Origin of the sequence: Pseudoalteromonas arctica (genome assembly GCF_012927645.1) — a bacterium.
GTDB classification, from domain to species: domain Bacteria; phylum Pseudomonadota; class Gammaproteobacteria; order Enterobacterales; family Alteromonadaceae; genus Pseudoalteromonas; species Pseudoalteromonas arctica_A.
The window spans coordinates 57,672-115,342 of record NZ_JABBMT010000008.1 but is presented as its reverse complement, the minus strand read 5'-3'; the positions used below and the strand labels follow the sequence as shown (position 1 = coordinate 115,342).

Genomic DNA, 57,671 nt, shown 5'->3' with positions numbered 1-57,671 from the left:
CTACAAGGGGATGTATTAAAGCCACACGCAATTGATGGCCTAACACCTGATACCTTAGGGCGTCGCTTTGTTATTAACGAGCATCCGCGCCTACAGGCCATTTGTAATTCTACACACCCTTTACAATTTGCCCATGATTGTCCAATGCCAGATCCTTATGATGGTTTACTCAAAGCCAAAGCGGGTGATATCCCCGTACACGCTTGTTTAGGTATGCCATTATTCGATGACTGTGAAAATTTACTCGGGGTACTGACCCTTGATAGCCTTAACGCGAGTGCGTTTGATAATTTAAGCCTTGAGCACTTAGCGCTGTTAGGTGCGCTTTGCGCTGCACATTTGCACACCGCACTGCAATTACAGCAATACCAAAGCCATGCACAACATAGTAGTGCGTTAGTACAAGAACTAAACCGTGAAGCACTGACCCGCGATGGGGTGGAAATCATTGGTCAAAGCCCTGCAATGCAAAGCCTTAAAAATGATATAAAACTGGTTGCAGCTTCTGAATTTAGCGTGCTGATCCAAGGTGATACCGGAGTCGGTAAAGAGCTAGTAGCGCGTAATATTCATCTTCATTCAAAACGTAGTGAAAAGCCACTAATTCACCTCAATTGTGCATCATTACCAGAGAATCTCGCCGAAAGTGAATTTTTTGGTCATGCTAAAGGCGCGTTTACTGGCGCTGAAAGTGCCCGCCAAGGAAAGTTTCAACTTGCTGATGGTGGCACATTATTTTTAGATGAAATTGGCGAACTCCCCCTTGCGATGCAAAGCAAGTTATTACGCGTATTACAAAGTGGTGAAATTCAAACCGTCGGGGAGGATGAAGTAAAGTACGTTGATGTGCGGGTTATTGCAGCCACTAACCGTAACTTAAAAAATGAAGTGGCCGAAGGACGTTTTCGGGCTGATTTATATCACCGCCTCAGCGTATACCCTCTCATTGTTGCACCGCTGAGCGAGCGTGAAAATGATGTCATTTTATTAGCTGGCTATTTTGTAGAGCAAACTGCTCGCAAACTAGCAATAAAACAACTCAAGCTCAGTGTCGAAACACAACTATTGCTCACCCAGTACAATTGGCCAGGCAACGTCCGCGAACTTGAGCACGTTATCAGCCGTGCAGCTCTTAAAGCAAAACAACAACAATGGCAGCAAGCGATTATCACGATCACCCCTGCGCATTGTGATTTAAATCTAACCGCTTTATCTCATCATGATTCAGCAAAACACCACACAACCTCTGCTCCAGCGCTGACTTACCCTATCGATAGTCATAACTTATCGCTAAAGCAAGCCACCGATACCTTTACTCATCATTTAATTAGCCAGCAACTAGAGCAGCATGATTTTAATTGGGCCGCCACTGCCCGTACCTTGCATGTAGATAGAGCTAATTTAGTCAGGCTCGCCAAGCGCTTGGGGATCGCGGTCAAAAAATCATTTTAATGCCTGGTTTAGCTGCAATTGCACTAAACTGGCGTATACTTGTGCATAGCTAATTATAGATAACGACTAACTGGAGATATTTGGTGATTGTAATAAACACCCTTGCTGGGCATGTTAACTCTTAATTATTAAGACATGCGTAATTTAAAGGGTCGTTAAATCCCTTTCATCCGGCATTAAACATGGCGTGGCTAAACATTGTTTAGCCACGCTTTTCGCTTCAGGCGGAAAATACACGATAACCTCACAATGCAAACCATATTGCGCAACATAACGGACAAATAGCGGTGTTTTTACTACATTATTTTGCTTTATTTTATTAAGTTCGGCATCTGCAAACATTGCATCCCCGAGATTCTTACTATACCAACTCATTACTTACGCTCTTGAAAATACGCTTTTAATAATTGACTAAATGCTTGCACTTTAGCAGTGCGATGCACTAAATGATGCGTCACTAACCATAAGTCTATTGCCCAACTCAGCTCATTATTCAGTACGGGAATAAGATCAGGATACTGCACTGCAACATCATGCTGTAAACCACCAATACCTAAACCCTTCACAATCGCACGGGTTGCCTCTGAGGTTTCAGACACGCGTAATTTCACTTGTGAAGTTGGTATATTTTCATCAACCCATGCAAAATAAGGCACTTTGCCATTATAACCCGCCACCCCCGAAACAAAATTATGCAACGGCAATTGCTTAATACTTTTTGGCTCGCCATGTTTATCAATATAGCGCTTTGACGCATAAAACCCTGACGACAAATGCGCTAAATGTTGAGCAATATAATCACCTTCATCAGGACGAGGGCCTGCGCGTACTGCAATATGTGCTTGGCCGTGTTCAAGGCGAAGACGTTTTTGATCAAGTATGACTTCTAATTGCACTTGCGGATGCAGGCTTTGAAACTGCTCGCATACATCACTTAACACATCGATAAAGCCACTGACTGTAGTAAGCAATAAACTGCCGCGCAAGGTGCTGTCTGCTGCAATAATATCGTTGTGTAAACGCTCAAGTTCACCATTAATAGACTGCGCTGCTGTAAAGAGTTTAGCGCCAATCTCAGTTACTTTATAACCCCGGGCATGACGATGAAATAAACGCGCATTTAAACTTTGCTCTAGGTTATTAATGCGCCTAAGTACCGTACTGTGATGGACGTTGAGCTTTTCAGCAGCTGCAGTCAATGTCCCTAACCGCGCAACCTCATAGGCTACTTTTACATCTTGCCAGTCATCAAATTGGATTGCCATATTCACCCTTTCATTTCACTTGTGCATATATGCACATAAGTTTTGCGTTTATTTGGCTTTTCTGCAAGTAAATATTTGCTAAAGTAGTTAACAGACAAATCCAACTACATTATTGAAGGCGACCACCATGATAGCACCAAAAATTATTGCCTTAGCAGGCAGCTTACGTAAAGACAGCTTTAACCAAAAATTGATCAATGAAGCAGCCCGCTTTGCATTAGAAAGCGGTGCAGAAGTTGAAGTAATTAAACTGGCAGATCTAAACTTACCCATGTTTGACGAAGACGTTGAAGCGCAAGGCACACCCGTAGGCGCTCAGTTATTAAAAGACAAACTACGCGCTGCAGATGGCATCTTACTTGCCAGCCCTGAATATAACGGCTCAATTACTGCGGTATTAAAAAATGCCATTGATTGGGCATCGCGCACAGAACAAGGTAGCGTTCCGGCATTTCGTAACAAAGTCACCGCGCTATATGCCTCATCACCTGGAGGCTTGGGCGGTTTACGCGGTTTAAATCACGTTCGCGATATTTTATCAGGCATTGGTAGCCTAGTATTGGCAGATCAACTTGCCGTACCAGCAATTCACACTATGCTTGATGAGAATGGCCGCATTAGTGATCCAGTGACAGCAGAACGAATTGCGGGCCTTGCTCAGCAGCTTGTCAGCGTAGCCAGCAAATTAAATAAATAAATCGATTAAGAAAACTTTGTCGCTGCTAACTTGGCAGCGATAAAATCCTCATGTGCAACATACAACAAGTTAGCAACACGTCGAATGACATACTCTTCTTGAGGATCTAACTCACCATCAGCATACGCTAAGCGCCATAGTAGCTCTATAATTTCAATGCGTTGCTCTGCGCTGCATTGATCATTAATTTGTTTAGAAAACTGAAAGTAATCAATCGCGTCATCCAAACTTTTTCCTGCGCTTTGCATTAGCTCACTAACGTCTTCATCGCTCAAATTAAAATACTTTTTTAAAGTCAGAGATAACGTTTTCAATTCATCGTCTTGCTGTTCGCGATCGGCACGCATCACTTCAATCAATAATGCCGCTACCGCCGTTTTCAAATCATGCTCTTGCAGCTGAGCTGGTTGCTCATCAAAAGCTGAAAATAGTTGTTTTATTTGTTTGAACATCACATTATCCCTTTTTGGGTGTTAGACTTACAGCATAACTCATTGCATCACTGTAATTAAATAGTGTGCTCAATACAATAATGGAGTTAAAGGCTTATGAAAGGAAAAACGGCAAATAGGCTAGTAATTATCAATACACTGGCACTATTAATAGGCAGTAATGTAGTATTAGCAGAAAAAGGTGAAACCGAAAAACTCTATGACTTTGACGAAAAAGTACATTATTACCAAACAAAATTAGACGCAAATAACTACCATTTAAAAATTCAATCTGACGACTATAAGCACTTTAAAAATCAAAGTGTGTTTTTACTTCGTCACGCAAACCGCTTATGCCGTGGTAACACTTTTATGTTAAAAGTGACTAATGGCATACAAGAGTATGATCGTTTCCCAACCAAACCCCGCAAATATCAGCCACCTTTAACAGTATTACTACAATGTGAGACTGAGCCGACAAAAGACTAGCCTTTGCTTTTTTAGTCTTTATAGCCCCAAGGTGCAGCCGGTGGTGTAATTGGTTTTGTTAAATCAAAATCAACACGAAACTCGCGGCCTTGGCGAATTAAACGATAAGTAAACTTTTCAGGGTAAATATACATCTGCCATGTATTACCGATAGATTGTGGAATACCTTGGCTAACAAACAATTCTTTTGAATACTGATCCGCAGGGAATGATTGCACATTAGCAAACCCAGCATCAATCGTATGGCCGCCATACATAGTTGATACATCATCAGTACCATCTTGATGGCGGTGATCATGCTTTAAACTCAAACCACTGCCTGTTTTGGTGATGATCCAGGTACGTGACGCGTCATCCCCCACATGAAATGGTACTTGCAGCTCACTATCAGTGCATTTGCGAACATGCATGACTAATTTTTTATCCGCAAACGAGCTCGACCCTGCGGCATTATCAACCGTTACTTTACCCTCAAAAGCTTTGCCACAATGAGCGGCAATATTATCAAAAAAATCATCATGAGTTGGGATAGATACCAAAGGCGCAGGGCGTGTAAAAGCCGCCGTAGATGCCAACAATAAAGTCGCCGCAGTTAATAATTTCATCACATGCTCCTAAAAATATAAAGTTGCAGCTTAGCGTGTTAATAAAAACAAAGGAAGTAATCGCGTTGAGTAGTTATATCCCAAACCTGACGAATCCCCACGAAAAGAATTAAAAAGTCAGGTAAAATAAGTAGCCAGAAAGAAGCTGTTTAGCCTACGATAAATTAGATACGATTCAACCATATCTAATGTAATTACAAAGTACCTAATCGCTTCACAACCCTTACAGTTTACAGGGCGACCATAGTTTATTTATTATAGGGTGATAAAAACGCATTCTACAGTTAATATAAAGCCAACAGATTAGGCTTTGTATTTAAAATATTATTTCCATGGTTTTTGAAGGGTTGTAAACAAAGGCATAGTATTTGCCATATCTAAAAGGGAACTAATGAACTCTGATGTTATAAATATTTTAACAATGGCAAAAGTAATTCAAACAGCCGTTGCACCAGTGTTTTTAATTACTGGTATTGCTGCTACGCTGGGGGTTTTATCAAATCGCTTAGCCCGAATTACCGACCGTGCTCGCCAACTTGAACGTAAATTAAAAGTAAGTACCGATGAGGAGTTTAATTCATCGCTAACAACCGAGCTACGAGCACTGCTAAAACGCTCTCGCTGCATCCATATTGCCTTTAGTTTAAGTGTATTAAGCGCTGTGCTTGTATGTGCAGTGGTAATGCTGCTATTTTTATCGCATATTCAATCTATTAATTTAGGTGTTTCTATCGGCAGCTGCTTCGTTGGCGCTATGGCACTACTTATTTGTGCCTTTATGTCGCTACTTGGTGAAGTATTCTTAGCAACTAGAAGCATGCGCAGAGGAATGATCTTTGCTGATATTGATATAAATGACTAAACCGTAAACTGAATTATTAAAATTCAATGGTAGTTCAGTTTAACCGCAATAAACTTGAATAATCGAACGTGCTGATATAAAACAGCTACTATTTAAGCAATGAATGACTAATAAGGGGCAAAAGGAATGAAATTAAAGCAATTACTTTTAGGTGCAACACTGAGCGCACTGACATTTGGTGCAACTGCCAATACAGCATTTGAAAAGCCAAGTGACGCCATTGAGTACCGCCAAGCTGCGTTTTCAATGATCCGCGTACAAATTGGCGATATGGGTGATATGCTAAAAGGCAAAGTACCTTTTGATGCTGAGCGTTTTAAGCACCGCGCAAATAATGCCGCTGCATTAGCAAAAATGCCATGGGAAGCATTCGTTGCAGGCAGTGACAAAGGCGAAACATCTGCATTACCTGCTATTTGGAGCGACAATGAAACCTTTATGAAAAAAGCGGTCGCTTTCCAGCAATACGCTGACGAGCTTGCTGTTGCTGCACAAACCGGCGATAAAAAAGTAATCGCCAAAGCATTTGGCCCATGGGCTAAAGGTTGTAAAGATTGCCATTCATCATTTAAAGATTAATCTCTAGCAGATTTTTACACTAAAACGGCGCTTAACTAGCGCCGTTTTTGATTTACTTTTTATATTAACTAAACAGATAACTTAGCGGCTCTGCGCCCCATGTCATCATTAAACCAGCCAATAATAGCACAAAAATAATAACCGCCAGCCAAGGTGATTTAGTTACCTTAACGTCACTGCCACAGTCCTCTTTATCGGCGTAACCGGTCACCATAGCTTTGACGAGCTTTTTACCTTTTAGACGGTAAATAACAATCGCCACGACGTGTAAAATAATCGCATAAAACAGCAAATCAAAGTTATTATGGTGAACCCATCCTGCCCATTCAACTACTTGGTTTGATGCGTATTCCACCAACGGACCATCCGTTAAAATATCATCAGTGGTCATCAATCCACTAACTAGTTGCGTTAGCAGTAAAGCAAAAAATACTAACACCATATAACTGCCCGCAGCACTGTGCCCTGGTTTATTATCTGTTTGCGTAAATGACTTTAGTGCAGCAATAGGTGAATGAAGGAGAGCGCTCAATTTAGCAGTTTGGCTACCCACTACTCCCCAAGCAAGCCGAGTTAACAACAGTGCTAATGTGAAATACCCAGCGACAAAGTGCAATTCCATCATGCCTTCTTCAGCACTAAAATAGAGCGTTGCAATAGCAATCACTAATAACCAATGGAAACTGCGGATAAACCCGTCCCATACTTTAATTTTCTGCAAAACTTGCTGATCCATCGAAATTATTCCTCTTAAATACGTCTCTTACGTAATAATGCCACAGACAACTTTATCCGCCTATTGAACTCGTCGAGCAGCGGTTTATTATGCCGCCAACAACGAGCAATTTTTTACAAGCTTTGTATATCGGTTTAGATATACTCACTCTTAATTAACTTAAAATAACAAAAGTGCGCCTGCAAACATCAACTAACGTTATTATTGCAATCTATAACCAGTTCAACATAAACAAGCAGCAAAACTAAATCAACTTAAAGTAATAAAGGGGAAAACAGTGAGAAAGGCGTTATTAAAAGGGTTCTTAGATATGCTACCGCTGTGTTTAGCGGTGATCCCATGGGGGATATTATGTGGCTCTTTGGCAATCCAAAATGGCTTTACTGCTGTTGAAACCCAAGCGATGTCATTGCTGGTATTCGCAGGCTCGGCGCAGCTCGTTGCCATTGAACTAATAGCAGGCAACACACCATTACTGACCATTTTATTTACCACTTTTATTATTAGCTCACGGCACTTTTTATATGGCTTAGCTGTGCGTCATAAAGTAATTGATCAGCCTATGCGCTGGCGCTTACCGGTCAGCTTTGTACTGACCGACGAGTTATTTGCGTTTTCACATCACCGCAAAGCGTATCGCACTAAAATACGCTTAATTTATGCATTAAGTGCCGGATTTAGCTTTTACACTGCATGGAACCTATGGACTTTTATTGGCATAGTGGCAGGCAGTTTACTGCCCGATTTAACTCACCTAGGTTTAGACTTTGCGATTGCCGCAACTTTTATTGCTTTAGTGATCCCTGGCATTAAAAACCTTGCCACATTAGCAACGGTCATCACCGCGGGAGTGATGGCAACGCTACTTAAAAGCCAAGGCTTTGAATTATGGCTGGTAGCCGCAGCATTAACTGCGATGACCGTGGGCTATATTATTAGCCGCATAAAAAATAAGACGGAGCACAACCTATGATGACCACTATTTTACTTATGGCCTGTATCACCTTTTTTACCCGCTATTTATTTTTGCACCGCGCTCTACCGTTTAAAGTTGGTCCAAAAATGCAGCAGTTTTTAAGCTTTAGTGCTCCCGCAGTTTTAACCGCGATTTGGGTGCCGATTGTATTTGTGACAGACGAGGGGGTAAATTTAGATTGGCAAAGCCCATACCTCAGCGCTGCAGTGGCTGCAATTATTGTGGCCTACAAGACACACAACATTTACTACACAACCTTAGTTGGTATGGGTTTATTTTTAATACTGAACTAGCTAAACGCTAGCTAATAAAATAGCGTGACTTGTATCTAGCGTAACCTGGCCGCGCTCGCCAATAGCGGTCATACCATGGCGTTCAAGCTGCTGAACAATTTTATCAGCAACTTCTTCGCCTAACTGATAATCACTTAAACGAGTTGGCATATTCACACTGTGGAAAAACCCTTCAGTGGCAGTAATTGCTTGCTCAATTGCTGCATCTTTATCACTGATATCTAATCCTAAAACGCGTTCTGCGTACTGTAAGATTTTACCGCGCTTAGTTTCTTTTTGCGCAGCCATCATACGTGGTAAAACAATCGCTAACGTTTGCGCGTGGTCAAGACCATACATCGCGGTCATTTCATGGCCTATCATATGAGTGGCCCAATCTTGCGGTACTCCTGCACCAATTAAACCATTGAGTGCCATTGTTGCTGACCACATGATGTTTGCACGTACTTGATAGTTATCAGGCTCACTGAACGCTTTAGGGCCTTCTTCAATCAAGGTCATCAAAATACCTTCCGCGAAGCGATCTTGCAGTTTAGCGCCTACATCGTAAGTTAAATACTGCTCCATAGTATGCACAAATGCATCAACAATGCCGTTCGCTACTTGGCGGTTCGGTAATGAAAAAGTCACTGCAGGATCAAGTACCGCAAACCTTGGCAATACCAGTGGGCTGGCAAAGGCAAGTTTTTCATGAGTATCAAGGTTTGAAACAACACTATTGCCGTTTGACTCAGAACCCGTTGCTGGTAAAGTTAATACTACACCAAGTGCAATCGCAGATTTAATCTCACCACCTTTTGATAAAATATCCCATGGTTCACCATCATAATTTGCCGCAGCAGCGATAAACTTACTGCCATCAGCAACTGAACCACCACCCACAGCAAGAATGTAATCAATGTGTTGTTCTTTCACTAAAGCAACGGCTTTCATACATGTTTGATAACTTGGGTTAGGCTCAATGCCAGCAAACTCAAACCACGTATGCTCACTTAACGCATCGACGACCTGGTCATAAACGCCATTACTTTTAATACTGCCGCCGCCATAAGTAACCAGTACTTTTGCGTCTGCTGGGATCTCATTTTTAATTAAAGCGATTTGTTGTTCGCCGAAATGAATTTTGGTTGGGTTTGCAAAACTAAAATTTAACATGCTTGCTCCATTGCTTAACAGTTTGCTCTCATGAGCCAAATTAGGTGACTTAATAATTGTAGGGGTTTAATGATTTATTAAAAGAGTAAGATCGGAGAATCACTTTTGCACAGCTGCAACAATAGATGCTATAAACTAGTATTACTTAACTTTTTGAGAACTAAAAATGTGGCAAGGCCTTGATGAATTTTTACATGTGGTTGAACATGGCAGTTTTACCCAAGCGGCAAAAGCCATGGAAGTATCCACATCCCATATTAGTCGCCAAGTGCAACAGCTTGAAAACCGCTTAGGTTCAGTATTATTTCAACGTACCACGCGAAGAATAAGCCTCACCGATACTGGCCGCGAATACGCCGTAAAACTCAAAGCAATCAAGCAAGAGTTAATCGACGCCAATAACCAACTACAAGGCGAACAGCGCAAACCCAAAGGCTTAATTCGAATCTCTGGCGCTGGCGAGTTTGTTGCCTGTCATGTTGCCCCTAAGATTGTAGAGTTTGTAAAACGCTACCCTGAGGTTGAAGTAGATATGGACTTTAACAATCGCAATGTCGATTTAGTCGAAGAAGGCTTTGATTTAGCAATCCGCTTTGGTCGTATGCAAGACTCCAACTTAATTGCACGACCACTTAGCCCTCGCATTATGACGCTCGTTGCCAGCCCAGAGTATTTAGCACATCACTCAACCCCAACTACGCCACATCAATTAGCAGAGCATAATTGTTTAATCGCGATGGGCAAACGTTGGCGTTTTAATTTTAATAATGAAATAAAAGAAGTAAAAGTTGCGGGCAATTGGCGCAGCAATCATCCGCGCGCACTGCTTAGCGCAACATTAGCAGGTTTGGGGATTGCCCATCTAGCCACCGATATTGTTGATGAGTATGTTCAACAAGGGCAATTAGTTACCTTACTTGATGAATTCCAAGTAACCGACAACGCTTCATGGCTGGTCTATCCACGTAAAGACTTAATGCCTTATAGAGTACGATTACTGATCGAGCATTTGCTTGCGCAATTTAATGACTAAAGTTTAAGCTTTAAGCCTACGCCAACTCAAGATAGAATTTAACAAACAACAATAATAAGTGATTAACATGAACGACTTTCACCAACTTTCTGCCAAAAACCTTCAGGGGCACCCCATTGATTTTTCAGACTTCACAGGCAAAGTCGTATTAATTGTCAATACAGCAAGTAAATGTGGTTTCACGCCACAATATGAAGGCTTGCAGCAATTACATGAAAAATAAAGTGGAATTTCACCAAGTTTTTAGTTGGCCGTGACGGTGAAGCCATTAAACGCTTTGCACCATTTACCAAGCCGCAGCAAATCGAAGGTGCTATTATCAAAGCCCTTAAAAGCAGTAATATCTAAACTCTAAAAGCAATAAAGAGGCAAATTGCCTCTTTATTTAAATTATCTCTTAGTCGTTTAAATACTCATCTAAGTCATCATCGCCCAAGTTTTTACGCAAGCGTTTTTGCTCAAGGTAGTCTTCCAACTTTTTTTTAACCTTTTGCTTATTTTTGTCGTGTTGATTACGCCCGACCATTTCGTACTCGTCTTCAACAAAATCGTCATCTAGCGCATCGTAACTAAATGTCTTACCCACAACCCACTCCATAAAGTGTTTGAGACCAATTAAGGATTTTTATCACTGTCATTGGTGAAATTAAAAGTGTTCAGCACAATTTCATAGCTCGAAAATGCACCAAAATAAAGCCACAACGCGATTCTAAAATAGTGTTATGTCGATATTGTGAATAAATAGCGCTAAATTTGAGTTCTGGAAAGTGAGAGTTTTTTATCGAAACGATAAGTATCTTTTATGCACTAGAATGAATTAGTCAAAATGACTAAAAGATAGCTTTTTTATTATTTTTCAACTCTGCTAAAAATCACCAAAAATATATTAATGCATTGTTTTTAAAAACTAAAAACTTTTGGCATCAAACTTGATAAGTATTAAATACAAAAAATACGTACTCGTTAAAATCAACAAATTAGCAGGATATAAAAATGAAAAAATTACTATTAATCGGTTCTTTATTTATTGCCACAGGGACAATGGCACACACTGATAATGAGACTAATATTTCTTTCAGTGGCGATTCTTGCGACGTTGAATTTAAAAATGACGTACGCATCAAGCCAAATGAGCTAGAAATCTTCACCGCAGACAACAATACGATGAGCTTTGTCGAGCAAGGAGAGCTAAAAATAAATGGCCAAACTGTGGCACTTAACAGCCAACAGCGCCAAGCCATCACGGCTTATTCGAATAGTTTACGCAGCCAATTGCCAGAAGTTGCGGATATTGCTCTTGAAGGTGTACAGATTGCTGGCGTTGCCATTGAAGAAGTGGCTAATGCATTCAACATTGAAGGACTAGATAGCATTAATGAACTCATGGCTGATATAAAAGTGGAAGTTGAAAATACCTTTTATCAGCAAGGTACATTCGTAATGGGCCAGCAAAGTTTTAACCAGTTTGGCGAAAACTTTGAAAACCAATTTGATGAGCAAGTAGAGAGCGCCGTACAAGCTGCGATGATGCAATCGATGGGCAGTATTTTAATGGCTGTAGGTTCAGAGTTAATGGGCTCAGGTGGTGACATGCAAGCCTTTGAACAGCGCATGGAAAACATGGGGGCTGAAATTAAAGCCAAAGTTGAGCAACAAGCTAACCAACTTGAAAAACGCGCCGATGCACTGTGCGGTAATTTTTCAACCATTGCAGAGCAAGAGCAACAACTGGTTAAGCTAGTGCCAGAGTTAAAAGATTACCAATTGTTTAGTTATAAAAAAAATAACTAAGCAGAATCTAAACGAACTATTAACTAGCCAATAAAAGTTTGATATCCCTTTAGCAGCACTCTTTTTTAAAAGGTGCTGCTTTTTTATTTTTTAGCTAAATGCACAAGCCCACCCAGCGTTTTTATAGCTTGCTCAATTTTTTCATCCCATGGCAAACCATAACTTAGTCGAATACAACTGCGGTATTTATTAGTGGCTGAAAAAATATAGCCCGGAGTAATACTAATGCCACTGAGTAATGCCAGTTGAAAAAGTTTGACACTATCGTAAGCCGCACCTAAATCAATCCAGATCACACATCCACCTTGCGGATCGCTGATCCTAGCAGTACTCGGAAAAGCCTGTTGTAAACACCAGATCATACGCTCTTTATTACTGCGAAGTTTTTGTCGCAGCAACTTTAAATTACGCTCATATTCGCCACTGGCAACAAACTCATAGAGCGTCCATTGATTGATTAACGATGTTGAACAACTAAATGCACGTTTAAAACGAGGAGCAAGTTAACACCAACAACGTATTGCCGTCATGCAGGGCAATGCATGGGGCATGTTATACAGCGCGCTTGGTTTATTTGTATATGTAATCATCAGCGGTGCCGATTTTAGCCTGTCGGCTCCAGCAAGCTACTGGTATTCATTAGTTTATTTATCGGTGTTTGGGACGGTTATTGCATTTGCATGTTACTTTGTACTACTTGGTAATACTATTGTACTGACTCCAACAAAAAGAATTAAAGCGTTTATTGAGTCTAATAAAGCATCATTTGCTAATAAACGCTCTATCCCCAGTTAGAATGCGTATATACGCAACTAACGCCAAAAGCGCCTACTTGTTAGGCGCTTTTTTATTACTAACATATTACTCGTCATTTAACATTGCGGCATACAAAAACGCAACGCGAGCGGATGAATAGTCACCACCGCTGGGGTAACGCCTACCAGCTCACCATCTGCTTCGATTGGTAAATCAGGCGTATTTATATAAGCAATGGCTAAGCGCTGGTAGTTTAGCCCTTTCATACCATGGTGCTTACGTAGCAATAAGCGCACAAAACTGTAGAGGTTACCTAACAAACCACGCGCAGGCATGCGATAGCACTCTAAATAGCCACTATTCAATTGTGCTTTTGGCGCTATCATCAACCCCCCACCAAAATAATGATGATTTGCAAATACAGTAATCAAATTACCATATTCGCATTGCTGCCCTGCAAAACTCCCAGCCAAGCGAGAAGGCTGATAAACGAATAAACACTTAAAGCCAGCTAAACTATAACTTAAAGCGGATAATACAGGCTTAGTTTGCAATGCCTGTACTACATGCGCATCAAAGCCAACCCCCGCAATATTAATAAAGTAACGGCTATTTATTTGCCCAATATCGATTTTTACTTGATGATCACTAAAAATAGCATTACGCCAAGCTGAGTTTTTACAGCCAAAGCCGCGTGCAAAATCATTACCCGTCCCCTGAGGCAATAACGCCAACGAGCAACTCAATCCCATCAATGCGTTTACAACCAAATGCAGGGTGCCATCACCACCGAGCACAACAACGCGCTTTTGCGACTGAGCCAAAACCGTTATTTTTTGGCAATCATTGGTAAAATGTCCTGTGGTGTAAAAAACAGTGTAACTAATTTGACGTTTTTGACACTGCTCTAATAACCAAGTGCAATTTTTTTTATGTTTTTTTTGCGTACTTGGTTTAATAATTATTAGCATCTGGATACCAGCCTATTCAAAAGTAGGAAAATAGACATTTTCAAAAAATAAATTAATCTGAATAATTAGTCACTTTATTTATTATCTAATGCATTAAAATATCATGGGTAATGTAATATCGCTTTTAAACAAGTGATTTAGGCGACTTTAAATTTCATAACCATGCATAACATTCAGTACATATTATCTGAATCATACCTTAATAAAATAATTAGGATTAGTTATTTCTATCCGAACACCCTAATTTTTATCGTTTTATTTTTGTGCAAAAAAAGCTCAGAATAGCCGTGTTGTCAAAACAGACATAACCCGGAGCAAAGTAATGAACCCAGTAAATACATTAAACGAAAATGCAGCTACCCATGTTGCAGTAAAACCGACCAACCGCAAAGCAAAAATGCTTGCCAGACTTAACCGTTTCGGCAAAAAGCTAGCTCTTGGCGGCGCAGTTCAATACAAGTAATCACCCAACCATGATTACTTTAGCGGTGCAGCAAACACCCAACCACTAAATGAAACTACTTATTTAGCTCCCTCGTTTGCTGCAACCCCTTCTTTAAACTCCCTAAAAATTCCTTTTTTATAAAAAAAGCTCTTTTTTAGAACAAAAAAACAGCAAACGATCTTTTTCCTATTTACACACCCCAATCACCTGCGTATTATTCCCTCCCAACGGAGAGATGGCAGAGTGGTCGAATGCACCGGTCTTGAAAACCGGCAGGGGTTTATAGCCCCTCTAGGGTTCAAATCCCTATCTCTCCACCATTATTACGTTTTGGTGGTTCACTCGATTATCAAAATGACAATTTATGCGCCGGAGAGGTGGCCGAGTGGCCGAAGGCGCTCCCCTGCTAAGGGAGTATAGGGTTTGTAGCTCTATCGAGGGTTCGAATCCCTCCTTCTCCGCCATTTAATAACGAAAAAAGCCCCGCAATTTATTGTGGGGCTTTTTTTGTTGTTAAAAATGGTAGAAGGCGGGTGAGAACCCTCGATCTGGGTTCGATAAAATGTCAGGAACATTTTGGGCCGCTGCAAGCGCACCCCAAAATTGATTGGCACATTGACTCACAACACATCAATTTCTTAATGAACTTACTATATGATTTACAAACAACCTATGCCGTTCACTTAAAGAGACAGAATATGGCCGTAACAAATACAGGTCTAATGGCTCAGCTTCATATTCTGTTAAAATGGGTATCACCAGACCTTTATCTAAGTCCTCATCAATTAAAAAGCTAGGGATCAAAGCAATACCGCTGCCGCTTAATAATAGTTGACGCAATAAAGCACTATTATTCAACTGATGGAATGGCTTAATATTTATATCTCTGACTTTGCCATCAAAATAGAATCTCCAATTTTTGCCACTTCCGTTTTGATCAAACATCAAACAACGATGCTCTCGTAGAGCATTAAGATCTTCTGGTATACCAAACTTATTTAAATAATCCGGCGAAGCGCATAAAACCCGTTTGTAAGATTTTAACTTTGTACATATATTACTACTATCATCCAACTTACCAGCCAAGCGTAAAACAAAGTCATAGTTCTCTTCTAAAAGGCACGAATATTTATCATCAAGAGTAATATTTAGCTTTATCTCTGGATACCGCTCAGAGAAAGAGGAAACAACATTAGATAGTGTGTGAATTCCCCAAGAAACAGGTGCCCCTACTTTAAGTTCCCCTTTTGGCACTTTATTTAGTTCCTTAATGCCACACTCTAATTCTTCCCATTGCTCACCCAGAGCTTTACTCGCGATAGCGCAGAAATAACCTTCAGACGTTACTTGTAACTTTCGCGTACTCCTCTTAATTAAAGATACCCCGAGATAGTCCTCAAGCTTTTTGACACATATAGATACCTTAGCAGGAGACATATTTAGCTTATCGGCTGCTTTTTTGAAGTTTCCAAGCTCCACAACGGTTGCAAAAACTTTAAGACTTTCTAGCTGGTTAATTGTCATTGCTACAAATTTGTAAATTGTTAATTTATAAATGGATTATATATGGAAGCTATCACTCAATGTAAGATCTATTCATCAATAACGCTAAAGGAGAATAAGGTGAGTGCTTTCAAAACATATACAACCCTAAATACAAGTTTGAAGAATCGATTTGCTGTCGCGCCAATGACTCGAGTGAGTGCAGATAAAAACGGTACAATTGGCGAAAAAGTTTGCCAGTATTATTCCGCTTATGCAAATGGTGGGTTCGGGTTAATTATTACTGAGGGGCTATACACAGATAAAGAATATAGCCAAGGATACCTACATCAACCCGGTATTGCTACACCGGAGCAAGTTGAAAGCTGGAAGCCAGCAGTACGATGTATGCACGACAATGATGCTGTGGCAATAGCGCAATTAATGCATGCAGGTGCACTTAGTCAGTTCAATCAGTATAAGAGTGAAGCAGCGGGTCCTTCAAGTGTAAAACCAAAGGGCAGAAAAATGCCATTTTACTACGGCCAAGGCGAATTTTCAGTGCCAAAAGCCCTTTCAATTACGCAAATTGATACCGTGATAAATGGCTTTGTGCAATCAGCTATTAACGCGAAAGAAGCTGGCTTTGACGGTGTTGAAGTTCATGGAGCTAACGGATATTTGCTTGATCAGTTCCTTACTGACTACACCAATACAAGGACAGACCAATATGGTGGCAGCCTCGAAAATAGAACAAGACTGATAAAAGAGATTATTGCAGCTATTCGGTTAGCGACCGGTAATGATTTTATTGTTGGCATTAGGTTTTCACAAAAAAAAGTGAATGACACTGAACACTTTTGGGCTGAAGCCGAAGAATTAGCAGAGATCGCATTTACAGCTGCTGAAGATGCCGGAGCTGATTACATCCATACAACCGAACCTGTAGCAAATCAAAGCGCATTTAATAATGACAGCTTACCTATGGCTCAACTCGCTAAAAAATATACTGACTTAACTGTCATCGCTAATGGCTCAATCAATAGTCAAGAACTAGCGAATGAGATTCTCAATGCTGGCATCGCAGATCTGGTTGCTATAGGAAAAACCGCTCTTGCAAACCAAGATATGCCCAAAAAGCTACAAGAGAGAAAACCTCTAAATGAATTCGATTTTGCAATGTTGGCACCGATTGCAAATCTAGAATGTGCTGAGCAATTCTTAAAGCAGAGCAATTAATAACCCCACTATAAAGCGGACAGTTTATAAAAAATGATTAATCCCTAGATCACCTCGCCCTTGAGGCTGGCTTGGTGGTAACGTTTCGGTATTATCTGGGGTGAATATTGGTAATAGCTATGTGGTTGGTGCGCCAGCGTTGTGACAAAAGATATTCCTGCCAGCTCGGTAGCCGTGTAAAGTGATAAGGCTAAATAGCCTCTCTGAGTTGTAAGTGTGGGTTAATCCTGCAAACTAAACTCATCGGCATCTAAATGCGCGGGAAAGCTTTGCTTAAAGAGCTCAAGCGACTGTTTGTCTAAAGTGATAATAACAACATCAGCTTCGTTATCAGTAGCGGCTGCTAACGTATCACCTTTAAAGTCATACACTGCAGTGCCGCCATTATGCGCGACGCCATTGCCATCATCACCAATACGATTAACGCCAATCACATAACACTGGTTTTCCATCGCCCGCGCCATTAATAGGGTATCCCATACTTTGCGCCTTGCAGCAGGCCAATTGGCGACATTAACCATCACATCGTAGTCATTGCGATTGCGCTGAAAGACCGGAAAACGTAAGTCGTAACACACTTGTGGTAGAATTCTAAAGCCATTAAGGGTGAACACTTCACGTTGCTGCCCTGCGGTTACAAACTCACCTTCTTTACCTAAACAAAATAAGTGCCGCTTGTCGTAAAACTTCACCTCGCCATTAGGCCAAACCCAATAAAAGCGATTGGCTTTTCTATCACCTTGTTGCACGAGCACCGAGCCTGCTATCACGGCACTGGTTAGTTTTGCCGTCGCGATTAACCAAGCAAGTACTTGCCCGTTTTCGGGCTCTGCGCAATCAAGGTTAATAGCAAAGCCGGTAGCAAAGGTTTCTGGCAATAAAATAAGCTCTACTGATTTATCTATATCAGCTATTTTATTGCCAAAGTGTACCAAGTTAGCGTCTTTATCTAACCAATTAAGCGATGTTTGTATCAGTGCTATGGTTAAAGTTGACATAAAATCTCCGCGGCTTGTAATAGCGTGGCGTCATTTTTGGCAAAGCATAAGCGAATAACTTTATCGTTGCTTGGTTGCTGATAAAACACGCTTAGTGGAATGGCTGCAACGCCTGCTTGTTCTACTAACCACTGGCAAAATTCTACGTCATTTAAATCCGATACATCGCTGTAATCAAGCAGTAAAAAGTAGGTGCCTTCACTTGGTAAAATGGTAAAGCGGCTATCTTTTAGTGCTTTACTAAGTACATCACGCTTTTGTTGATAAAACTCACTGAGCTCATCCACATGCTCACCTTGCTGTTCTAACATATCGGCTAATGCATGTTGTGCCGGCGTAAAGCTTGAAAAAGTCACATATTGGTGAATTTTACGAAACTCGACCGCAAGTGCAGCGGGTGCGATGCAATATCCCATTTTCCAACCCGTACTGTGAAATGTTTTACCGAAACTTGAAATAACAAAGCTTTTTGCAAATAACGCATCATCACGCAGCACACTTAAATGTGGTTGCTGATCAAAAGTAATATGCTCGTATACTTCATCACTTATCAGGTATAAGTCATGCTTAATTACTAAGGCTTTTAGAGCATTAATATCGTGCTGTTTTAACGCTTTACCACTTGGGTTATGTGGGGTGTTGATTATAATAGCCCGCGTTTTGCTATTGATAGCCGCAGCCACCGTTTGCCAGTCAATTGCATAACTCGGAGCATGCAGAGCAATATTGACTGACTTACCACCGGCCAATTCAATCGCTGGCTGGTATGAATCATAAGCGGGGTCAAACACAATGACTTCATCACCTTCGCGCACCAGCGCCTGAATGGCAACAAACAAGGCCTCGGTCGCGCCAGAGGTTACCGTTACTTGCTGCGCGGCATCTATTTCAGCTGCATATTTTCGTTTTGCTAACTGGCCAATTTGTTGCTGCAGGCGCGGTACACCAGATGAAGGTGAATATTGATTAACTCCTTCAAGCACATAATGATTAAGCTGTTTTTTAAGTAGCTCAGGCGCATCAAACTCAGGAAAACCCTGCGATAAATTAATCGCTTCGAATTGATTTGCTAAAGCAGTCATTTGACTAAAAATACTGGTGCCTAAATTTGGCAATTTACTTTCAAACACTGGTTACCCTTAATGATGGTTTTGCGCCCAAAGCGATGCTATCATTGCTGTTAACAGATGTATAGCCGTCTAAAAAAGTATGAGGAATGTATGCATAACAATACCGCTATTTCAGAACTTATAGAAGCAGGGAAGTGGATCAGTCAACGTGGTTGGGTGCCAGCTACGGGTGGTAATTTTTCAGCGCGAACTAACAGCGGTTTTGTGGTTACTGCCAGCGGTTTTGACAAAGGTCAATTAGGGTCGCATACCTTTATTGAACTGGATCATGTCGGTAATCGTAGCGCTAGCGCCGCCAAACCCTCAGCTGAAACCGAATTGCATTTGTGCATGTATAAACTTATTCCTGCTGCTAATTATGTATTGCACACTCATTCAGTTGCTGCGACGGTATTATCTCGGGTTATTAAAGGTCACAGCCTAGACTTAGACGGCTACGAAATGCAAAAGTCACTAACCGGCATTACTTCACATTTAGACACCTTGAGTATTCCAATCTTTGATAACGACCAAGATATTGATCGCTTGAGTTTATTAGTGAGCGATCACCACTTACACATGCCTATTGAGCACGGCGTGCTTATTCGCGGCCACGGTTTGTATGTAGTGGGTCGCACTATTAGTGAAGTACGCCGTCAATTAGAAGGCCTTGAGTTTTTATTTGCATGTGAGATAGAACGCTTAAAATTAGTAGGATTAGAATCATGATCAAAGCACTGCTGACCGATATTGAAGGTACTATTACCCGTATTTCGTTTGTTAAAGACGTGCTGTTTCCATATGCCGCAAAGCAGCTCCCCGAATTTGTAAAAACTCACCAAGAGCAAAACGCTGTAGCTGAACAAATTTATGCCGTAAAAGCGATTATTGAACAGCCAGATGCCAGTATTGATGTCGTAATTAACACTTTACTTGAATGGATCCGTGACGATAAAAAAATCACTCCATTAAAACAGTTACAAGGTTTGATTTGGCAAACTGGCTATGAAAATGGCGATTTTACCGGCCATTTATACCCAGATGCCTACCACTTTTTAGTTGCGCAGCAACAAGCTGGCCAGCAACTGTATGTGTATTCATCAGGGTCAGTAAAAGCACAGCATTTAATTTTCAACTACTCTGACTTTGGTGATATTCGCTCCTTATTTACTGATTATTTTGATACTCAAGTCGGCGCTAAACAAGAGCAACGTTCATATCACAATATTATTGAGCAACTACCTTTTGCCGCTAATGAAGTGTTATTTTTAAGTGATGTGGCAGCCGAGCTTGATGCCGCTAAAGCCGCAGGTTTAAAAACCTTGCACTTAATTCGCGATGGTCAAGCAAGCTCGCCTGCACATAACTATATTAGCGATTTCAGCCAATTTACTGCGGAGCATTTAGTATGAGCCAACTAACTATTTTTGCCGATTGTAACGGCAATAATGCTTTATTAAATACTCAAGATACAGCACAAATTGCTGCTGAGCTGAATAAAGTAAATGTACGATTTGAGCAGTGGCAAGCAACAAAAACGATTACTGCTGATACTAGTCATGAAGCTATTATTTCCGCCTATAACGCTGATATTGAGCGCTTAAAACAACAAGGTGGTTATCAAACTGTAGATGTTATTTCGTTGGCAAAAGGCAACCCGAACGCTGCAGAATTACGTGCTAAGTTTTTATTTGAGCACACCCATAGCGAAGACGAGGTACGTTTTTTTGTAAAAGGCCAAGGATTATTTTACCTGCATATTAACGACAAGATATACCAAGTACTTTGCCAGCAGGGTGATTTAATTTCAGTACCAGAGCTTACTCCCCATTGGTTTGATATGGGCAGCGACCCTGAGTTTACTGCGATCCGTTTGTTCAATAATACCGAAGGCTGGGTGGCACAAAGCACCGAGTCTGAGATTGCTAAGCAATTTCCGTTATTGGACTAGATATCTGTTAATAATGGAATTTAAATGGAAAAGCTATTTTCATACGGCACACTGCAATTAGAGCAGGTACAGCTCGACACCTTGGGTCGTTGCTTGACGGTCAAGCCGATACACTAAAAGGCTACGTGGTGGGCGAAGTTGATGGCTACATCCGTATAGCAGAGTCATTTAGCAGCGGCATTAATGCATGGGTGTATGTGGCTAAGAGCTAACCTCATATCAAAGATGACTTAAACAACTTAACTCTGTAGTATATTTTCAGTGTTAGTTTTACTCAATTAAGTGAACGTGGAATGGTCAACGAACAATATCAAAAGTCCAAACAACAACTTGCGTATTCTCGTAAGCAAGTTGAAAAAGCTGGCCGTATTTTTCGTAAACAAGAAGGCGATTTTGAATTTGCTACCGAAGTCATTCAGAACTATCGCGCGGCTCATTTATACCCGCTGACCATCATCAAAAACTTAGTATGGAAACACGTAAAAAAACTCAACCTGCTTGATTCTGCTACTATTGTACGTCGCTTAAAACGCTTGCCGACAATTATTGATAAACTACAACGTGAGTCATTAGACGGCAAAAGTGAAAATGCAATCAACCTTAAACGCATGCACGACATAGGTGGTTGCAGAGTTATTTTAGACAATTTAGACAGCCTGTATAAGCTCAATACGAGTTTAGATTCAAGTCGAACAGTCCATAGCGTAAAGTCATATGATTATATTGAACACCCTAAAGTCACTGGCTATAGGGGCATTCATCGTGTCTATAAAAGCTATAACAATTTAGAGTCTCACGATTACAGAGGCTTTCAAATAGAAGTTCAATTACGTACTCGACTCCAGCATTTATGGGCAACTACAGTCGAAATTGTCGATATTATTGAAAAAGAAACACTGAAAACCAACCCACAAGCCGCCGATACAGATTGGCAGCGATTATTTTTTATCATGGGTGAATTTCTTGCCGTTAAAGATGGCTCAAATCAATTAAGTCCTGAACAATCACAAAGCTTTATTGATGAATTAGCTGCTTTAAATAAAAAGCTCGCAGCATTTCATAAACTCGATGCGTTTAACCGTGCGTTTCAAGTTGACGAGATTAAAAATAAATCAAAAGATACAGGTTTTGCTTTACTTGTTCACAATACCGAAACTCAAATGGGTCGGGTCTTTTTGTACGCAGCCAGTAAGAAACAAGAAGCATTAACGCACTATGCAGAGCAAGAGCGACAAACTCACAACAACGTATTATTAGTAGCGGGAAATGACTTAAAATCTATCGAAAAAGCCTATCCCAACTACCTTAATGACACTTCTGAGTTTCTTTCAGAATTTAGTCGTATATTACTGGGTTAACTGTTAATTTAAGTCTTTCAGTTTACCAGCTAACACTTGTTGTTGGTCATAAACGCCTGTATCGAGTACCCAGCCGGTAATAAGCTTAGCGGGGGTTACATCAAATGCGGGATTATATACATTAGCATTTGTAGGTGCCCAAAGCGCTTCACCAAAGCTTCCGCTTACACCGCGCACCTCTGCGCTGTTACGTTGCTCTATTTCCATGTCTGCACCGCATGCTGTGTTTACATCGAGGGTTGTTAGCGGCGCGACTACATAAAATGGGATGTGATGGAAATGCGCCAGTACCGCTAGATTATAAGTGCCTACTTTATTAGCAAAGTCACCATTTGCAGCGATACGATCAGCGCCAACAAAAATTTTATCAATCTTGCCAGCAGCCATTAAACTCGCTGCCATATTATCGCAAATTAAGGTGTAAGGTACTTGCCAGCGCTCAAGTTCAAACGCGGTTAAACGCCCGCCTTGCAATAATGGCCGCGTTTCATCAACCCATACATGAATATCGCCATGACGTTGCTGCGCTTTATAAATAACCCCCAAAGCTGTACCAATACCCGCAGTCGCTAACGCACCAGTATTACAATGCGTAAGAATATTATCACCACTGTTAACCAGTACTGCGCCATGATTTGCCATGCTTTCACACAAGGCGATATCTTCATTAAACAAGGTTATGGCAGCAGTTACAATTGCCGTTACATAATCATCTTGCTGTAACGCAATACGCAACTTTGCCATGCAGTGCATTAAGTTAACTGCGGTTGGTCGAGTAGCTTCAAGATCATCAATTGCCTGTGCTAATGCTACTTTAGCCGTGCCTTGCTCTGCCAAATGGGCAACCAACAAACTTGCTCCTAAACCAATCAGCGGTGCGCCGCGTATTTTTAAGCTTAGAATTAAACCCCTCATACTGGCTACATCATCACATTCGTGCCATACCTGCTGATGCGGCAGTAAGTATTGGTCTAACACGCTGAGTGTATTGTTTTGATATTTTAAACTACTCGCGATGAGGTCTTGCATGATTGATCCTGAATAATCGTTAGGCTGAGGTTATTTTACAGTAGTTTTTAAAACGCACAACCCGGAAGTGTAGACTTCTAAACGGTTATAGTTATAGAATGCTATCGTTTATCATTTTCTGAGAGTACGCCAATGGCCAAATACGTTGCTTTTAATGCACAGCATGCGATTGATTATATTAAAAATCTTGTAACTAAAGATGGGTATGATTTGTTTGATCCTGAGCAAACGTTATCGGCGTATGAGTTTGGAGATGGCAATTTAAATCTCGTTTTTAGAATAAGCGACGAGCAAAGTAATAGCGTTATTTTAAAGCAAGCCTTACCTTATGCGCGCTGTGTGGGGGAATCATGGCCATTAACGCTTGACCGAGCACGCATTGAAGCTGAGGTTTTACTCAATCACGGCGCATTAAGTCCTGACTACACAGCAAAAGTATTGCATCATAATCCTGAGCAAGCACTGACTATTTTAGAAGATCTCGGCCACTTACAAATTTTGCGTAGCGCACAAATAAATGCAGAGCAATTCCCGCTCTTAGCCCAACATGTTGCCCACTACTTGAGTTACACAGGTTTTTATAATTCAGACTTTTACCTAACCGCGCAAGATAAAAAAGCCAAAGTAAGTCAGTTTACTAATCCAGAGTTGTGCCAAATTACTGAAGACTTATTTTTCAACGATATCTTGCGTGAACATGAGCGTAATAACTACCCAAGCGAACTACAAAGCACAGTTAGTAAATTGCAAAATAATGCTGCACTGCATTTAGCGATTGCAAAACTTAAAGCGAAATTTTTATCCTGCCCACAAACATTGCTGCATGGCGATATGCACAGTGGCAGTATTTTTGTGGATCAAAACACTACCAAGATGATCGACCCTGAATTTGGTTTTTTTGGCCCAGTTGGTTTTGATATAGGCTCATTTATCGGCAATTTATTATTAAACTACTGTGCGCAAAATGCTCGTATTAGTGAGTTTGTTAGCCGCCGCAATTACCACAGCCACTTATTAACTTGCTTACAAGAGAGCTACACTTTATTTGAGCAGCAGTGGCTAACATTAATTGCAGAGCAAACCACAGATAACAATTTAAAAGCCGCCGGTTATGGTGAGTATTTTATGCAACAAGTACTGCAAGATGCGATTGGTTATTGTGGCACAGAACTGATACGCCGCACCATTGGCTTGGCGCATGTTGCGGACATTGATGGCATTGAAGATGCACAGGCGCGTTTAAACGTACAACACCACACTTTAGCGCTGGGTGAGCAATTAGTACTCAACGCCCATACTTGCAATAACAAGGAAGCGTTTTTTGCTTTATTGATAAGCCAACTGAATTGAGCTTAAACATTCAATAGAAAAGGCGTTTAAAGCGCCTTCCTTACTATCTAATTACTGATAATTTTCATACATTTTATCAAGTGGCTCTGACAGACCGTTTTCTTGTACAACGCGCACATGCTGACAGCCAAGTTCTCGAGCACTAAATACCCCGCATGAGTGAGCAATTAAACCTGCACCGTAATGAATATACTTATTGTAGTTTGCTACGCGCTGCGCTTTATCGGCGACATCTAAGCCACGTTGCAGCCGCTCGTTGTGAGTGGTAATACCCGTTGGGCAAGTGTCTTTGTTACATTGCAGTGCTTGAATACAACCCAAAGCAAACATATGACCACGTGCCGATACTACAAAGTCAGCACCCAACGCCAATGCCCAAGCAACCTTTGACGGCACAATCAATTTGCCTGAAGCAATAACTTTAATACGCTCTCTCAAGCCATGTTTTTCAAGCATATTGACGACTAATGGTAAGCTTTCTTTTAACGGCAACCCTACGGAATCCATTAGCGGTTGCGGTGCAGCTCCTGTGCCACCATCTGCACTATCAATAGTAATAAAATCAGGTGCAGACTCAATACCCCGATGATTGATCTCAGCAAATAAGGTTTCCAGCCATGCATAAGCGCCAATCACCGCTTTAAAGCCAGTAGGCTTGCCGGTGGTTTCACGTACCGAGGCAATCATATCAAGTAAATCGGCAGGTTTTTTAACCTCAGGGTGACCATTTGGGCTTATTGAATCATGACCTTCTGGGATACCACGAATAGCCGCAATTTCAGCAGTCACTTTTTTGCCTGGCAACATACCGCCTTTACCTGGCTTCGCCCCTTGGCTCATTTTAATTTCAAACATTTTCACTTGCTCATGAGCTGCTATTTGCTTGAGCTTGTCATGACTTAATTTGCCCTGTTCATCACGCACACCATATTTAGCCGTGCCAATTTGAAATACGATATCAGCACCACCTTCTAAGTGATATGGGCTTAACCCCCCTTCACCAGTGTTCATCCAGCAACCAGCCAACTTGGCACCTTTTGATAGCGCACGCACTGCAGGTTTTGATAAAGCACCAAAACTCATACCTGAAATATTGAATAGCGATTTAGTAATATAAGGGTTGGGACAATGCGGCCCTAGAGTAACAGCACTAGGTTCAAGGGCTTCTTCGTCTAAGGTAGGAAACGCACAGTTCATAAACATCACAGTACCGGTAACTTCTAGGCTCTGAGTGGAGCCAAACGCGGTGGTACGATCAACATTTTTAGCTGCTTTATAAACCCAACTACGATCGGCGCGATTAAATGGCATTTCTTCGCGATCCATAGCAAAAAAGTATTGACGGAAAAACTCACCTTGGCGCTCAAAAAAGTATCGAAACCGGCCTATTACCGGATAATTACGTCTAATCGCTTGTTTTGATTGAGTTACATCACTGATATAAAAATAAATAACAACTAAAACTAAACACCCAAATACCACTATAAATAAGCTGGCAAACACATCGATGCTAAAAACTATAAAATTACTCATACAGCGCCCCTTGCTGGTTATTTTGTCATTTCACTAATACTTATACTTATACTTAAACTAAAAGTTTAAGCTAAGTAGCGAAATATATTAGTAAAAATCTGATTGCAGTAGAAAGCATATAGCAGATTAAATTTCAAGCAAAGGATTTTAATGGATCACTACATTGAATGTAGCGATCCATGTCAATAGAAGCTAGCTTTTTTGTTTTGCCAACTCAGTTTCAATGTACTGATGGATTTGATCTTCTAATACTGACATTGGTACAGAGCCATGACGAAGTATTTGGTGATGGAACTCACGCACATCAAAATCTTGGCCTAGCGCTTGTTCAGTTTCTTTACGTAAGCGCTTAATAGTCAGTTCACCAATTTTGTATGATAGTGCTTGTGCTGGCCATGAAATATAACGATCAGTTTCGGTTTTCACATTGTGTAAAGACAATGCTGTATTTTCGCTCATAAATTTCATCGCACGATCGCGACTCCAGCCGTACATGTGCATGCCAGTATCAACCACTAAACGGGCTGCACGCCACATTTCATAAGTTAAACGACCAAAGTTACTATATGGATCTTGATAAAAGCCCGCTTCAATACCTAAGTATTCAGAATATAATCCCCAGCCTTCACCAAATGCAGATAAATAAGCATTTTGGCGGTAACTTGGCAGATTTTCTAACTCAGCATTAAGAGAGATCTGTAAGTGATGCCCCGGCACCGCTTCATGAAAAGTAAGTGCTTCTAAAACATATAAAGGGCGTTTATCCAATGCGTAAGTGTTTACCCAGTAATAACCCGCTTGATCATCACGACTCGAACCTGAGTAACGACCCGTAGTGTATTTAGGCGCTATGCTTGCTGGCACCGGTGCAACACCATAAGGCATGCGTGGCAAAGTGTGAAATAACTTAGGTAATTGCGCATCCATTTTTTTAGCTATGTACGATGCTTCTTTTAATAACTCTTCCGGTGTTTTAGCGTAAAATTGCGGATCAGTACGTAAAAAGTGCACAAATTCAGCAAATGTGCCTTTAAAACCAACTTGCTCAATAATCTTATCCATTTCAGCACGAATACGTGCCACTTCTTTTAATCCCAGTTCATGGATTTCTTTTGGTGTCATATTTGTGGTGGTGTAATACTTGGCACGATTAGCATAAAACGCAGCACCATTTGGTGTAGCAGAGATACCAATTTCAGTACGCGCACCTGGCTGATACTCTTCATTAAAAAACGTTAAATAATTTTGATAAGCAGTAATCACCTGTTCTTTAATGATTTTTTTAGCTTGTTGTTGTAATGCAAAAAACTCACTGTCACTCAAACCTGCAGTATTATTTAAAAATGGCTTATAAAATTCAGATTTAGTGACATCATCAACAATATAGGCACTGATAGAATCTTGATAACCAACGAGCACCGCCTTAGGTTGCGTTAAGCCAACCTCTAAACCTTTGCGCATCCAGCCAATATTTTGCTGAAAAAATCGTGGAACTTGCTGCAAACGTTGAAGATAAAGCTGGTAGTCAGCTGGTTTCTTATAATCTGAACGCGACACCATAAACGATAAACTAGAGTGGAAACCATATTCTGAAGTCAATGGCATGTAATGGCTATTAAATACATACTCATCAACACTATTTTGTACTTGGCCGCGAATTATAGTGAAATTAATACGGTTTTCATCACTGAGCTTATCTTGATCAATTGCATCTAACTGCGCTAATAATTCAGTGTTATGTTGATATTTCTGTTCCAGAAATTTAGCTGATAAATTCGTGAGTAAATAGCCATCAACACCTTGGGGATGACTGTACGGGCTGATACTTTCTCGATAATCAACAATAGATTGCGCCAATTGTGTAAATTGTTGATCGCTATTTGCCGTGGTCATTTGGCAAGCTGTTAATGTACATGCCAAGGCGATACTTAGCAGTGAATGTCGCACAACTAATGATGCTGATTTTTTCATAATATAAAGAGTCTGCTACATAAAACGTGATATTTAATTTAACCTAACCTAGCTAACTAAAATAACCAAAAAAATGCGACCAAGGGCAATAAATGCAAGGTTAAATTAACGACGGTTATTGTTTAGTAGTTAATCAGCCTCTAAATGACTGAGCGAGATTGTCGAGAAAACCAGCGGTTGAACGAGAAAAATAGAATTTTCGATCCCAAATTACATATTTTTCCTTTTAAATCTTCCCGATACAGATTAATGTAAGGCATTGTCAAACGCTAGGATTGCGTACACATCTCATGGAGAGAGTTCTTTAATTTCGCTGTTACGTATATTTAATTGGTGTATACAATGATGTTCCATGATCCCATGGCTGTTGCTCAAGAAAAAATGACCAAGGTATGTATCTTTTTAGAGCATCATGCATTACCACCGAGCCCTCTTAATTATCACGTTATCTATACCTATATCAGCCAAATAAATTCTGATTTAAACACCACCATTGAGCGCGCAATTGCTCAAGGCCAAGAAATTGACTGTGTTTATATAGAGCAACTGTATTTCGATTATATGGATCAAGCTCACAAAACCGAAACCAGTATGGTTCGCAATATGGACGGTATTATTAATTCATTATCACGAAGTGCGCACTCAACCGAAAAAGATATTATCCGTTTTGCCAGCCAAGTTAATGATTGTGTCCATTCTTTAGATGAAAATAATGTTTCTCAAAGTCGCCAAGCACTTACAACATTAAATAAACAAACAGCCCATCTACTCACTCAACATAAACAATTTAAACAAGAGCTGCTCAAAGCAAAGCGATTACATGAAAAGACTCAACAGCAACTTGTACAATTACGCAAACAACATATTACTGACCAACAAACAGGTTTATTTAAACGTCACTATTTGAATCAGCAAACCCAATTATGGTTAGACCAAAATAAATCGGTGTGCGCCATTGCAATCCAAATCAATAATTTAGATCATTTTATTGATAACTATGGTGATGTGATTGGTGAAGTTATCTTAAGTAAAGTCGCTAAGCAAATTCAAAAGTATGTATTTGAAAGCGGCCTTCCAGGGCGAACCAGCAAAGATGCTTTCACTGTGTTACTCGCTGATATCGATCCTGAAACTGCGAATGTAATTGCTGAAAAAGTCCGTAACGGAGTCGAGAAACTGCGTTTCGTCAGTTCTAAAAATGGTATTAAGCTACCTGCAATTAACTTGTCATTAGGGATTGCCAAACACCTAGATGAAAAAGATTTTAATAACCTTGCCCGCAAAGCATCCAATGCCGCATATAAAGCAAGAGCACTCGGCCAGAGCAGCTTTATTGCTGGACAGTGAACCACCACGAATAAATAATAAAGCTTGATCCACAAGCAATTTTCCCCATATTCAAATTGCACCATGGCGTAACAATCAAGTACACTAGTCTTTATTACCACGATAGAGATTAATCATGAACGAGAATCCTGAAAAGACCACGCATTTTGGTTATAAAACCGTTGCCAAAACCGAAAAAGCTTCAATGGTTGCCGATGTTTTTCATTCCGTTGCTACTAAATATGACGTAATGAATGATCTCATGTCGTTTGGTATTCATCGTTTATGGAAACGTCAAACCATTGCCAGTTCCGGTGTGCGTAAAGGCCATCATGTGCTGGATTTAGCCGGGGGTACTGGCGACTTAACGGCCAAGTTTAGCCAACTGGTTGGTGATACTGGGCAAGTTGTATTAGGTGATATTAATTCATCAATGCTTAAAGTGGGGCGCGAAAAGCTACATAACCTAGGTCTTGTTGGTAATATTGACTACGTACAAATGAACGCTGAAGCACTGCCTTTCCCTGATAATAGTTTTGATTTAATTACCATTGCCTTTGGTTTACGTAATGTTACCGATCAAAATAAAGCACTGCGTTCGATGTACCGCATCTTAAAGCCTGGTGGTCGTCTACTGGTATTGGAGTTCTCCAAACCAGAGCATCAAGTGTTAAGTAAAGCCTATGACTTTTACTCATTTAACCTATTACCGAAAATGGGTGAGCTCGTTGCAAATGATGGTGAATCATACAAATATTTAGCTGAATCAATTCGTATGCACCCAGATCAAGAAACACTAAAAGCAATGATGAACGAAGCTGGATTTGAGCAAACCACCTATCAAAATCTCACCGGTGGTATTGTAGCATTACATCGAGGCTTTAAATATTAAGCCTCACACCAGCTAGTAAAGTTTATTGCTAAGGTATTGGTATGTTAAATAATTTCATAGTCGCTATAATTGAGTGTATTTTAAATACGGCACTTGAGCTCGACCCCACCCTTAGCGACAGACTGTCGTCAATTGCCCAAAAACGCTTATTAATTGATATACGCGATTGGCAACAGCAATTTTTAGTGGTATTTACTGGCCAACAACTACACCTTTATAACACCACTGAGCAGCAATTTGATTGCATGATCAGTGCTGATATTCAAACATTAATGGCGCTTAAAAACCCAGCAATGCTGACTCAATTAATCCGTCAAGATAAACTCGATTTGCAAGGTGATCTAAATATTGCACAAGGGTTTAGCAATGCTTTCGCTGCACTTAATATCGATTGGCCTGAGCACTTATCTGATTACCTTGGTGACGCAGCGGCACAGCAACTATGGCAGTTAGTTAAACAAACTCAACAGCAAAGTCAAAAAGTCAACAAGAAGCTCTCTACAACACTAACTACTTTATGCCAAGACGAGCTCAAAGTGACTATTCACCCTTTAGAACTTGAGCAATTTAAGCAACACACGCGTCAACTCAAAGCACATGTTGCGCAACTTGAGTTACGTATCAACCAACTACTTCAAGCAAAATGAATCAGTAAGGATTATCTGTGTCAGCTGCTCGGCTTTATAACATCACACAAACCCTCCTTAGCTATGGTTTGGATGAACTAATCCCATCACAAAAAATCCCTTGGTATGGCAAAGTTGCCCGTGCATGTCTCTTTTGGCTAACCAATAAACATCCAGAAAAGTCACCAGGGTTAAGACTGCGTCTAGCATTACAGCAATTGGGGCCAGTATGGATAAAGTTTGGCCAGATGTTATCTACTCGCCGCGATTTATTACCACTAGACATCGCTTTAGAGCTGGCCTTATTACAAGATCAAGTACAGCCATTTGATGGTGTTTTAGCACAACAGCTAATTGAAAATGCACTCGAAATCGAGGATATCAGTGAATACTTTAGTGACTTTGAACAAACCCCTTTAGCTTCAGCATCCATTGCCCAAGTACATACCGCCACTTTAGTAGATGAACATAATCAACCACAAAAAGTGGTTATCAAAGTCATTCGCCCTGATATCAGAGCACAAATTGATGCTGACTTAGCGTTAATGGAACAATTTGCCAAAGTAGTGGCCAAGTTAATTAATGAAGCGAAAAGATTACGCCCTGTTGAAGTAGTCAAAGAGTATAAAAAAACCTTACTTGATGAACTTGATCTGATGCGTGAAGGTGCAAACGCCATTCAATTAAAGCGTAACTTTGAAGGTTCAGATTCGCTTTATATCCCTTATGTTTACAGTGACTACAGCCGTGTAAATGTACTCGTAATGGAGCGTATTTACGGCATTCCAGTGTCTGATACTGAGGCACTAGTTGCACAAAACACCAATATGAAATTACTAGCTGAACGCGGTGTGGAAGTGTTTTTTACCCAAGTGTTTCGTGATAGCTTTTTTCATGCTGACATGCACCCAGGTAATGTATTTGTATCATACGACACGCCTGAAAACCCCAAATTTATTGGGATCGACTGCGGGATTGTTGGCACCTTAAACAAAGAAGATAAACGTTACCTTGCTGAAAATTTTATTGCCTTTTTTAATCGCGATTATCGTCAAGTCGCTCAGCTGCATGTTGACTCAGGTTGGGTCCCAAAGGATACCAGCGTTGAAGAGTTTGAGTTTGCCATTCGCACAGTGTGCGAGCCGATTTTTAATAAGCCATTAGCAGAGATTTCATTTGGTCACGTGTTAGTTAATCTATTTAATACAGCTCGTCGCTTTAATATGCAGGTTCAACCGCAATTAGTTCTACTACAAAAAACCTTGCTATATGTTGAAGGCCTTGGACGTCAGCTATATCCACAATTAGATTTATGGAAAACAGCTAAACCATTTTTAGAAGACTGGGTAAAGCAACAGGTTGGCCCTTGGTCGGTATTTAAACAGATATACGCAAACTTGCCATTTTGGGCAGAAAAAATGCCCGAGTTACCTGATTTGATTTATCACAATTTAAAACAACAGCACAAAACGTCACCCCCACCTGTGGTATCGGTGTCACATAAGCCACTTATCATGAGTGTTTTTGCTGGTGCAGCAATGATCGTATCGGGCTTGTGTTATTTGCAAAATGACTTGATAGCGAGCAGTATTGCAGCTAGCGGTTCATTAATTGGCTTTATTTTAGCGTGGCGAAACGCATAAACTAAGTGCTATTTACATTCTGCTGAGTATAATCAGCGTATACAGACAATGAAATTTGGAGTAAATCATGGGTTTTGGCGGTATTAGTATTTGGCAATTATTAATTGTATTAGCAATCATTGTATTACTTTTCGGCACTAAGAAGTTGCGTGGCATTGGCGGTGATTTAGGCAATGCTGTAAAAGGGTTTAAAAAAGCGGTTTCTGAAGATGAGCAAAATAAACCAGCAGAACCTATAGAACAAGTAAACAACCCAATACAAAATAAAGAATCTGTTGATAAAAGCAAAGAAGACCATAAGGCTTAATTAGCATGGGTATGTGGGAACTTGTTGTGGTGTTAATCGTGGGCTTACTGGTGCTTGGCCCTGAGCGTTTGCCAGTTGCTATTCGTACTGTTAGCCGTTGGGTAAAAACTATAAAATCGTTGGCTAATTCGGTTAAAGCTGAGGTCAACGAAGAATTAAGAGTGCATGAGTTACACCAAAATTTAAAAAAAGCTGAACAACAAGGCATGCGAGACTTGAGCCCTGCTATAAAAGACTCCGTCAGCGAATTGCAAAAGGCAGCGGACTCGGTCACCCACAGTTATCAAAAAAAACCTCCTGAGCAAACAGATAAAGTGAATGTTGATGAACAAAAATGAAATTATTTTTGTTGGCTATGGTCTATATATCAGTAACGAGTTAAATTATGACTGAACAAGTTAAATCAGGCTTTGTAAGTCATTTAATTGAATTGCGAAATCGGCTTATGAAAGCCTTATTAGCTATATTAGTGTTTTTTATTGCGCTGGTTTACTTTGCGAACGATATTTACAGTTTTGTAGCGGCTCCATTAGTTGCGCACTTACCCAGTACCGCAACCATGATAGCAACCGATGTAACAGCACCGTTTTTTGCGCCATTTAAACTTACACTTTTTGTAGCTTTATTTGCCGCGATTCCGTTTATTTTACATCAAATTTGGGGATTTATAGCTCCAGGTTTGTACAAAAGTGAAAAACGTATGTTAATGCCGATTTTGGCATCGAGCATTATCTTGTTTTATAGCGGCATCGCATTTTGTTACTTTGTAGTACTACCGATAATCCTTGGCTTTTTTACTAGCGTTGGCCCAGAAATGATGACGTTGGCACCAGATATTAGTAGCTACTTAAGTTTTGCGTTGAAGCTATTTTTTGCTTTTGGGGTCGCTTTTGAGATTCCAGTAGCGATCATGCTGCTGTGTTTTAGTGGCGCAACCACAACACAAAGTTTAAAAGAAAAACGTCCTTATATTGTGGTCGGTGTTTTTGTTGTAGCTATGTTTTTAACGCCACCGGATGTACTATCACAAACATTATTAGCATTTCCCATGCTACTGTTATTTGAATTGGGTTTAATTTTAGCATCCTTTTATAGCGCTACACCCCAACAAAATGAGTCAGAGGAATAAATGAAAAAACAACTACTACCAATACTTGCTTTATTAAGCATTCCGACTGTTCACGCTAACGAAATAAACTTGCAAGCCTTACAAGCCTGTACATTTGTAGAAAATGACTTTAATCGCCTGCTTTGTTATGACAACACTATGGCAGGTAAATCATTAAGTAAGCCAGCAACAACAAAAACCTTAACCCCACCAACTAACTCAGCAACCCCTAACGTTGGCGAACCAACAGCAGTAGCCAATGAGCAAATAGTTAAGACCAAAAATGACGATTTTGGTTTAGAACACAAAGAAGTAGCAAAAGATAATGACAATGAAATATCTGCTGTCGTTAGCAACGTCAAAGAAGCACCATACGGTGAATTAATTATTAGCTTAGACAACGGCCAGCAATGGCGCCAAATTGGCTCCGATAGCTTGCGTATCAACCAAAATGATACTGTGATTATTGAACGCGGTATGTTCAACTCCTTTTTATTAAAAAAAGCAGGCCAGAATCGCTCGATCCGCGTTAAGCGCACTAATTAATGACCATATCACTCATTGATGCAGGCGTAAATCTTACCAATCATCAATTTGATGCTCAACATTCGACTATTATTGCTCGCGCAAAAGCGCAAAATGTGAGCCAAATGCTATTAATTGGCTGCGATATAAACTCCAGCCAACAAGCAATTAACTTAGCACAACAACACAGTCTACTTGCTACTGCTGGTGTACACCCTCATGATGCAAAATCAGCCGATGAAAAGCTAGAAACACAACTACGCACTCTCACTGCACACTCTGAGGTTGTGGCGATTGGCGAATGTGGATTAGATTACAATCGCAACTTTTCTCCTCGCGAGACTCAACGCTCCGTATTACACCGACAACTCACTTTAGCGGGAGAGTTAAACCTGCCAGTATATTTACATGAGCGCGATGCGAGCGAAGATATGCTGGCAATACTGCAACAGTATTCGGTGCGTGGAGTATTACATTGTTTTACTGGTGATCAACACGCCTTAGAGCAATACTTATCGCTAGGTTTATACATTGGTATTACCGGTTGGGTCTGTGATGAACGTCGCGGCAAATCACTGCAAAAACTGATGCCTATGTTGCCATTAGAGCGCCTATTAATTGAAACTGATGCACCGTTTTTGCTCCCTCGCTCGTTAACACCAAAACCCAAATCGCACCGAAATGAGCCAAGCTATTTACCACATATATGCCAAACTATTGCGTCCTTAAAAGGCCTAGAATTTGCAACTGTTGCAAAGAAAACTACACTTAACTTCCAACAGTTATTTAACCACAAGGGCTGAGAATGAAGCGTGTTTGGTTGCTGCTTTATAGCTTTGTATTTATTTCATTTACGGCCAACGCAACGCAGATCACCTTAGATAAGCACTTTAAACACCTTGTCAATATCCCTTTCGAATATTCCCAGCAGCCTTTCACAGCAGAACAAGCTAAGCAGGCTCCAAATAAGCAATGGCATCAGCTTTCAGAACAACCGCTCAATTTAGGACTCACTAATCAAGCAGTATGGCTGCGCCTGCAACTGATTAACGCTGAAAATTCAGAGCTACCCATTTTATTGTCCATTGATAATCCGTTATTAGATCAAGTAGCTGTGTACCATTACTTTAAGCAAAACACATTATTATTTAAAGAAATTGGCGATACATTACCACTCAATAACCGGCAAATTAAAACAGAATCATTATTAGTAAAGCTAACACTGCCACCGGCAAGTCAGTCAACATTACTGCTTCGCGTTGAAAGTCTAGATGGTGTCAGAGTACCGCTAAGTCTTTGGCAGCATGACGAGTATTTAAAAGATAAAAGTAAGTTTAATTTAATATACGGCCTGCTAATCGGGTTTATTTTATCGCTGACAGTCACTTGCTTAGTCATATTTGGTGTTTCACGCAAGCGCTACTTTGCAGTCTGTAGCAGTATTTTAATCACTTTATGGTTATTACTAATCTACTTATATGGCTTTGGTTATCGCTATTTCCACCCGACTTTGCCTAGCCTACAGCAGCTAGCAATGCCTAGTATGCTGATATTAACAACTTGCTTATTCAAACTATTATTTGAACAACTACGCCTGCCCACGAAAACATGGCTGCAGCCCTTACATAGATTAAGTAACTGGTTACTTTTTATCAGCCTATTTTTTATTTGGTTACTCCCAACAGATATCATGCTGTATTACAGTCTACCTATGCCAGCACTGATTATGCTGTTGCACATCGCGGCGTTAGGGATTGATATTAAGCAACAGCGAACGCAGCCTCTATGTGCACTATTATGTGGCGCATTAATGTTTTTTATCGCACAGCTTTATATGATGATTGTTGTGTTTGACATCTATGACTTTAATACCCGTGGTTTACCGTTTGTATCTGTTAGCTTTTTAATCTGTTCACTCAGTTTAATCTTTGCCACCATTAAGTACTTTTTAATCGAACGCGATGCTCAAGTTACCGCCCAGCAGTGTAAAATCGCCCAAAATGAAGCTCAAGATGAGTTATTACAAGAACGTTTAGAGTTGCAAGAACAAGCTCGACAAGACCTAGAAAGTAATATTGAAGAGCGAACTTTTGAGCTACAAGTTACCTTACGTGAGCTTGAAGAAAAAAATCGCGAGTTAGAGCAGCTCAATATGGAAGATCCATTAACACAAATAAAAAACCGTCGCTACTTTGAGAAAAAGCTAGTGATGGACTTGCGTCGTTCTCGCCGAGAGCAAACCCCATTGAGTGTAATTATGCTCGACATTGATCATTTTAAAAAAATTAATGACTCTTATGGGCACTTAATTGGCGACCAAACCATTCGTGCTGTGGCTGATATTATAACACATCAATTAAAACGACCACTTGACGAGGTCGCACGCTATGGTGGGGAAGAGTTTGTTATCTTACTTCCTAATACCCCACTCTCAGGGGCCGTTGCCATAACCGAAAAAATTCGTCAAGAAATTATGGATACCACTATTACTGTAGCAAACACTCAGATAAAGTTTACCATTAGTGCTGGTGTGTATAGCGCCATCGCTGAAGACATTCATAATCCGGGATTATTCACCGACTACGCTGACAAAGCACTTTATCATGCAAAGCAAAGTGGCCGTAATCGTGTAGTTAGTTTTCCAATTTTAGACTAGGAGCAAATAATGGCCCAATCAGGTCTCGATCTTTTCCCTTATACTCGCATGCGCAGAATGCGCCGCAATGATTTCTCGCGTCGCTTGATGGCTGAAAATCAACTCAGCGTAAATGACTTAATTTACCCGGTATTTATACTTGAAGGTAACAATCGCCGTGAAGCCATTGAATCTATGCCAGGCATAGAGCGCTTATCAATTGATTTATTACTTGAAGAAGCCCAAGAATTAGTTGAGCTTGGTGTACCTGCGGTAGCTATTTTTCCTGTTACCCCAGCAGATAAAAAATCACTAATGGCTGAAGAGGCTTACAACAGTGATGGTTTAGTACAGCGTACAGTACGCGCATTAAAAGAAGCCTTCCCTGAATTGGGAGTAATTACTGATGGTGCTCTTGATCCGTTTACTACGCACGGGCAAGACGGCATCATTGATGATCAAGGCTATGTAATAAACGATGTTACAACCGAGATTTTAGTCAAACAGGCGCTATCTCATGCAGCGGCTGGTGCAGATGTTATTGCTCCATCAGATATGATGGATGGCCGTATTGGCGCAATCCGCGACGCACTAGAGACCGAAGGTCACATCCATACACGCATTATGGCTTACTCTGCCAAATATGCGTCAAGCTACTATGGCCCATTCAGAGATGCAATTGGCTCAGCTAATAACTTAAAAGGTGCCGACAAGAAAACCTATCAAATGGACCCTGCAAATTCTGATGAAGCAATTCGCGAAGTCGCACTCGACTTACAAGAAGGCGCTGACATGGTAATGGTAAAGCCTGGCATGCCTTATTTAGATATCGTACGCCGTGTTAAAGATGAGTTTGGCGTACCTACTTTTGCTTATCAAGTCAGTGGCGAATACGCGATGCATAAAGCGGCCATTGATAATGGCTGGCTTGCTGAAGAAGCTACGATTATGGAGTCATTACTTGCTTTTAAACGTGCTGGCGCTGACGGTATTCTTACCTATTTTGCAAAACAGGCCGCACAACTGCTGAAAAGACAAGCCTCATAGATATATAAGTTTGAAAAGGGCTGTTCACCACCCTTTTCATTTTCATACTATTAACATTTTATATTTTCTTTGTCATAACTTTTCCTTAAACTGTTTATCCCACTCGGGACACAATACACGGGAAAAATAATAATGTTCAAAACAAAAATAACGCCATTGGCGCTTGTTATTGCAAGCCTCAGTGCGCCAGCTTACGCTAATTTAATTATTTCAGAATATGTTGAAGGTGGTAGTAACAATAAAGCAATTGAGCTTTTTAATACCTCTGGCGAAACACTCTCGCTTGATGGCTATAACATCTCACTTTACGCCAATGGTAATGGCGATCTGACAACTCCAAATAATACACTTGCTTTATCCGGTAGCTTAGCTGCCAACAGCACCTATGTAATTGTTAATGCAGGTTCTGCAGACGAGCTTAAAGCTAAAGCTGATACGGAAGCAACCGTTACTTATTTCAATGGTGATGATGCACTTGTGTTAACTAAAGACGGCACTATTGTTGATAGCTTTGGTCAGTTAGGCGTTGACCCTGGTAGCGAATGGTCAGCCGGAGGTGTTAGCACCAAGGACAAAACCTTACGTCGCAAGCTAAGTATTACTGCAGGTCGTAGCGATGTTACTGCGTCATTTGATCCAAGTGAACAATGGCTACAATTTGATAAAAATGACTTTTCAGGGCTCGGTTTTCATGGTGAGAGTACAGAGCCAACCCCAGATCCAGAACCAGTTACTCCATTAGAATGCGGCGCAGCTAAAACACTTATCAGCGCAGTACAAGGTGAAGGCGGTGATAGCCCTCTAGTAAACACAGAAATTGAGCTGGAAGGCGTAGTAACTGCTGATTTTCAAGGTAGTGAGCAATTAAGTGGCTTCTTTATTACATCGCTTGATGCAGATATTGATACAAACCCACTTACTTCTGAAGGTGTATTTGTTTATTTTGCTGATACCGATGTCAATATTGGGGACCACGTGCGCGTTAAAGGCAGTGTCGCAGAATACTTTCAGGCCACCCAAATTGGTGATGTTAGTCAAGTGGAAGTATGTGCTACAGGCTTAACGCCAACAGCAACAAACATCACTCTCCCTGTTAATAACGTAGCCGATTTAGAAGCCTATGAAGGCATGTTGGTTTCATTAGAGCAAACTTTAGTTGTTAGCAATAACTATGGCTTAGGCCGTTATGGTGAAGTGGGCCTTGCCACAGAACGCTTATATCAAGGTACACAAATAGCGCTTCCTGGTAATGCAGCTAACACTGTTGAGGCCGAAAACATCAACAAACACATCCTACTTGATGATGGTTCAACAAAACAAAATCTTGATCCAGTTTCTTACCCTGGTACTGGCTTAGACGCTTATAACACATTACGGTTAGGTGATTCAGTTAACGCAATCACCGGTGTTATGGGTTACAGCTTTGATCGCTATCGCATTCACCCAACTGTACAACCAACTTTTGTGGCAGCTAACCCACGTACTAATGCACCAGAGCTACACGCCGATGCGGATCTTCGTATTGCAAGCTTTAACGTGCTTAATTACTTCAATGGTGACGGCCAAGGTGCAGGTTTTCCAACCAGTCGTGGGGCTGACAGCGAAGCTGAGTTTATCCGCCAACAAGCGAAAATTGTCAGTGCGCTTGTTGCTATAGAGGCTGATGTGATCGGCTTAATGGAAATAGAAAACGATGGTTTCGGTGCAAATAGCGCTATTGCTAGCCTTGTTAGTGCGTTAAACGATGAAGATAGCAATAATGAATACGCCTTTGTTAATTTTAATGTAAATAAAATTGGTACTGATGCAATTACCACCGCACTTATCTACCGTGCAAATAAAGTCGCACAAGTTGGCACCGCGGCTATCACAACCGAATATCCATTTGACTATAGTAATCGCCCACCGATCGCACAAAGCTTCAAATCATTTCAGTCAGAAGAGGTATTCACTGTTGCTGTAGCCCATTTAAAATCAAAAGGTAGCTGTGGCAGTGCCGATGGCAATAATGCCGATTTAGGTGATGGCCAAGCATGCTGGAATGAGATCCGCGTTGCTGGTGCCAATAGCTTTGCAGATTGGCTTCATAGCAAGCCAACCGGTGTAGAGGATGAAGATATCATTTTAGTCGGCGATATGAATGCCTATGCGATGGAAGATCCAATACGCGCATTTGCTGATAAAGGGTTTAAAAATGTCGTCGCGGAATTAGATGGTAACACTCTTGGTTATTCATATAGTTTTTCTGGCCGCATGGGTAGCTTAGATCATGCTGTTGCTAGTCCAAGTTTACTTGCTAAAGTTGTCGCAGCGACAGATTGGCATATCAATGCTGATGAGCCGATCAGTCTTGATTACAACGTAGAATTTAAATCGGATTCTCAAGTTGCTAGCCTGTATTCAGACAGTGCTTATCGTGCCTCTGATCACGACCCTGTCATTATTGATATTCAATCTACGCCTGCTGTAGAGCCAACTCCTGAGCCACAAGCTCCAGTGCTAGAACCAGAACAAAGCTTCAATGTGTTAGAAAACAGCGCTATTGGAACTATTATAGGTCAGCTGGAGTTCAGTGATGCCGACGCTGAATACACGCCAGTTGTTGAATTTATCGTCTCAGGGCACAATGCTATAACGATTAATCAGCAAGGACAATTAATCGTCGCGGGCGATTTAGATTTCGAGTTTGAAAGAAAAATCACATTAATGGTACAAGCAAAAGATAGTGCCGGTAATTTATCAAATGCACAACTTGTTTATATCAATATCAACAATGACAAATCGGATGATAAAGGCGATGATTCTGGCTCATTATTTTGGTTAACGTTACTAGCGTTACCACTAACACTCCTGCGCCGTAAAAAAGCGTAGTATAAACTAAACTCTGCTTGAGTAGGTTTATTCAGCAGAGTTCAGCTCAACAAAAAACCCGCAACAAGTGCGGGTTTTTTAAGAGTTTAAGTGACTAATTACTTAGCAGCTTTTTTCTCTTTTTCTGCAGCAATTACAGTATCAGCTACGTTTTGTGGACATGGTGCATAGTGTGAGAACTCCATAGAGAACTGACCACGACCTGAAGTCATTGTACGTAATGAACCGATGTAACCGAACATTTCTGATAATGGCACGTCTGCTTTAATGCGCACGCCAGTTAAACCAGCTTCTTGGTCGCTTAACATACCACGACGACGGTTAAGGTCACCGATTACGTCACCAACGTGATCTTCTGGCGTGAACACGTCAACTTTCATGATTGGCTCAAGAAGTTGTGCGCCCGCTTTAGGGATCGATTGACGGAAAGCACCTTTAGCAGCGATTTCGAATGCGATTGCAGATGAATCCACGGCGTGGAAGCCACCGTCGAAAAGTTCAACTTCAACGTCAAGTACAGGGAAGCCAGCTAGAACACCTTCGCCCATCATTGACTTAAAGCCTTTCTCAACTGCAGGCCAGAATTCTTTAGGTACGTTACCACCAACAACTGATGATTTAAACGTGAAGCCTGAAGCAACTTCACCTGGCTTAATGCGGTAGTCGATTTTACCGAACTGACCAGAACCACCAGATTGTTTCTTATGCGTGTAGCTATCTTCAATTTCACGCGTGATAGTTTCACGGTAAGCAACCTGTGGTTGACCAACGATAAGGTCTACACCGTAAGTACGTTTAAGGATATCTACTTTGATATCTAAGTGAAGTTCACCCATACCTTTAAGGATAGTTTCGCCCGAATCTTCATCAGTCTCAACTTGGAAAGATGGATCTTCTGCAACCATTTTACCGATAGCAACACCCATTTTCTCATTACCGCCTTTATCTTTAGGCTGTACAGCAATCGAGATCACTGGAGTTGGGAATACCATTGGCTCAAGTGTTACTGGGTGCTTAGGATCACATAAAGTGTGACCAGTTTGCACGTTTTTCATGCCTACGATAGCAATGATGTCACCAGCTTGTGCGCTAGTTAATTCGTTACGATCATCTGCTTGCATCTCAACCATACGGCCAACACGCTCAGTTTTACCAGTAAACGCGTTAAGGATAGTGTCACCCTTATTTAATTTACCAGAGTAGATACGTACGAATGTTAATGCACCAAAACGGTCATCCATGATTTTGAATGCTAACGCTTTGAATGGTTCATCAGTAGATACTACTGCGAACTCGCCATTTTCATTACCTTCTTCATCCATAAGAGGTTGCGGATCAACTTCTGTAGGACACGGTAAGTAATCAACAACAGCATCAAGAATTAGTTGCATACCTTTGTTCTTGAACGCAGAACCACAGTATGTAGGGAAGAAAGCAAGGTCACGAGTACCTTTACGGATACAACGCTTGATATCTTCAATAGAAGGTACTTCACCTTCCATGTACGCTTCCATTAGATCATCGTCTTGCTCAACAGCAGTTTCGATAAGTAGCTCATGGTATTCGTCAGTTTTCTCTACCATGTCTGCTGGAACGTCTGTGATCTCGTAGTTCTCTGGAAGACCAGTGTCATCCCAAACGTATGCTTTTTTAGTTAGAACATCTACAACACCAACAAACTCATCTTCGATACCAATTGGTAACGTCATGATTAGTGGGTTTGCACCAAGTACTTTACGTACTTGCTCAGTTACACGGTAAAAATCAGCACCCATACGGTCTAATTTATTTACGAAAATAACACGTGCAACTTCTGATTCGTTAGCATAACGCCAGTTAGTTTCTGATTGTGGCTCAACACCACCAGAACCACAGAATACACCGATGCCGCCATCAAGTACTTTAAGTGAACGGTATACTTCAACTGTGAAGTCAACGTGTCCAGGAGTATCGATAACGTTAAAACGGTGATCTTTCCAGAAACAGCTTACAGCCGCAGACTGGATAGTAATACCGCGCTCAGCTTCTTGTTCCATGAAGTCAGTTGTTGATTCACCATCATGAACCTCACCAGTTTTATGGATTTGACCAGTAAGCTTTAGAATACGCTCAGTAGTCGTGGTCTTACCCGCATCAACGTGCGCGAAAATACCAATGTTTCTGTACTTCGATAAATCTGCCATTATTTTACTCTTAATAAAGTCGAAAAATTATTCGGCGGGAGTATAGCATTACTTATAGCGAACATCACCATACATGTCGCTTAAAATGCAATCAATTTTATAATATTTTACTTTCTATGGGTTTTGAAGCGTATAGCCACACTAAAGCCGAGCGTTTTAGCCATTTTATACACTTTTAAAAAAGCACCGATGACCCTTCACATAAGTCGCCTGAATACTAAAATCGCTGTTTAAAATAGCAAAATTCGCTTGCTTACCCTCCGCTAACGACCCCACTTGGCTGGCAATATTAAGAAATTGCGCAGGCACAATACTGGCCATATTTATCGCCTCACGCAGCTCAACACTGCCTAATTGATGCATATTTTTAACTGCTTGCTCAAGCGTTAAAGTGCTGCCAGCTAACGAGCCGGAGGCTGTTCTCGCCACACCTTGTTGCACAACAACATCCATTTTACCCAATTTATACTCACCATCATTTAGCCCACCAGCATTTATACAGTCACTGATCAACGCGATTTTTTGCGGGCCTTTGAGTCTATAAATTAACTTTAAAATAGTAGGATGAAGATGCACACCATCAGCAATAACTTCCACCAGCGCGTTGTCATCCATTAATACCGCACCCGCGCAACCTGGGTCGCGATGATGAATGCCGCGCATGCCATTAAAAACATGTACCCCACCGCATGCGCCATGCTCAAGCGCGTTTTGAGTTTGTTCATAATTGGCATCACAATGACCAAGCATGACCCGAATTCCTTGCGCTGTCAGGTATTCAATTAATGCATTTGCGCCTGGCTTTTCTGGCGCCAACGCAACCACTTTTAAGCTACCAGTGGCTGCATTAATCATCGCTTCTAGATGCGACTGCGATAGATCTAAAAAGTAATCTTGATTGTGCGCACCTTTATGGACTTCACTGAAAAATAGGCCCTCACTATAGCCACCTAACACCTGTGCACCGCTAGGTTGCTGCCTGTATGCCTGACCAATTACACTCATAGCATTAAGTGTTTGTTGCCAATCGGTAGTCACTGTCGTTGCTAAAAAGCCTGTCACTCCATGCTCTGCAAGTGAGCATGAAATCGTTTCGATACTACTCACTTTACAATCAATCACATCACAACCTTCGCGGCCATGAATGTGTAAATCAATTAAACCAGGAATAATTGCAGCATTACCATAATCATCAATAGGCACACCTGCTTTAGGGTTTTGCGTAAAGTGACTAATAACGCCGTTTTTAACTAACATGAAGTGATTTTTAAGCACTCGTTCTTGGCAATAAATTACATCAGCTGTGACGTAAAACACGGATCCAATCATGCCAGCGCTCCCACTTGTTCTTTGGCCAAAATAGCGGCACCGCGAGCGCCACTGGCATCGCCAAATTCAGCAAGCACTATTTTTGGCACCCGAATATCAGCAAAAACATACGGTACGATTGCCTCTTCAAGCTTGCTCATTAGTTCATCAACTAAAGACATACCACCGCCAACTACAATTACCTCAGGATCATAGGCCATAATAATTGCCGCAAAAGTACTGCCTATTAAATCCAAATAACAAGCAAAACTTTGTTGGCAAATTACGTCGCCTTTTCTCAGTCCTTCAACAATTTCAAAAGTGGTTAATACCTCGCTAGCAAAGTGCTGGTAAATTCTCGCCAAGCCAGGGCCTGCAATATAACTTTCAATGCACCCTGTTAAACCACAGCCACATTTTAAAATAGGTAACTGGTACTTTTGCTGTAACACTGCAGAAAGTGCGTAATGGCCGTATTCACCAGCAATTCCTTGCGCACTTTTATACAATTGACCATCAATACACAGCCCACCACCCGCACCAGTACCAAGAATTGCACCGAACACCCGGGTATATTGCAAACCAACGCTGCTGCGCGCTTCTGAGAGTGCAAAACAACGGCAATCGTTTTCGATCGCAACTGGGCGATTAATTAACTGAGCTAAATCTTGCGCGGCATTTTGACCCGTCGCATGAGGCACGTTGGCCGACAGCACTTGTTGGTTCGCATTAACGATGCCTGGCATACCAATACCGACCGCACCGTGACATTGATATTTATGATCGGCACTTAAAATCATACCCACTAACGCATTTAGAAAGTCTTGATAACTATTTTGTGGAGTCGCAACTCGCCATGATTCAAGTTGCTTTAATGTTGCGTCAAATACTGCAAGTTCAATTTTACTACCGCCAATATCAATGCCATAAATATACTGCTTAGTCATTAATGTCACCTTGCTTGAGCGGATAAATCGTCACCCCCTGTACCACTCGGTTTACTTCACCGGTTGGGCATGGGTTATCTACTGTAATACCTAATTGCCATGCTTTATAGAACGATATTATTTGCGCGCAGACCATATAATATAAGCCATTAAATACATCATCTAATTGCTGCCTCATCGCGTTATCTGGAAGCGCCAAGGAATGAACATCAATAGCCTGATTATCGCTGCGTAATTCATTCAACAAATCAATATCGTACTGCTTGGTATAGGTATTAGTTGAGCCAAATAGAACAATTAAGGTTTTATCATCAACCAATGATTTGGGGCCATGACGAAAACCCAGCGGGGATTCAAAATACCCCATAACTTGACCCGCACTGAGTTCTAATAATTTTAATGCTGATTCTTGCGCATAGCCTTTTAAGGATCCTGCACCTAAATACACTAAGCGATGCATCGGCAGTTCAGCCAATGCTTTTAGCTCAGCTAATTTACCAGCAATATTTTTTTCAACCGCTTCTGTAATAGTTAAAACAGCGTTATCTGCATCACTAAATATTGCCACACTTGCCACCAACATTGAGGTAAAACTGCTGGTCATAGCAAAGCTGTGATCAAGTGTTTGCACAGGCATCAATAACGAGAAATAGTTTTCATCTTGCGCTGCTTGTTGATGCAGCGCACCATCGGGGTTACAGGTAATAAGTAGGTGGGCACATTCCTTAACATAATTATTTACAACTTCAACAGCAGCAACACTTTCAGGGCTATTTCCCGAGCGTGCAAACGACACTAATAAAGTTGGCTTGTTTGGCTGTAAATACTGCTCTGGGCAAGCAACCAGCTCTGTACTGCTAACACTTCGGCAAGTAATATCCAATTGTTGATTCAAGTAACCAACAACCGCCTCACCAACATAAGCTGAAGTACCGGCACCGGTAAAAATTATTTGCGCATTTTGCTTATCTAATATGCCCACCAGCCAGCTATCTAGCTGCACTCGTGCAGCTTTCACAATACTAAGTGTTGCTCGCCAACAGTCGGGTTGCTGCATAATTTCTTTTGCAGTCCATAAACTATTTTTAGCTTCTAATAGGGTTTCATCAATTGCTAAATAACTAGACATTACTACCTCACTTACGTCTATTGTTTAAAACACGCATCTGCGTAGCGACTGGTTACTTGCATTATGTGATGAAGTACCAAAGATTTAGGGCTGTTTTGCAGGGTGTTATTTCGCACTGCAAGATACTGCAATGGCATATATTGGCTTAGTAGCGGCAGTGGGATCGGCTGTTTTTGCAGATTGCTGAATAAGATTTCAACTGCGTTTTGATTGCCTGCTTGTCCCCAGTAATAACGAATTCGATCACTAAAACTAAAGCGACGATAAAGCTGTTGCATTGATTGATCAACTTGATAAAAACGCTGCCAATTTTTTGGAAATTGCTGCATATCAGCATCAATAACAGTGCGTAAATGCGAGCACTGCTCAGTGCCTATTAGCGTATCTTCAATATGGCTTAATGCAAATAATGCCTCACGCAGAGCAAATGTAAGCTCTGGACCCACTTTTAAAATCGCAAAGTGGTCATTTACTAATTGTTGATACGCGATGGGCGTTTGATAATCAGTAGAATGTGCTTCAAAGGCAATGCCATCAACGGCCTTTATATATTGTTTTAACTGTTGCGCTTTCGCGCTATCGTAATCAAATACTTGCGTGTTATCAAATTCCACACCAGGCTGTACCACCAAGCCAACGACTCGCTGCCATGCCGATGATAGCCCCTGCCGTAAAAATGCATCATGGTGCAATGCCAGTGTACTAGCAACATGGTCAGTTTCTGTGACTGCAAGTGTATCTATTTGCTCATCGGCACCACCGGGCGGCGGCACCTCAGTACCAATAACATAAACTAAATCACTGTGGCCAAAGGCATCTAATGCTGTTTGTTCAGCTACCGCACATAACTGCGCTGCACGTGTTGCAACTGTTTCATCTGCTAAAATGAGCTCGTCATCGGCGCAGCGCATACTGGTATCTAAGTGAATTTTTTTGAATCCTGCACTGACATAACTAGCGATCAACTGCTCCGCTTTTTGCATCGCTGATTCAGCGCTTTCATCGCACCAACACACAGGGCCTAAATGGTCACCACCGAGGATCAGCTTATCAATTGCAAATGCTTGCTCTGCTGCAAGCTTTTCAACAAATGCCATAAAATCCGCAGGCAACATCCCCGTATAACCACCAAATTGATTGACCTGATTCGCCGTTGCTTCGATTAATAAATAACTATTATCATGTTTGGCTTGCAATATGGCAGCTTCTAGCACCAATGGATGAGCCGAGCAAACGGCATAAATACCCTGTTTTTCGCCGCGTTTATTCGCTGCGATTAATTGCTGTAATATTGTCATTGCAAACCTCTTGTTAGATAATCTTTGTTTAGTTATGAAAGTTAAAGATCGAGAATATGTAACCGCACACCTGCAATTTCGAGCGCGGTTTTTATCTCAGCTGGGATCCCACTGTCTGTTACCAATACATTTATTTCACTGGCGGCAATAATTTTATGCACGCCTTTGCGATTAAATTTACTAGAATCTGTTACTACTATGATCTCTCGTGATACTTCGAACATCACTCGGTTTAGCAGAGCTTCAAGCTCAAAGTGCGTAGTAATGCCAATATCTTTTTCAAAGCCATCAACACCCAAAACTAACTTATCAAAATGATATTGTTGTAAATGCTGTTCAGCTTGGCGGCCATAAAATGACAGAGATTTTTTACGCAGTGTGCCACCAGTCATTAACACTTCAACCGATGGCGCATTGAGTAGTGAGTGCGCCACATTTAAGCCATTAGTCATCACAACCACGCTATGGTGGCTGGTTAGATTTTTAGCGACTTCTTCAGTTGTTGTTCCTGAGTCTAAAATGATCGATTCGCCATCCTTAATTAGACTCGCTGCAAATTTACCTAGTCGCTCTTTAATACCGCGGTTTGCATCGTGTTTTTCTTTTAATGATAACTCTTGAGTCAGACGATTACTGGCAACTGCACCACCACGGGATCGTACCAACAATCCTTTTTCATCCAACTCATTTAAGTCGTTACGAATTGTTACCGTTGACACACCAAACAACTGAGCCAACTCAGGAACCTGCACCCGTTCTTGTTTGTAAACCAATTGCACAATCTCATGACGCCTTTCGATAGTGTTAAGCATGCCCGATCTCTTTCATTGTTAACTTTCATTTATTGTACGCAGCTTTCATTTACTTTCAATTTAATTTTTTACATTTATCTTTAAATATCAAAAATCACACATAACACACTGTAACAAAAGAAGTTAAAATTAAAAACAAAAAGAAACACAATAAAAATGAAAGTAAATGAAAGAACTTTACCTTGCATTGATATTTCATTATGTGTACAAATAAAACCCTGTGAAAACAAATTTACAAATAATAAACAATAAGGCAATATTATGGGCGATCTTAACCGTAGACGATTTTTACAATCAATGGCCGCAATTGCAGCAACCAGCGCGGCTTTGGGTTGTGCTTCTACCACCAATTCCAAATCAATATTAAAAACTGCACAACAAGGGCGCTCAACGCTTGGCTTAATCGTACCTAGAATGGACGTAGTGAGAGTTGGCTTTATTGGCGTAGGCGAACGTGGTGTTGGTGCTGTTAAGCATTTTTGCCATTTAGATGGCGTTGAAATTAAAGCAATTTGTGATACCCACCAGGCCGTTGTAGACAGGGCGGTGAAGATTGTTGTTGATAAAGGCTTTAAAAAACCAGATACCTATGGCAAAAACGATCACGACTACCGCCGCATGCTAGAGCGACAAGATATTGATATTGTTATCATTTCAACGCCATGGCAGTGGCATACGCCGATGGCAGTCGATACCATGGAAAGCGGCAAGCATGCTTTTGTTGAAGTACCAGCAGCAGTGACTGTAGAAGAAGCATGGCAACTAGTCAACACTTCTGAACGCACTCAGAAAAACTGTATGATGTTGGAAAATGTCTGCTATGGCCGTGATGAGCTAATGGTGCTGAATATGGTTCGCCAAGGCGTTTTTGGTGAATTACTCCATGGTGAAGCGGCATATATTCATGAGCTACGCTGGCAAATGAAAGAAATTGACCATAAAACTGGCTCTTGGCGTACTCCTTGGCATGCGGCAGTTGATGGTAATTTATACCCAACTCATGGCTTAGGCCCAGTTTCACAATATATGAATATCAACCGTGGCGATCGTTTTGACTATATAAGCTCGATGAGCTCGCCATCATTAGGGCGTGCCGCGTACGCTAAAAAAGAATTTCCCGCAGATCATAGCCGCAACAAACTTAACTATATTGCGGGTGATATGAATACCAGCATCATTAAAACGGTAAAAGGCCGTAGTATTATGGTGCAACATGATACAACCACACCACGCCCTTATTCTCGTCACAACTTAATTCAAGGCACTAATGGCGTATTTGCAGGCTTCCCTAACCGTATTGCCCTTGAACAAGGTGGCAGTAAAAGCTACCACGAATGGGACTACGATATGGCTGATTGGTATAACAAATACGATCACCCGCTCTGGCAAAAAATGGGGGCAGAAGCTGAGCGTAACGGCGGCCATGGCGGCATGGATTTTTTAATGTTTTGGCGGATTATTTTTTGCCTACGCAATGGCGAACCACTTGATCAAGATGTGTATGACGCAGCCGCGTGGTCAGCCGTTTCCCCGCTATCTGTTGATTCTGTAGCCGATAGAAGTAATAGCAAAGACTTCCCTGATTTCACTCGTGGCCTTTGGCAGCAAGCAAAACCTCTTGGCATTATTTCGTAATTAACCTCACGCGTGTTGGAGAAAAATATACTCAACACGCGTGATAATAACTCAATAAAAAAACAACCATCAACAAGTAAAGTACAGGTAACTATTATGAAAGCACAACGAAAACTGTCCACCCTGTTTTTGTCCATGAGTGCCATTTTCAGTGGCGCTATATTGGCTGCTGAAGAAGACAAAAAAAAGGAAAAAGACGCTGAGACCGAGCAGGTAGAAGTAATCGAGGTTAGGGGTGTTCGTTCGAGTATTAAAGAATCTCTGTATTTAAAACAACAAGCTGTGGGGGTTATGGATGCTATCGTTGCTGAAGATATCGGTAAGTTTCCTGACCAAAACATTGCCGAGGCTTTGCAACGGATGACCGGAATTGCAATTACCCGTAACGGCGGCGAAGGCCAAAATGTTACCGTGCGAGGTTTGGGGGGGGACTACAACGTCACCACCGTTAATGGCCGGCGTATGGCATCAGAGCATTCTAGCCGTAACTTTAATTTTGATTTAATCGCCCCCGAAATAGTGCAATCCCTCGAAGTATACAAATCCCCGCAAAGTAAAACACAAGAAGGCGGTATTGGCTCAGTCATTAATATAAAAACCCGCAAGCCTTTGGATTTAGATGGATTTACTTTATCAGGTAGTGCCAAAGGAATTTATGAGGAACGTACTGGCGACACTAACCCGCAAGTATCTTTTTTAATTAGTGATACCTTTTTTGATGATACTTTTGGCGCACTCTTCACTGCTGTTTATTCTGAACGAACGCAACGTGCCGATTCATATGAAGGTGAAGGTTTTTATGATCCTGATGAGAATGTGGACGTACGCATTCCCATTGATAGTAATGGCAACGGCACACTTGAAGATAACGAGCAGTCATATCCGTCAGTTATTCCAGGCTACGTACGTTATTCAAACTGGCAAGATACACGTGAACGCCTTGGCGCAAGTTTAGCACTGCAATGGCGCCCGTCAGACAAGTTTGATGTGAACTTTGACAGTATCTATTCACAATACGAAACCAATGGTGAGCAATACCAAATTTCATTTGTCACCTATGATGAATCCTGGACTCCAGGCATTCCAGCAATCGGTGAGGTAAAGTTCAATGAAGACGGCAACGTTAATTATGTAGAACTTGTTGATGGCGCTATGGCTGAGCTGTTAAATGTGTCTGTGCCACGTAATACAGATACCTGGCAATGGGGCTTTAATACAGTTTGGTATGCCACAGAAAACTTAACGGTTGATTTAGATATTTCACAATCACAAGCAAAAAATGTTAGTAACGGTAATAACCGCTTTATTGTTGCGCGTGGCTTTGTTGATGGTATCACTATCGACCAAACTGGCAGTAATATGCTACCTGATGTGACAATGACCCCAGCACTGAGTGCAGAACAACCTTTTGGTGCACATTACAGCCACAACTCAGGCACCGATGTGAAAGATCAAATAGAAGAGATCCGCTTAGCAGCAACCTATATTCCCTCTTTTGAACTAGTGAAAGATATTCAATTTGGTGTTCATTACGGTAAACAAACCAAAGAACGCAGTGTTTATAAATCAAAAAATGCATCAATGTTCAGTAATGGTGGCACTTATTTTAAAAACTCAGAATACGACAGTTTTGACGATTCAAGTGTTGAAGAGCTTGGCGGCTTAAATTTATTCCGCTTACCTGCTGATGTACTTGTGCCAGCTAACTTTGATAACTTCTTAGACGGTGAGCCTGGTAAACACCCTGATCCATGGGCAAGCTTTAATTACGACAAACTGTATGCTTTTTATGAATCAATTAATCCACAAGCGGCGCAAGATAAAATCGTCGCTAAAAGTAGTCCAAATGATTCGTTTGCCTTAACAGAGCAAACCTTAGCAGCTTTTGTTGAAACAAATCTGCAAGGTGACTTAGGCAAATTACCTTTCGCACTCAACATGGGCGTTCGTATAATACAAACCGACGTTTCTTCAGATGGCTATACTTTTGATGTTGAAAACGTTCGCTACAATATAACCGAAAAAGATGGCGCATTGAGCTATCGTGTTGATGGCAAAATTGAAGATTACTATACCCGCTCTACCACAGAAGAAAGCTACACTGACGTACTGCCAAGCTTAAACTTTAAGTTGCATCTACGTGATGATTTACTTTATCGCTTTAGTGCCGCAAAAGTGATCACTCGACCAAATTTAGACTACCTATCACCCTATAGCTACTTGAATTTCAACGATGCTGAATACCATGCTTCAAACCCAGGTATTAAGCCACTAAGAGCCAATCAGTTTGATACTACGATTGAATGGTACTTCTCTGACTATGGTGCTTTGACCTTCGCCGCTTACTATAAAGATATTGAATCTGTGATTACTCGCGGCCGTGTGGGCACAGCACAAGTAGGTAATTATTTTAAAGATGGAGTAGCTGTAGAAGGCCCTATTTTTACAAAAATCTCACCTACATCGGAAAAAGGCGCAACAATTTTAGGCTTTGAAACCGCCTATCAACAATCATTTGAAGACATTTTACCTGCGCCATTTGATGGTTTAGGAGTGCAAATAAATTACACTTTCACAGACAGCAGCTATGCTGACAAAGAGCTTGACGACCTGCCTTTTGTTGGCATGTCTGAACACTCTTACAATGCCGTTATTTACTATGAAAAAGAGCACTATCAAACCCGTATTGCATACAACTGGCGCGACGATTACTTAGTCTATCCTGACGCGTGGGGCGGACCAGAATGGGCAGCAGACTACGGCCAATACGACTTCAGTGCCAGTTACAATATCACTGAGAAAGTGCGAGCTGATTTGAGCATAACCAACTTAACCAATGAAAGGCAGTGGTCATATATAAAAACAGAAGAACAAATTCGTCGCTTAGCACGCTATGGTCGCTCGATTAGCCTTGGCTTTTCAGCGTCATTTTAAGCTTATACCCAAACCACCTCAAGATGCAGAATTCACATTTTGAGGAGGCTTGGTTGGGTATACCCTCTTATATTAACGCCGTTTGTCGGCGCTTTTTATGGAGCTCACTATGAGAGTTTTACTATTTATTGGTTCATTATTATGGATCTTACTTTCGCCATTTGCAGTGGCAAACCAAACCACAGATTACTTTATTCCCAGTTATGGCAATAGTGCCACTAGCCATAGTATCGCAGCAAATAAAAAACTGATTAGTGATCTGGGGATCACGCACTGGCAAAACTCTGCAATACCCGTCAATCACTACTTTTACCTGCCAACAAAAGCGGCCTTTAATTTAAAGTTGCGCGTAAAAATTACAGGTGATCGTAGCCAGCTTAAAGTCGATTTTAATCAATATAGTCAGTTAATTACGCTTACTAATCAGCAGTTTCAAGATATCGACCTTGGCGAGTTTCTGCCAGATCAAATTGGATACCAACAGTTGCAACTTACGGGTATCACTAAAACAGCTGACACCTTTGCTGATATTCAAGGGGTGATTGTCACGCTAGATAAAGAGTCGGCGGCACCTTTGTATGTAAAAGATGATATTTATTGGGGTCGTCGCGGGCCTTCTGTGCATTTAAACTACCCCATACCTGATATGACTAAAAACTATCAATGGTTCTATTCAGAGCTGAGCGTACCACAAGGGTATGATCATCAAGGGTCGTATTTTATGGCTAATGGTTTTGCTGAAGGTTACTTTGGTATGCAAGTAAACTCTGACACTGAACGCCGAGTATTATTTTCAGTATGGAGCCCTTTTCATTCTGATGATCCCACTGCTATTCCTGTGGAAATGCGTATTCAACAATTAGCTAAAGGGCATGATGTGCATACCGGTAAGTTTGGTAATGAAGGGTCTGGCGGGCAAAGTTATTTAGTATTTCCTTGGCAAGCAGAACAAACATACCGCTTTTTATTAAAAGTAAATCCAACTGAAAACCTTGCTAATCATACCGACTACAGCGCATATTTTTATGACCCAATTGCCGAAAAGTGGCTGTTTATTGCTTCATTCAGACGCCCAAGTACTGATACATATGTGGCAAGGCCACACAGCTTTTTAGAAAATTTCATCCCTGATGCAGGGCAATTCGAGCGCAAAGCGTTATACAGTAATCAGTGGCTCAGAGATACTCAGGGTCAATGGCACGCTCTTGATAAAGCACAATTTAGCTATGATGCAACGGCTGCCAAACAAGCGCGAATGGATTATCAAGGTGGCTCTGAAAACGCAGGTTTTTACTTGCGCAACACAGGCTTTTTTACAGGCCCAACTAAATTACACAGTGAATTTGAACGCCTAGTTAGTCAAGCGCCAGAGGTAAACTTAAACGCTTTGCCAGATAGCTAAGTCATTTTATAGCGCCGCTCTGGCCGACCTATGCTGCCATAGCTTTGGTCGGCGCTAACTTGCTCAGCTTCTAGTAAATATTCTAAGTAGCGGCGTGCTGTTGAGCGACTTACTCCTACTAAATCGCCCATTTGCTGTGCGGTAAAGGGCGTTTTTTTGTGCTCTTTAAAAGCATCAATAATCTTTTTTAAAGTAAGCTGATCAACCCCTTTCGGCAGTCTAACCGGTGCTTTACTTTGTTCGCTTGAGCCAAATAAAGTGTCGACCATAGATTGGGTCACCTCGTTAGCATCAGACAAACACTGCTGGCGTGACTCAAATCGCGCTAACGCCTGATCAAGTCGATTAAGCATTAAAGGTTTAACCAAAAAATCACAGGCACCTAGCTGCATTGCTTTTTCAAGAGTTTCGACTTCTTTGGCGGCGGTCAGTAGCATCACCTCACTTTTAATTGAACGCCGGCGCAAGTCTGTTAATAACTCAAGGCCATTGCCATCTGGTAGATGAATGTCAAGCAAGATCAAATCTGGCTCTATTGCCTGTAATAGCGCGGTAGCAGTACTGAGGTTTGCTGCAATTCCAACCACTTGATACTGATCTTGACGCAAGCTTTGTCGCGCAGTTTGATTTCCCGTAACCCCATTTGGTAAAAGCAGGTATTGAGCAAGAAGTTGTGCAACTTCTTGCTCATCTTCGATGATAACTACTGAATATGTCATTTTTTATTTCTCTTTTTTAGCGTTGCAATGTGCCGCATTTACTTTTATTGTTTTTCTTCACTCTTGCTTATTACCCAAATTAAAGGCTGTTATTTTGGGATGTAGACGCTTAATCGCGCGCCTTTTAAATCTGACTCACCAATTTCTAAACTCCCCCCACAGGAGTCCAAATTGGTCTTTACTAAATATAAACCAATACCGTGTTCTGCCCCAGCTTTAGAGCTGTATTGTGGAGTGAATATCACTTCATGGTCGTTACCTAAGCCAAAACCACTGTCTTCTACATCGAATAACAGCGTTTTACTGGTTTCATCAACGGTAACTCTTACATACGGTGTGCGTTCGTTACTTGCTCGAATTGCCGCATCGATAGCGTTATCGATCAAATTACCCAGTATTGAGACTACTCGTTCTAACATTTCAGTACGTGCGATGGCACCAAGTAAACTTTCTGGGTTTAACTCCAATACCACGTTTAACTCGCGGGCTTTGTGGTATTTACCCACCAGCAAACCGGCTAAAACAGGATCTTGAATACGTTCTAACAAATGGTGGATCTGTGCTTGGGAACCTTGGCTTTCTTGGCCGATCAATTCAATTGCTTGCTCATTTTTACCCATTTGAATAAGCGCCCCAATTAGATTTAGCTTATTTGAATAGTCATGGGTTTGCACCCTTAGTAACTCGGCAAATGCTTGTACTTTAGTAAGTTGCTGGCTCAAGTATTCAAGCTCATCAGCTGGGCGCAGAGTGAGTAAAATGCCATCCGCTTGCCCTTGTACTTGCAATGAAAAACGTGACAACACCAAACGTTTATCTGCAGCAAACAACTCAAAGCCAACCATTTTACGACGCTGATTTCGTAATAAAAATTCGGCATGCTCTGGCAGTAAATCTTTCAGCGTTAATGACTGATTAATACAGGCAACTGGTTTATCTAAAATTTCGCAGGCGCGCTGGGTCAGTTTGCGTACTCGTCCGTCGGGATCAAGTGCAATAACACCGCTACGCATGGTATTTAAAATAGCGTCTTGCTCTGAAAACAACCTCGCAATTTCATCCGGTTGCAAACCAAAAATAGCATTTCTTACTCGCTGACCAATAAAGATAGCGGCAATAATACTCAAAGTAACTAATAACAAACCCCAAATCATAATTTCAACAATGCGATCACGGATCAACGGCTCAACCGATTGCACTAAAAAACCGACTGAGACCAAACCAATAATATTTTGTTGCTCATCGTATACCGGCACTTTGCCGCGAATAGATTCGCCTAAGCTACCTTGTGCCACAGAGATATAGCGCTCACCTCGCAACGCTGCTTGGCTATCGCCACCCACCATTCGTTTGCCGAGCTTATTGCGATCTGGGTGGACAATTCGATGTGCATTTTTATCACCAATTACAATAAAATCTGCGCCAGTAAGCTGACGCAGATTTTCGATTTCTTGGTTAATTGCCACCAAATCATTGGGATTTTTTAATGCTTTAACAACCTCATCACTCGATGCAATACTGGTTGCCACTGCAAGTGCTTTATCACCAATGTGATCGTGCAAACTTTGTGCGGTAATTCGATACACCAAGCCGCCAAATAACACCGCTTGTAATACACACAGCCCTGTAACCCAAATTATTAATCGCGTTTCTAAACGCTTAGGTTTTGAAACTATGTTTTGCAGCGGGTTTTGCGTCTTGGTGTAGCTCATTTTTTACCTCAATTATGCATGCTCTTGCTTCGCTTTAAGTACCGCTTTATCAGCGC

At 41.2% G+C, this 57,671-nt stretch carries 56 protein-coding genes, 2 tRNA genes and 3 pseudogenes (2 of these 61 cut by a window edge); 37 read left to right on the top strand and 24 right to left on the bottom strand.

Features of this window, described 5'->3' with window-relative positions:
• Window positions 1-1,452, top strand: partial view of a nitric oxide reductase transcriptional regulator NorR gene (gene norR, locus HHO47_RS07490; protein ID WP_169019732.1) — the 3' portion only. Its footprint begins 132 nt before the window's first position; only the last 1,452 of its 1,584 coding nucleotides appear in the window; its start codon lies beyond the left edge, outside the window; it ends in the stop codon at window positions 1,450-1,452.
• A 144-nt stretch (window positions 1,453-1,596) separates the two neighbouring features.
• Here the strand turns inward: norR and HHO47_RS07485 are convergent, their stop codons facing one another.
• Both HHO47_RS07485 and HHO47_RS07480 read right to left on the bottom strand, forming a co-directional pair.
• Window positions 1,597-1,827 carry a hypothetical protein gene (locus HHO47_RS07485; RefSeq protein WP_169019731.1) on the bottom strand — a complete coding sequence of 77 codons (231 nt, stop codon included), beginning with the start codon at window positions 1,825-1,827 and terminating at the stop codon, window positions 1,597-1,599.
• Window positions 1,827-2,717: a LysR family transcriptional regulator gene (locus tag HHO47_RS07480; RefSeq protein WP_169019730.1), complete on the bottom strand. Its 891-nt coding sequence runs from the start codon at window positions 2,715-2,717 to the stop codon at window positions 1,827-1,829. Before HHO47_RS07480 ends, HHO47_RS07485 begins: the two co-directional genes overlap by 1 nt.
• 127 nt (window positions 2,718-2,844) lie before the next feature.
• On the opposite strand from HHO47_RS07480, the gene HHO47_RS07475 reads away from it, so the two are divergent.
• Window positions 2,845-3,414: an NADPH-dependent FMN reductase gene (locus tag HHO47_RS07475; protein WP_169019729.1), complete on the top strand. Its 570-nt coding sequence runs from the start codon at window positions 2,845-2,847 to the stop codon at window positions 3,412-3,414.
• 5 nt (window positions 3,415-3,419) lie between these two features.
• Here the strand turns inward: HHO47_RS07475 and HHO47_RS07470 are convergent, their stop codons facing one another.
• Entirely contained in the window at window positions 3,420-3,866 is a 447-nt protein-coding gene (locus HHO47_RS07470; RefSeq protein WP_169019728.1) for a TerB family tellurite resistance protein, read from the bottom strand.
• 96 nt (window positions 3,867-3,962) lie between these two features.
• Here HHO47_RS07470 and HHO47_RS07465 point away from each other — a divergent pair, with 96 nt between their 5' ends.
• Complete coding sequence (locus HHO47_RS07465; protein WP_169019727.1) at window positions 3,963-4,334, top strand: hypothetical protein; 372 nt, start codon at window positions 3,963-3,965, stop codon at window positions 4,332-4,334.
• 11 nt (window positions 4,335-4,345) lie between these two features.
• Here the strand turns inward: HHO47_RS07465 and HHO47_RS07460 are convergent, their stop codons facing one another.
• Entirely contained in the window at window positions 4,346-4,939 is a 594-nt protein-coding gene (locus tag HHO47_RS07460) for a hypothetical protein (protein WP_169019726.1), read from the bottom strand.
• Between the two features lie 391 nt (window positions 4,940-5,330).
• Between HHO47_RS07460 and HHO47_RS07455 the strand changes: the two genes are divergently transcribed.
• Together HHO47_RS07455 and HHO47_RS07450 are read left to right on the top strand one after the other, a co-directional pair.
• Window positions 5,331-5,801 carry a DUF2721 domain-containing protein gene (locus HHO47_RS07455; protein WP_169019725.1) on the top strand — a complete coding sequence of 157 codons (471 nt, stop codon included), beginning with the start codon at window positions 5,331-5,333 and terminating at the stop codon, window positions 5,799-5,801.
• 126 nt (window positions 5,802-5,927) lie between these two features.
• Window positions 5,928-6,380: a c-type cytochrome gene (locus tag HHO47_RS07450; protein WP_169019724.1), complete on the top strand. Its 453-nt coding sequence runs from the start codon at window positions 5,928-5,930 to the stop codon at window positions 6,378-6,380.
• Window positions 6,381-6,444: 64 nt separating this feature from the next.
• Here HHO47_RS07450 and HHO47_RS07445 read toward each other — a convergent pair whose 3' ends face one another.
• Window positions 6,445-7,101, bottom strand: a complete 657-nt coding sequence (locus tag HHO47_RS07445; protein WP_169019766.1) for a cytochrome b/b6 domain-containing protein — start codon at window positions 7,099-7,101, stop codon at window positions 6,445-6,447.
• Window positions 7,102-7,426: 325 nt separating this feature from the next.
• Between HHO47_RS07445 and HHO47_RS07440 the strand changes: the two genes are divergently transcribed.
• Both HHO47_RS07440 and HHO47_RS07435 read left to right on the top strand, forming a co-directional pair.
• On the top strand, window positions 7,427-8,089 hold the full coding sequence (locus HHO47_RS07440; protein WP_169019765.1) for an AzlC family ABC transporter permease: 663 nt from the start codon (window positions 7,427-7,429) through the stop codon (window positions 8,087-8,089).
• Window positions 8,086-8,385 (top strand): AzlD domain-containing protein, encoded by a 300-nt coding sequence (locus HHO47_RS07435; RefSeq protein ID WP_169019723.1) that lies wholly within the window; start codon window positions 8,086-8,088, stop codon window positions 8,383-8,385. The genes HHO47_RS07440 and HHO47_RS07435 overlap by 4 nt, the downstream gene beginning before the upstream one ends.
• Here HHO47_RS07435 and HHO47_RS07430 read toward each other — a convergent pair whose 3' ends face one another.
• Complete coding sequence (locus tag HHO47_RS07430; RefSeq protein ID WP_169019722.1) at window positions 8,386-9,540, bottom strand: iron-containing alcohol dehydrogenase; 1,155 nt, start codon at window positions 9,538-9,540, stop codon at window positions 8,386-8,388.
• Window positions 9,541-9,706: 166 nt separating this feature from the next.
• Here HHO47_RS07430 and HHO47_RS07425 point away from each other — a divergent pair, with 166 nt between their 5' ends.
• Window positions 9,707-10,573 carry a LysR family transcriptional regulator gene (locus tag HHO47_RS07425; protein WP_169019721.1) on the top strand — a complete coding sequence of 289 codons (867 nt, stop codon included), beginning with the start codon at window positions 9,707-9,709 and terminating at the stop codon, window positions 10,571-10,573.
• A gap of 67 nt (window positions 10,574-10,640) precedes the next feature.
• Window positions 10,641-10,921, top strand: a pseudogene (locus tag HHO47_RS07420) (hypothetical protein).
• A gap of 49 nt (window positions 10,922-10,970) precedes the next feature.
• Here HHO47_RS07420 and HHO47_RS07415 read toward each other — a convergent pair.
• Window positions 10,971-11,159, bottom strand: coding sequence for a PA3496 family putative envelope integrity protein (locus tag HHO47_RS07415; RefSeq protein ID WP_145240019.1), 189 nt, complete (start codon window positions 11,157-11,159; stop codon window positions 10,971-10,973).
• Between the two features lie 407 nt (window positions 11,160-11,566).
• On the opposite strand from HHO47_RS07415, the gene HHO47_RS07410 reads away from it, so the two are divergent.
• Window positions 11,567-12,364 carry a YggN family protein gene (locus tag HHO47_RS07410; RefSeq protein ID WP_169019720.1) on the top strand — a complete coding sequence of 266 codons (798 nt, stop codon included), beginning with the start codon at window positions 11,567-11,569 and terminating at the stop codon, window positions 12,362-12,364.
• An 83-nt stretch (window positions 12,365-12,447) separates the two neighbouring features.
• Here the strand turns inward: HHO47_RS07410 and HHO47_RS07405 are convergent, their stop codons facing one another.
• A complete protein-coding gene (locus HHO47_RS07405) occupies window positions 12,448-12,726 on the bottom strand; it encodes a hypothetical protein (RefSeq protein WP_248290945.1) in 279 nt (92 codons plus the stop codon).
• 151 nt (window positions 12,727-12,877) lie between these two features.
• Between HHO47_RS07405 and HHO47_RS07400 the strand changes: the two are divergent.
• Window positions 12,878-13,159 (top strand): annotated as a pseudogene (locus HHO47_RS07400) (EamA family transporter); the annotation flags it as partial.
• Window positions 13,160-13,236: 77 nt separating this feature from the next.
• Here HHO47_RS07400 and HHO47_RS07395 read toward each other — a convergent pair.
• Window positions 13,237-14,091 carry a diacylglycerol/lipid kinase family protein gene (locus HHO47_RS07395; RefSeq protein ID WP_211183642.1) on the bottom strand — a complete coding sequence of 285 codons (855 nt, stop codon included), beginning with the start codon at window positions 14,089-14,091 and terminating at the stop codon, window positions 13,237-13,239.
• A 322-nt stretch (window positions 14,092-14,413) separates the two neighbouring features.
• Here HHO47_RS07395 and HHO47_RS07390 point away from each other — a divergent pair, with 322 nt between their 5' ends.
• From HHO47_RS07390 to HHO47_RS07380, 3 genes are all read left to right on the top strand, one after another.
• Window positions 14,414-14,554 carry a hypothetical protein gene (locus HHO47_RS07390; protein ID WP_169019719.1) on the top strand — a complete coding sequence of 47 codons (141 nt, stop codon included), beginning with the start codon at window positions 14,414-14,416 and terminating at the stop codon, window positions 14,552-14,554.
• A gap of 211 nt (window positions 14,555-14,765) precedes the next feature.
• A tRNA-Ser gene (locus HHO47_RS07385) sits at window positions 14,766-14,856 on the top strand.
• 51 nt (window positions 14,857-14,907) lie between these two features.
• Window positions 14,908-15,000, top strand: a tRNA-Ser gene (locus tag HHO47_RS07380).
• A gap of 166 nt (window positions 15,001-15,166) precedes the next feature.
• On the opposite strand, the gene HHO47_RS07375 is transcribed toward HHO47_RS07380, so the two are convergent.
• Window positions 15,167-16,060, bottom strand: coding sequence for a LysR family transcriptional regulator (locus HHO47_RS07375; protein ID WP_169019718.1), 894 nt, complete (start codon window positions 16,058-16,060; stop codon window positions 15,167-15,169).
• Between the two features lie 99 nt (window positions 16,061-16,159).
• Here HHO47_RS07375 and HHO47_RS07370 point away from each other — a divergent pair, with 99 nt between their 5' ends.
• Together HHO47_RS07370 and HHO47_RS19750 are read left to right on the top strand one after the other, a co-directional pair.
• Window positions 16,160-17,257 (top strand): NADH:flavin oxidoreductase, encoded by a 1,098-nt coding sequence (locus HHO47_RS07370; RefSeq protein ID WP_211183641.1) that lies wholly within the window; start codon window positions 16,160-16,162, stop codon window positions 17,255-17,257.
• 67 nt (window positions 17,258-17,324) lie between these two features.
• Window positions 17,325-17,437 (top strand): annotated as a pseudogene (locus tag HHO47_RS19750) (sugar O-acetyltransferase); the annotation flags it as partial.
• A 41-nt stretch (window positions 17,438-17,478) separates the two neighbouring features.
• Here the strand turns inward: HHO47_RS19750 and HHO47_RS07360 are convergent.
• Window positions 17,479-18,255, bottom strand: a complete 777-nt coding sequence (locus HHO47_RS07360) for an amidohydrolase (protein ID WP_169019716.1) — start codon at window positions 18,253-18,255, stop codon at window positions 17,479-17,481.
• Window positions 18,243-19,385 (bottom strand): methionine aminotransferase, encoded by a 1,143-nt coding sequence (locus tag HHO47_RS07355; protein ID WP_169019715.1) that lies wholly within the window; start codon window positions 19,383-19,385, stop codon window positions 18,243-18,245. Before HHO47_RS07355 ends, HHO47_RS07360 begins: the two co-directional genes overlap by 13 nt.
• Before the next feature lie 90 nt (window positions 19,386-19,475).
• Here HHO47_RS07355 and HHO47_RS07350 point away from each other — a divergent pair, with 90 nt between their 5' ends.
• The 5 genes from HHO47_RS07350 (at window position 19,476) to HHO47_RS07330 (ending at window position 22,673) form a co-directional block, all read left to right on the top strand.
• Window positions 19,476-20,093, top strand: coding sequence for a methylthioribulose 1-phosphate dehydratase (locus HHO47_RS07350; RefSeq protein ID WP_169019714.1), 618 nt, complete (start codon window positions 19,476-19,478; stop codon window positions 20,091-20,093).
• The gene (gene mtnC / locus HHO47_RS07345; RefSeq protein ID WP_169019713.1) at window positions 20,090-20,776 is read left to right on the top strand and encodes an acireductone synthase; all 687 of its coding nucleotides are present in this window, start codon (window positions 20,090-20,092) and stop codon (window positions 20,774-20,776) included. Before HHO47_RS07350 ends, mtnC begins: the two co-directional genes overlap by 4 nt.
• Complete coding sequence (locus tag HHO47_RS07340) at window positions 20,773-21,315, top strand: 1,2-dihydroxy-3-keto-5-methylthiopentene dioxygenase (RefSeq protein WP_169019712.1); 543 nt, start codon at window positions 20,773-20,775, stop codon at window positions 21,313-21,315. Before mtnC ends, HHO47_RS07340 begins: the two co-directional genes overlap by 4 nt.
• 89 nt (window positions 21,316-21,404) lie before the next feature.
• Window positions 21,405-21,527, top strand: a complete 123-nt coding sequence (locus HHO47_RS19555; RefSeq protein ID WP_282435243.1) for a hypothetical protein — start codon at window positions 21,405-21,407, stop codon at window positions 21,525-21,527.
• An 81-nt stretch (window positions 21,528-21,608) separates the two neighbouring features.
• Window positions 21,609-22,673, top strand: coding sequence for a RelA/SpoT domain-containing protein (locus HHO47_RS07330; protein ID WP_169019711.1), 1,065 nt, complete (start codon window positions 21,609-21,611; stop codon window positions 22,671-22,673).
• A gap of 3 nt (window positions 22,674-22,676) precedes the next feature.
• On the opposite strand, the gene mtnA is transcribed toward HHO47_RS07330, so the two are convergent.
• Entirely contained in the window at window positions 22,677-23,702 is a 1,026-nt protein-coding gene (mtnA, locus tag HHO47_RS07325; protein ID WP_169019710.1) for an S-methyl-5-thioribose-1-phosphate isomerase, read from the bottom strand.
• Between the two features lie 132 nt (window positions 23,703-23,834).
• On the opposite strand from mtnA, the gene mtnK reads away from it, so the two are divergent.
• Entirely contained in the window at window positions 23,835-25,052 is a 1,218-nt protein-coding gene (gene mtnK / locus HHO47_RS07320; RefSeq protein WP_169019709.1) for an S-methyl-5-thioribose kinase, read from the top strand.
• A gap of 51 nt (window positions 25,053-25,103) precedes the next feature.
• On the opposite strand, the gene HHO47_RS07315 is transcribed toward mtnK, so the two are convergent.
• Window positions 25,104-26,585, bottom strand: coding sequence for an FMN-binding glutamate synthase family protein (locus tag HHO47_RS07315; protein WP_169019708.1), 1,482 nt, complete (start codon window positions 26,583-26,585; stop codon window positions 25,104-25,106).
• A 192-nt stretch (window positions 26,586-26,777) separates the two neighbouring features.
• Window positions 26,778-28,556: a DUF885 domain-containing protein gene (locus HHO47_RS07310; RefSeq protein ID WP_169019707.1), complete on the bottom strand. Its 1,779-nt coding sequence runs from the start codon at window positions 28,554-28,556 to the stop codon at window positions 26,778-26,780.
• A 360-nt stretch (window positions 28,557-28,916) separates the two neighbouring features.
• Here HHO47_RS07310 and HHO47_RS07305 point away from each other — a divergent pair, with 360 nt between their 5' ends.
• The 12 genes from HHO47_RS07305 to HHO47_RS07250 all read left to right on the top strand — a co-directional run bounded on the left by HHO47_RS07305 (window position 28,917) and on the right by HHO47_RS07250 (window position 41,536).
• Window positions 28,917-29,903 (top strand): GGDEF domain-containing protein, encoded by a 987-nt coding sequence (locus tag HHO47_RS07305; protein WP_169019763.1) that lies wholly within the window; start codon window positions 28,917-28,919, stop codon window positions 29,901-29,903.
• A 115-nt stretch (window positions 29,904-30,018) separates the two neighbouring features.
• A complete protein-coding gene (ubiE, locus tag HHO47_RS07300) occupies window positions 30,019-30,774 on the top strand; it encodes a bifunctional demethylmenaquinone methyltransferase/2-methoxy-6-polyprenyl-1,4-benzoquinol methylase UbiE (protein ID WP_169019706.1) in 756 nt (251 codons plus the stop codon).
• A 41-nt stretch (window positions 30,775-30,815) separates the two neighbouring features.
• A complete protein-coding gene (locus HHO47_RS07295) occupies window positions 30,816-31,421 on the top strand; it encodes a ubiquinone biosynthesis accessory factor UbiJ (protein WP_169019705.1) in 606 nt (201 codons plus the stop codon).
• Between the two features lie 17 nt (window positions 31,422-31,438).
• The gene (gene ubiB / locus HHO47_RS07290; RefSeq protein WP_169019704.1) at window positions 31,439-33,043 is read left to right on the top strand and encodes a ubiquinone biosynthesis regulatory protein kinase UbiB; all 1,605 of its coding nucleotides are present in this window, start codon (window positions 31,439-31,441) and stop codon (window positions 33,041-33,043) included.
• A 67-nt stretch (window positions 33,044-33,110) separates the two neighbouring features.
• A complete protein-coding gene (gene tatA, locus HHO47_RS07285) occupies window positions 33,111-33,350 on the top strand; it encodes a twin-arginine translocase TatA/TatE family subunit (protein WP_169019703.1) in 240 nt (79 codons plus the stop codon).
• Between the two features lie 5 nt (window positions 33,351-33,355).
• Window positions 33,356-33,688: a Sec-independent protein translocase protein TatB gene (gene tatB, locus HHO47_RS07280; RefSeq protein ID WP_169019702.1), complete on the top strand. Its 333-nt coding sequence runs from the start codon at window positions 33,356-33,358 to the stop codon at window positions 33,686-33,688.
• 47 nt (window positions 33,689-33,735) lie between these two features.
• Complete coding sequence (tatC, locus tag HHO47_RS07275; protein WP_169019701.1) at window positions 33,736-34,479, top strand: twin-arginine translocase subunit TatC; 744 nt, start codon at window positions 33,736-33,738, stop codon at window positions 34,477-34,479.
• On the top strand, window positions 34,480-35,004 hold the full coding sequence (locus tag HHO47_RS07270) for a hypothetical protein (protein WP_169019700.1): 525 nt from the start codon (window positions 34,480-34,482) through the stop codon (window positions 35,002-35,004). It begins immediately after the preceding gene.
• Window positions 35,004-35,786 (top strand): TatD family hydrolase, encoded by a 783-nt coding sequence (locus tag HHO47_RS07265; RefSeq protein WP_169019699.1) that lies wholly within the window; start codon window positions 35,004-35,006, stop codon window positions 35,784-35,786. The genes HHO47_RS07270 and HHO47_RS07265 overlap by 1 nt, the downstream gene beginning before the upstream one ends.
• Before the next feature lie 2 nt (window positions 35,787-35,788).
• Window positions 35,789-37,639 carry a sensor domain-containing diguanylate cyclase gene (locus HHO47_RS07260; RefSeq protein WP_169019698.1) on the top strand — a complete coding sequence of 617 codons (1,851 nt, stop codon included), beginning with the start codon at window positions 35,789-35,791 and terminating at the stop codon, window positions 37,637-37,639.
• 9 nt (window positions 37,640-37,648) lie between these two features.
• Window positions 37,649-38,665: a porphobilinogen synthase gene (gene hemB / locus HHO47_RS07255; protein WP_169019697.1), complete on the top strand. Its 1,017-nt coding sequence runs from the start codon at window positions 37,649-37,651 to the stop codon at window positions 38,663-38,665.
• A 132-nt stretch (window positions 38,666-38,797) separates the two neighbouring features.
• Complete coding sequence (locus HHO47_RS07250) at window positions 38,798-41,536, top strand: ExeM/NucH family extracellular endonuclease (protein WP_169019696.1); 2,739 nt, start codon at window positions 38,798-38,800, stop codon at window positions 41,534-41,536.
• Window positions 41,537-41,634: 98 nt separating this feature from the next.
• Here HHO47_RS07250 and fusA read toward each other — a convergent pair whose 3' ends face one another.
• From fusA to agaR, 6 genes are all read right to left on the bottom strand, one after another.
• Window positions 41,635-43,719 carry an elongation factor G gene (gene fusA / locus HHO47_RS07245; RefSeq protein ID WP_169019695.1) on the bottom strand — a complete coding sequence of 695 codons (2,085 nt, stop codon included), beginning with the start codon at window positions 43,717-43,719 and terminating at the stop codon, window positions 41,635-41,637.
• A 165-nt stretch (window positions 43,720-43,884) separates the two neighbouring features.
• Window positions 43,885-45,048: an N-acetylglucosamine-6-phosphate deacetylase gene (nagA, locus tag HHO47_RS07240; RefSeq protein ID WP_169019694.1), complete on the bottom strand. Its 1,164-nt coding sequence runs from the start codon at window positions 45,046-45,048 to the stop codon at window positions 43,885-43,887.
• Window positions 45,045-45,974 carry an ROK family protein gene (locus HHO47_RS07235; protein ID WP_169019693.1) on the bottom strand — a complete coding sequence of 310 codons (930 nt, stop codon included), beginning with the start codon at window positions 45,972-45,974 and terminating at the stop codon, window positions 45,045-45,047. Before HHO47_RS07235 ends, nagA begins: the two co-directional genes overlap by 4 nt.
• The gene (locus tag HHO47_RS07230) at window positions 45,967-47,103 is read right to left on the bottom strand and encodes an SIS domain-containing protein (protein ID WP_169019692.1); all 1,137 of its coding nucleotides are present in this window, start codon (window positions 47,101-47,103) and stop codon (window positions 45,967-45,969) included. Before HHO47_RS07230 ends, HHO47_RS07235 begins: the two co-directional genes overlap by 8 nt.
• 17 nt (window positions 47,104-47,120) lie before the next feature.
• Window positions 47,121-48,401, bottom strand: coding sequence for a D-tagatose-bisphosphate aldolase, class II, non-catalytic subunit (locus HHO47_RS07225; RefSeq protein ID WP_169019691.1), 1,281 nt, complete (start codon window positions 48,399-48,401; stop codon window positions 47,121-47,123).
• Window positions 48,402-48,442: 41 nt separating this feature from the next.
• On the bottom strand, window positions 48,443-49,213 hold the full coding sequence (gene agaR / locus HHO47_RS07220; RefSeq protein WP_169019690.1) for a transcriptional repressor AgaR: 771 nt from the start codon (window positions 49,211-49,213) through the stop codon (window positions 48,443-48,445).
• A gap of 261 nt (window positions 49,214-49,474) precedes the next feature.
• On the opposite strand from agaR, the gene HHO47_RS07215 reads away from it, so the two are divergent.
• From HHO47_RS07215 to HHO47_RS07205, 3 genes are all read left to right on the top strand, one after another.
• Entirely contained in the window at window positions 49,475-50,848 is a 1,374-nt protein-coding gene (locus tag HHO47_RS07215) for a Gfo/Idh/MocA family protein (protein ID WP_169019689.1), read from the top strand.
• Between the two features lie 96 nt (window positions 50,849-50,944).
• Window positions 50,945-53,782, top strand: coding sequence for a TonB-dependent receptor (locus HHO47_RS07210; protein WP_169019688.1), 2,838 nt, complete (start codon window positions 50,945-50,947; stop codon window positions 53,780-53,782).
• Window positions 53,783-53,891: 109 nt separating this feature from the next.
• Window positions 53,892-55,184 carry a DUF3472 domain-containing protein gene (locus HHO47_RS07205; RefSeq protein ID WP_169019687.1) on the top strand — a complete coding sequence of 431 codons (1,293 nt, stop codon included), beginning with the start codon at window positions 53,892-53,894 and terminating at the stop codon, window positions 55,182-55,184.
• Here the strand turns inward: HHO47_RS07205 and HHO47_RS07200 are convergent.
• The 3 genes from HHO47_RS07200 to HHO47_RS07190 form a co-directional block, all read right to left on the bottom strand.
• A complete protein-coding gene (locus HHO47_RS07200) occupies window positions 55,181-55,903 on the bottom strand; it encodes a response regulator (RefSeq protein WP_169019686.1) in 723 nt (240 codons plus the stop codon). The genes HHO47_RS07205 and HHO47_RS07200 overlap by 4 nt on opposite strands.
• A gap of 89 nt (window positions 55,904-55,992) precedes the next feature.
• Window positions 55,993-57,615 carry an ATP-binding protein gene (locus tag HHO47_RS07195; RefSeq protein ID WP_169019685.1) on the bottom strand — a complete coding sequence of 541 codons (1,623 nt, stop codon included), beginning with the start codon at window positions 57,613-57,615 and terminating at the stop codon, window positions 55,993-55,995.
• Between the two features lie 12 nt (window positions 57,616-57,627).
• Window positions 57,628-57,671: the 3' end of a tripartite tricarboxylate transporter permease gene (locus HHO47_RS07190; RefSeq protein WP_169019684.1), read on the bottom strand. 1,498 nt of this gene lie beyond the right edge of the window; only the last 44 of its 1,542 coding nucleotides appear in the window; the start codon falls outside the window, past its right edge; the stop codon is at window positions 57,628-57,630.

What these genes read in the sequence shown, in the direction of transcription:
- HHO47_RS07485 (WP_169019731.1), bottom strand. Translation starts at nt 1,827, where the DNA reads ATGAGTTGGTATAGTAAGAATCTCGGGGATGCAATGTTTGCAGATGCC.
- HHO47_RS07480 (WP_169019730.1), bottom strand. Translation starts at nt 2,717, where the DNA reads ATGGCAATCCAATTTGATGACTGGCAAGATGTAAAAGTAGCCTATGAG.
- HHO47_RS07475 (WP_169019729.1), top strand. Translation starts at nt 2,845, where the DNA reads ATGATAGCACCAAAAATTATTGCCTTAGCAGGCAGCTTACGTAAAGAC.
- HHO47_RS07470 (WP_169019728.1), bottom strand. Translation starts at nt 3,866, where the DNA reads ATGTTCAAACAAATAAAACAACTATTTTCAGCTTTTGATGAGCAACCA.
- HHO47_RS07465 (WP_169019727.1), top strand. Translation starts at nt 3,963, where the DNA reads ATGAAAGGAAAAACGGCAAATAGGCTAGTAATTATCAATACACTGGCA.
- HHO47_RS07460 (WP_169019726.1), bottom strand. Translation starts at nt 4,939, where the DNA reads ATGAAATTATTAACTGCGGCGACTTTATTGTTGGCATCTACGGCGGCT.
- HHO47_RS07455 (WP_169019725.1), top strand. Translation starts at nt 5,331, where the DNA reads ATGAACTCTGATGTTATAAATATTTTAACAATGGCAAAAGTAATTCAA.
- HHO47_RS07450 (WP_169019724.1), top strand. Translation starts at nt 5,928, where the DNA reads ATGAAATTAAAGCAATTACTTTTAGGTGCAACACTGAGCGCACTGACA.
- HHO47_RS07440 (WP_169019765.1), top strand. Translation starts at nt 7,427, where the DNA reads ATGCTACCGCTGTGTTTAGCGGTGATCCCATGGGGGATATTATGTGGC.
- HHO47_RS07435 (WP_169019723.1), top strand. Translation starts at nt 8,086, where the DNA reads ATGATGACCACTATTTTACTTATGGCCTGTATCACCTTTTTTACCCGC.
- HHO47_RS07430 (WP_169019722.1), bottom strand. Translation starts at nt 9,540, where the DNA reads ATGTTAAATTTTAGTTTTGCAAACCCAACCAAAATTCATTTCGGCGAA.
- HHO47_RS07425 (WP_169019721.1), top strand. Translation starts at nt 9,707, where the DNA reads ATGTGGCAAGGCCTTGATGAATTTTTACATGTGGTTGAACATGGCAGT.
- HHO47_RS07410 (WP_169019720.1), top strand. Translation starts at nt 11,567, where the DNA reads ATGAAAAAATTACTATTAATCGGTTCTTTATTTATTGCCACAGGGACA.
- HHO47_RS07405 (WP_248290945.1), bottom strand. Translation starts at nt 12,726, where the DNA reads ATGATCTGGTGTTTACAACAGGCTTTTCCGAGTACTGCTAGGATCAGC.
- HHO47_RS07395 (WP_211183642.1), bottom strand. Translation starts at nt 14,091, where the DNA reads ATGCTAATAATTATTAAACCAAGTACGCAAAAAAAACATAAAAAAAAT.
- HHO47_RS07390 (WP_169019719.1), top strand. Translation starts at nt 14,414, where the DNA reads ATGAACCCAGTAAATACATTAAACGAAAATGCAGCTACCCATGTTGCA.
- HHO47_RS07375 (WP_169019718.1), bottom strand. Translation starts at nt 16,060, where the DNA reads ATGACAATTAACCAGCTAGAAAGTCTTAAAGTTTTTGCAACCGTTGTG.
- HHO47_RS07360 (WP_169019716.1), bottom strand. Translation starts at nt 18,255, where the DNA reads ATGTCAACTTTAACCATAGCACTGATACAAACATCGCTTAATTGGTTA.
- HHO47_RS07350 (WP_169019714.1), top strand. Translation starts at nt 19,476, where the DNA reads ATGCATAACAATACCGCTATTTCAGAACTTATAGAAGCAGGGAAGTGG.
- mtnC (WP_169019713.1), top strand. Translation starts at nt 20,090, where the DNA reads ATGATCAAAGCACTGCTGACCGATATTGAAGGTACTATTACCCGTATT.
- HHO47_RS07340 (WP_169019712.1), top strand. Translation starts at nt 20,773, where the DNA reads ATGAGCCAACTAACTATTTTTGCCGATTGTAACGGCAATAATGCTTTA.
- HHO47_RS07330 (WP_169019711.1), top strand. Translation starts at nt 21,609, where the DNA reads ATGGTCAACGAACAATATCAAAAGTCCAAACAACAACTTGCGTATTCT.
- mtnA (WP_169019710.1), bottom strand. Translation starts at nt 23,702, where the DNA reads ATGCAAGACCTCATCGCGAGTAGTTTAAAATATCAAAACAATACACTC.
- mtnK (WP_169019709.1), top strand. Translation starts at nt 23,835, where the DNA reads ATGGCCAAATACGTTGCTTTTAATGCACAGCATGCGATTGATTATATT.
- HHO47_RS07315 (WP_169019708.1), bottom strand. Translation starts at nt 26,585, where the DNA reads ATGAGTAATTTTATAGTTTTTAGCATCGATGTGTTTGCCAGCTTATTT.
- HHO47_RS07310 (WP_169019707.1), bottom strand. Translation starts at nt 28,556, where the DNA reads ATGAAAAAATCAGCATCATTAGTTGTGCGACATTCACTGCTAAGTATC.
- HHO47_RS07305 (WP_169019763.1), top strand. Translation starts at nt 28,917, where the DNA reads ATGGCTGTTGCTCAAGAAAAAATGACCAAGGTATGTATCTTTTTAGAG.
- ubiE (WP_169019706.1), top strand. Translation starts at nt 30,019, where the DNA reads ATGAACGAGAATCCTGAAAAGACCACGCATTTTGGTTATAAAACCGTT.
- HHO47_RS07295 (WP_169019705.1), top strand. Translation starts at nt 30,816, where the DNA reads ATGTTAAATAATTTCATAGTCGCTATAATTGAGTGTATTTTAAATACG.
- tatA (WP_169019703.1), top strand. Translation starts at nt 33,111, where the DNA reads ATGGGTTTTGGCGGTATTAGTATTTGGCAATTATTAATTGTATTAGCA.
- tatB (WP_169019702.1), top strand. Translation starts at nt 33,356, where the DNA reads ATGGGTATGTGGGAACTTGTTGTGGTGTTAATCGTGGGCTTACTGGTG.
- tatC (WP_169019701.1), top strand. Translation starts at nt 33,736, where the DNA reads ATGACTGAACAAGTTAAATCAGGCTTTGTAAGTCATTTAATTGAATTG.
- HHO47_RS07270 (WP_169019700.1), top strand. Translation starts at nt 34,480, where the DNA reads ATGAAAAAACAACTACTACCAATACTTGCTTTATTAAGCATTCCGACT.
- HHO47_RS07265 (WP_169019699.1), top strand. Translation starts at nt 35,004, where the DNA reads ATGACCATATCACTCATTGATGCAGGCGTAAATCTTACCAATCATCAA.
- HHO47_RS07260 (WP_169019698.1), top strand. Translation starts at nt 35,789, where the DNA reads ATGAAGCGTGTTTGGTTGCTGCTTTATAGCTTTGTATTTATTTCATTT.
- hemB (WP_169019697.1), top strand. Translation starts at nt 37,649, where the DNA reads ATGGCCCAATCAGGTCTCGATCTTTTCCCTTATACTCGCATGCGCAGA.
- HHO47_RS07250 (WP_169019696.1), top strand. Translation starts at nt 38,798, where the DNA reads ATGTTCAAAACAAAAATAACGCCATTGGCGCTTGTTATTGCAAGCCTC.
- fusA (WP_169019695.1), bottom strand. Translation starts at nt 43,719, where the DNA reads ATGGCAGATTTATCGAAGTACAGAAACATTGGTATTTTCGCGCACGTT.
- nagA (WP_169019694.1), bottom strand. Translation starts at nt 45,048, where the DNA reads ATGATTGGATCCGTGTTTTACGTCACAGCTGATGTAATTTATTGCCAA.
- HHO47_RS07235 (WP_169019693.1), bottom strand. Translation starts at nt 45,974, where the DNA reads ATGACTAAGCAGTATATTTATGGCATTGATATTGGCGGTAGTAAAATT.
- HHO47_RS07230 (WP_169019692.1), bottom strand. Translation starts at nt 47,103, where the DNA reads ATGTCTAGTTATTTAGCAATTGATGAAACCCTATTAGAAGCTAAAAAT.
- HHO47_RS07225 (WP_169019691.1), bottom strand. Translation starts at nt 48,401, where the DNA reads ATGACAATATTACAGCAATTAATCGCAGCGAATAAACGCGGCGAAAAA.
- agaR (WP_169019690.1), bottom strand. Translation starts at nt 49,213, where the DNA reads ATGCTTAACACTATCGAAAGGCGTCATGAGATTGTGCAATTGGTTTAC.
- HHO47_RS07215 (WP_169019689.1), top strand. Translation starts at nt 49,475, where the DNA reads ATGGGCGATCTTAACCGTAGACGATTTTTACAATCAATGGCCGCAATT.
- HHO47_RS07210 (WP_169019688.1), top strand. Translation starts at nt 50,945, where the DNA reads ATGAAAGCACAACGAAAACTGTCCACCCTGTTTTTGTCCATGAGTGCC.
- HHO47_RS07205 (WP_169019687.1), top strand. Translation starts at nt 53,892, where the DNA reads ATGAGAGTTTTACTATTTATTGGTTCATTATTATGGATCTTACTTTCG.
- HHO47_RS07200 (WP_169019686.1), bottom strand. Translation starts at nt 55,903, where the DNA reads ATGACATATTCAGTAGTTATCATCGAAGATGAGCAAGAAGTTGCACAA.
- HHO47_RS07195 (WP_169019685.1), bottom strand. Translation starts at nt 57,615, where the DNA reads ATGAGCTACACCAAGACGCAAAACCCGCTGCAAAACATAGTTTCAAAA.